At 63.1% G+C, this 56474-nt stretch carries 51 protein-coding genes, 1 tRNA gene and 1 pseudogene (2 of these 53 running past the window's edge); 21 read left to right on the top strand and 32 right to left on the bottom strand.

The window, feature by feature from the left end:
- Both AC3CCE_RS08145 and AC3CCE_RS08150 read left to right on the top strand, forming a co-directional pair.
- Positions 1 to 1884: the 3' portion of a M23 family metallopeptidase gene (locus AC3CCE_RS08145; RefSeq protein WP_352623466.1), read on the top strand. It extends 87 nt beyond the left edge of the window; only the last 1884 of its 1971 coding nucleotides appear in the window; the start codon falls outside the window, past its left edge; the stop codon is at positions 1882 to 1884.
- 136 nt (positions 1885 to 2020) lie between these two features.
- Positions 2021 to 3125 (top strand): annotated as a pseudogene (locus tag AC3CCE_RS08150) (IS5 family transposase).
- A gap of 202 nt (positions 3126 to 3327) precedes the next feature.
- On the opposite strand, the gene AC3CCE_RS08155 reads toward AC3CCE_RS08150, so the two are convergent.
- From AC3CCE_RS08155 to AC3CCE_RS08195, 9 genes are all read right to left on the bottom strand, one after another.
- Positions 3328 to 4887 (bottom strand): MFS transporter, encoded by a 1560-nt coding sequence (locus tag AC3CCE_RS08155; RefSeq protein ID WP_352511781.1) that lies wholly within the window; start codon positions 4885 to 4887, stop codon positions 3328 to 3330.
- A gap of 102 nt (positions 4888 to 4989) precedes the next feature.
- On the bottom strand, positions 4990 to 6507 hold the full coding sequence (locus AC3CCE_RS08160) for a L,D-transpeptidase family protein (protein WP_352511782.1): 1518 nt from the start codon (positions 6505 to 6507) through the stop codon (positions 4990 to 4992).
- 292 nt (positions 6508 to 6799) lie between these two features.
- Positions 6800 to 7156: an MmcQ/YjbR family DNA-binding protein gene (locus AC3CCE_RS08165; RefSeq protein ID WP_023685771.1), complete on the bottom strand. Its 357-nt coding sequence runs from the start codon at positions 7154 to 7156 to the stop codon at positions 6800 to 6802.
- Positions 7157 to 7227: 71 nt separating this feature from the next.
- The gene (clpB, locus tag AC3CCE_RS08170; RefSeq protein ID WP_023701437.1) at positions 7228 to 9834 is read right to left on the bottom strand and encodes an ATP-dependent chaperone ClpB; all 2607 of its coding nucleotides are present in this window, start codon (positions 9832 to 9834) and stop codon (positions 7228 to 7230) included.
- A 208-nt stretch (positions 9835 to 10042) separates the two neighbouring features.
- Positions 10043 to 11020, bottom strand: a complete 978-nt coding sequence (locus AC3CCE_RS08175; RefSeq protein ID WP_023685773.1) for a DUF4167 domain-containing protein — start codon at positions 11018 to 11020, stop codon at positions 10043 to 10045.
- A 304-nt stretch (positions 11021 to 11324) separates the two neighbouring features.
- Positions 11325 to 12203, bottom strand: a complete 879-nt coding sequence (gene prmC / locus AC3CCE_RS08180; RefSeq protein WP_023737470.1) for a peptide chain release factor N(5)-glutamine methyltransferase — start codon at positions 12201 to 12203, stop codon at positions 11325 to 11327.
- Positions 12196 to 13275 (bottom strand): peptide chain release factor 1, encoded by a 1080-nt coding sequence (gene prfA, locus AC3CCE_RS08185; protein ID WP_352511785.1) that lies wholly within the window; start codon positions 13273 to 13275, stop codon positions 12196 to 12198. The genes prmC and prfA overlap by 8 nt, the downstream gene beginning before the upstream one ends.
- Positions 13276 to 13283: 8 nt before the next feature.
- Positions 13284 to 15554: a phosphoenolpyruvate--protein phosphotransferase gene (gene ptsP, locus AC3CCE_RS08190; protein WP_023693992.1), complete on the bottom strand. Its 2271-nt coding sequence runs from the start codon at positions 15552 to 15554 to the stop codon at positions 13284 to 13286.
- An 83-nt stretch (positions 15555 to 15637) separates the two neighbouring features.
- Positions 15638 to 16891: an aspartate kinase gene (locus tag AC3CCE_RS08195; protein WP_023685777.1), complete on the bottom strand. Its 1254-nt coding sequence runs from the start codon at positions 16889 to 16891 to the stop codon at positions 15638 to 15640.
- Between the two features lie 245 nt (positions 16892 to 17136).
- On the opposite strand from AC3CCE_RS08195, the gene AC3CCE_RS08200 reads away from it, so the two are divergent.
- The 4 genes from AC3CCE_RS08200 (at position 17137) to AC3CCE_RS08215 (ending at position 20464) form a co-directional block, all read left to right on the top strand.
- Complete coding sequence (locus tag AC3CCE_RS08200; protein WP_488377162.1) at positions 17137 to 18978, top strand: CHASE3 domain-containing protein; 1842 nt, start codon at positions 17137 to 17139, stop codon at positions 18976 to 18978.
- Positions 18975 to 19274 carry an antibiotic biosynthesis monooxygenase family protein gene (locus tag AC3CCE_RS08205; protein ID WP_352623474.1) on the top strand — a complete coding sequence of 100 codons (300 nt, stop codon included), beginning with the start codon at positions 18975 to 18977 and terminating at the stop codon, positions 19272 to 19274. Before AC3CCE_RS08200 ends, AC3CCE_RS08205 begins: the two co-directional genes overlap by 4 nt.
- Before the next feature lie 84 nt (positions 19275 to 19358).
- Positions 19359 to 20108: a bifunctional 2-polyprenyl-6-hydroxyphenol methylase/3-demethylubiquinol 3-O-methyltransferase UbiG gene (gene ubiG, locus AC3CCE_RS08210; RefSeq protein WP_352623476.1), complete on the top strand. Its 750-nt coding sequence runs from the start codon at positions 19359 to 19361 to the stop codon at positions 20106 to 20108.
- A 23-nt stretch (positions 20109 to 20131) separates the two neighbouring features.
- Positions 20132 to 20464, top strand: a complete 333-nt coding sequence (locus tag AC3CCE_RS08215) for an MmcQ/YjbR family DNA-binding protein (RefSeq protein WP_023685781.1) — start codon at positions 20132 to 20134, stop codon at positions 20462 to 20464.
- A gap of 86 nt (positions 20465 to 20550) precedes the next feature.
- On the opposite strand, the gene AC3CCE_RS08220 is transcribed toward AC3CCE_RS08215, so the two are convergent.
- The gene (locus AC3CCE_RS08220) at positions 20551 to 21441 is read right to left on the bottom strand and encodes a DMT family transporter (protein ID WP_352623478.1); all 891 of its coding nucleotides are present in this window, start codon (positions 21439 to 21441) and stop codon (positions 20551 to 20553) included.
- 101 nt (positions 21442 to 21542) lie between these two features.
- On the opposite strand from AC3CCE_RS08220, the gene AC3CCE_RS08225 reads away from it, so the two are divergent.
- Positions 21543 to 22028 (top strand): MarR family winged helix-turn-helix transcriptional regulator, encoded by a 486-nt coding sequence (locus AC3CCE_RS08225; RefSeq protein ID WP_023672979.1) that lies wholly within the window; start codon positions 21543 to 21545, stop codon positions 22026 to 22028.
- A 4-nt stretch (positions 22029 to 22032) separates the two neighbouring features.
- Here the strand turns inward: AC3CCE_RS08225 and AC3CCE_RS08230 are convergent, their stop codons facing one another.
- From AC3CCE_RS08230 to AC3CCE_RS08245, 4 genes are all read right to left on the bottom strand, one after another.
- Entirely contained in the window at positions 22033 to 22458 is a 426-nt protein-coding gene (locus AC3CCE_RS08230; RefSeq protein WP_023672980.1) for a DUF1178 family protein, read from the bottom strand.
- Positions 22455 to 23321: a carbon-nitrogen hydrolase family protein gene (locus tag AC3CCE_RS08235; RefSeq protein ID WP_352623481.1), complete on the bottom strand. Its 867-nt coding sequence runs from the start codon at positions 23319 to 23321 to the stop codon at positions 22455 to 22457. The genes AC3CCE_RS08230 and AC3CCE_RS08235 overlap by 4 nt, the downstream gene beginning before the upstream one ends.
- Positions 23322 to 23407: 86 nt before the next feature.
- Positions 23408 to 23689 carry a glutaredoxin 3 gene (gene grxC, locus AC3CCE_RS08240; RefSeq protein WP_023672982.1) on the bottom strand — a complete coding sequence of 94 codons (282 nt, stop codon included), beginning with the start codon at positions 23687 to 23689 and terminating at the stop codon, positions 23408 to 23410.
- A gap of 22 nt (positions 23690 to 23711) precedes the next feature.
- On the bottom strand, positions 23712 to 24497 hold the full coding sequence (locus tag AC3CCE_RS08245) for a ComF family protein (RefSeq protein WP_196814971.1): 786 nt from the start codon (positions 24495 to 24497) through the stop codon (positions 23712 to 23714).
- Positions 24498 to 24569: 72 nt separating this feature from the next.
- Between AC3CCE_RS08245 and AC3CCE_RS08250 the strand changes: the two genes are divergently transcribed.
- Positions 24570 to 25442 carry a methyltransferase domain-containing protein gene (locus tag AC3CCE_RS08250; RefSeq protein WP_352623483.1) on the top strand — a complete coding sequence of 291 codons (873 nt, stop codon included), beginning with the start codon at positions 24570 to 24572 and terminating at the stop codon, positions 25440 to 25442.
- A gap of 12 nt (positions 25443 to 25454) precedes the next feature.
- On the opposite strand, the gene AC3CCE_RS08255 is transcribed toward AC3CCE_RS08250, so the two are convergent.
- The 5 genes from AC3CCE_RS08255 to argJ all read right to left on the bottom strand — a co-directional run bounded on the left by AC3CCE_RS08255 (position 25455) and on the right by argJ (position 28604).
- A complete protein-coding gene (locus AC3CCE_RS08255; protein ID WP_023672984.1) occupies positions 25455 to 25637 on the bottom strand; it encodes a Flp family type IVb pilin in 183 nt (60 codons plus the stop codon).
- Between the two features lie 127 nt (positions 25638 to 25764).
- On the bottom strand, positions 25765 to 26073 hold the full coding sequence (locus AC3CCE_RS08260) for a hypothetical protein (RefSeq protein ID WP_023694000.1): 309 nt from the start codon (positions 26071 to 26073) through the stop codon (positions 25765 to 25767).
- A gap of 97 nt (positions 26074 to 26170) precedes the next feature.
- Positions 26171 to 26587: an 8-oxo-dGTP diphosphatase MutT gene (mutT, locus tag AC3CCE_RS08265; RefSeq protein WP_023685791.1), complete on the bottom strand. Its 417-nt coding sequence runs from the start codon at positions 26585 to 26587 to the stop codon at positions 26171 to 26173.
- Positions 26584 to 27333: a GNAT family N-acetyltransferase gene (locus tag AC3CCE_RS08270; RefSeq protein ID WP_023713717.1), complete on the bottom strand. Its 750-nt coding sequence runs from the start codon at positions 27331 to 27333 to the stop codon at positions 26584 to 26586. Before AC3CCE_RS08270 ends, mutT begins: the two co-directional genes overlap by 4 nt.
- Positions 27334 to 27362: 29 nt before the next feature.
- A complete protein-coding gene (gene argJ, locus AC3CCE_RS08275; RefSeq protein WP_023727008.1) occupies positions 27363 to 28604 on the bottom strand; it encodes a bifunctional glutamate N-acetyltransferase/amino-acid acetyltransferase ArgJ in 1242 nt (413 codons plus the stop codon).
- Positions 28605 to 28773: 169 nt separating this feature from the next.
- Between argJ and AC3CCE_RS08280 the strand changes: the two genes are divergently transcribed.
- A complete protein-coding gene (locus AC3CCE_RS08280) occupies positions 28774 to 30003 on the top strand; it encodes a caspase family protein (RefSeq protein WP_352623486.1) in 1230 nt (409 codons plus the stop codon).
- A 133-nt stretch (positions 30004 to 30136) separates the two neighbouring features.
- The gene (locus tag AC3CCE_RS08285) at positions 30137 to 30724 is read left to right on the top strand and encodes a TetR/AcrR family transcriptional regulator (protein WP_023714960.1); all 588 of its coding nucleotides are present in this window, start codon (positions 30137 to 30139) and stop codon (positions 30722 to 30724) included.
- Between the two features lie 44 nt (positions 30725 to 30768).
- Here AC3CCE_RS08285 and AC3CCE_RS08290 read toward each other — a convergent pair whose 3' ends face one another.
- Complete coding sequence (locus AC3CCE_RS08290) at positions 30769 to 31689, bottom strand: peptidylprolyl isomerase (protein ID WP_023804562.1); 921 nt, start codon at positions 31687 to 31689, stop codon at positions 30769 to 30771.
- 244 nt (positions 31690 to 31933) lie between these two features.
- Here AC3CCE_RS08290 and secA point away from each other — a divergent pair, with 244 nt between their 5' ends.
- The gene (secA, locus tag AC3CCE_RS08295; RefSeq protein ID WP_023672992.1) at positions 31934 to 34666 is read left to right on the top strand and encodes a preprotein translocase subunit SecA; all 2733 of its coding nucleotides are present in this window, start codon (positions 31934 to 31936) and stop codon (positions 34664 to 34666) included.
- Between the two features lie 222 nt (positions 34667 to 34888).
- On the opposite strand, the gene AC3CCE_RS08300 is transcribed toward secA, so the two are convergent.
- Positions 34889 to 37477, bottom strand: a complete 2589-nt coding sequence (locus AC3CCE_RS08300) for a helix-turn-helix transcriptional regulator (RefSeq protein ID WP_352511796.1) — start codon at positions 37475 to 37477, stop codon at positions 34889 to 34891.
- Between the two features lie 244 nt (positions 37478 to 37721).
- Between AC3CCE_RS08300 and AC3CCE_RS08305 the strand changes: the two genes are divergently transcribed.
- Together AC3CCE_RS08305 and AC3CCE_RS08310 are read left to right on the top strand one after the other, a co-directional pair.
- A complete protein-coding gene (locus tag AC3CCE_RS08305; RefSeq protein WP_023685308.1) occupies positions 37722 to 37994 on the top strand; it encodes a DUF4242 domain-containing protein in 273 nt (90 codons plus the stop codon).
- 435 nt (positions 37995 to 38429) lie between these two features.
- Positions 38430 to 38933 carry a hypothetical protein gene (locus tag AC3CCE_RS08310; RefSeq protein ID WP_023686685.1) on the top strand — a complete coding sequence of 168 codons (504 nt, stop codon included), beginning with the start codon at positions 38430 to 38432 and terminating at the stop codon, positions 38931 to 38933.
- A 691-nt stretch (positions 38934 to 39624) separates the two neighbouring features.
- Here AC3CCE_RS08310 and AC3CCE_RS08315 read toward each other — a convergent pair.
- The 4 genes from AC3CCE_RS08315 to AC3CCE_RS08330 form a co-directional block, all read right to left on the bottom strand.
- Complete coding sequence (locus AC3CCE_RS08315) at positions 39625 to 39915, bottom strand: hypothetical protein (RefSeq protein WP_156932561.1); 291 nt, start codon at positions 39913 to 39915, stop codon at positions 39625 to 39627.
- Between the two features lie 62 nt (positions 39916 to 39977).
- The gene (locus tag AC3CCE_RS08320; RefSeq protein ID WP_352623489.1) at positions 39978 to 41462 is read right to left on the bottom strand and encodes a type ISP restriction/modification enzyme; all 1485 of its coding nucleotides are present in this window, start codon (positions 41460 to 41462) and stop codon (positions 39978 to 39980) included.
- A 37-nt stretch (positions 41463 to 41499) separates the two neighbouring features.
- On the bottom strand, positions 41500 to 41796 hold the full coding sequence (locus AC3CCE_RS08325; RefSeq protein ID WP_352623491.1) for a hypothetical protein: 297 nt from the start codon (positions 41794 to 41796) through the stop codon (positions 41500 to 41502).
- Between the two features lie 10 nt (positions 41797 to 41806).
- Entirely contained in the window at positions 41807 to 43186 is a 1380-nt protein-coding gene (locus AC3CCE_RS08330; protein ID WP_352623493.1) for an N-6 DNA methylase, read from the bottom strand.
- 172 nt (positions 43187 to 43358) lie between these two features.
- Here AC3CCE_RS08330 and AC3CCE_RS08335 point away from each other — a divergent pair, with 172 nt between their 5' ends.
- Both AC3CCE_RS08335 and AC3CCE_RS08340 read left to right on the top strand, forming a co-directional pair.
- Complete coding sequence (locus tag AC3CCE_RS08335) at positions 43359 to 44762, top strand: lipopolysaccharide biosynthesis protein (RefSeq protein ID WP_023714963.1); 1404 nt, start codon at positions 43359 to 43361, stop codon at positions 44760 to 44762.
- Complete coding sequence (locus tag AC3CCE_RS08340; protein WP_352511801.1) at positions 44762 to 46042, top strand: GNAT family N-acetyltransferase; 1281 nt, start codon at positions 44762 to 44764, stop codon at positions 46040 to 46042. Before AC3CCE_RS08335 ends, AC3CCE_RS08340 begins: the two co-directional genes overlap by 1 nt.
- 20 nt (positions 46043 to 46062) lie before the next feature.
- On the opposite strand, the gene AC3CCE_RS08345 is transcribed toward AC3CCE_RS08340, so the two are convergent.
- Entirely contained in the window at positions 46063 to 46677 is a 615-nt protein-coding gene (locus AC3CCE_RS08345) for a hypothetical protein (RefSeq protein WP_050589749.1), read from the bottom strand.
- A 145-nt stretch (positions 46678 to 46822) separates the two neighbouring features.
- Positions 46823 to 47653, bottom strand: coding sequence for a hypothetical protein (locus AC3CCE_RS08350; protein ID WP_352623496.1), 831 nt, complete (start codon positions 47651 to 47653; stop codon positions 46823 to 46825).
- 605 nt (positions 47654 to 48258) lie between these two features.
- Between AC3CCE_RS08350 and AC3CCE_RS08355 the strand changes: the two genes are divergently transcribed.
- A complete protein-coding gene (locus AC3CCE_RS08355) occupies positions 48259 to 49410 on the top strand; it encodes a YncE family protein (RefSeq protein WP_023815698.1) in 1152 nt (383 codons plus the stop codon).
- Positions 49411 to 49543: 133 nt separating this feature from the next.
- Entirely contained in the window at positions 49544 to 50119 is a 576-nt protein-coding gene (locus AC3CCE_RS08360) for a cation efflux transmembrane domain-containing protein (protein ID WP_027050716.1), read from the top strand.
- A gap of 188 nt (positions 50120 to 50307) precedes the next feature.
- Here AC3CCE_RS08360 and AC3CCE_RS08365 read toward each other — a convergent pair.
- A tRNA-Leu gene (locus AC3CCE_RS08365) sits at positions 50308 to 50392 on the bottom strand.
- A 206-nt stretch (positions 50393 to 50598) separates the two neighbouring features.
- On the opposite strand from AC3CCE_RS08365, the gene AC3CCE_RS08370 reads away from it, so the two are divergent.
- Both AC3CCE_RS08370 and AC3CCE_RS08375 read left to right on the top strand, forming a co-directional pair.
- A complete protein-coding gene (locus tag AC3CCE_RS08370; RefSeq protein ID WP_023673756.1) occupies positions 50599 to 51183 on the top strand; it encodes a YqaA family protein in 585 nt (194 codons plus the stop codon).
- A 62-nt stretch (positions 51184 to 51245) separates the two neighbouring features.
- Positions 51246 to 51764: a disulfide bond formation protein B gene (locus tag AC3CCE_RS08375; protein ID WP_023714966.1), complete on the top strand. Its 519-nt coding sequence runs from the start codon at positions 51246 to 51248 to the stop codon at positions 51762 to 51764.
- Between the two features lie 265 nt (positions 51765 to 52029).
- Here the strand turns inward: AC3CCE_RS08375 and AC3CCE_RS08380 are convergent, their stop codons facing one another.
- Positions 52030 to 52587, bottom strand: a complete 558-nt coding sequence (locus AC3CCE_RS08380) for an HNH endonuclease (RefSeq protein WP_352623499.1) — start codon at positions 52585 to 52587, stop codon at positions 52030 to 52032.
- A 128-nt stretch (positions 52588 to 52715) separates the two neighbouring features.
- Positions 52716 to 53357 carry a DNA-3-methyladenine glycosylase family protein gene (locus AC3CCE_RS08385; RefSeq protein WP_352623501.1) on the bottom strand — a complete coding sequence of 214 codons (642 nt, stop codon included), beginning with the start codon at positions 53355 to 53357 and terminating at the stop codon, positions 52716 to 52718.
- A gap of 73 nt (positions 53358 to 53430) precedes the next feature.
- Here AC3CCE_RS08385 and gluQRS point away from each other — a divergent pair, with 73 nt between their 5' ends.
- Complete coding sequence (gluQRS, locus tag AC3CCE_RS08390; RefSeq protein ID WP_352623503.1) at positions 53431 to 54306, top strand: tRNA glutamyl-Q(34) synthetase GluQRS; 876 nt, start codon at positions 53431 to 53433, stop codon at positions 54304 to 54306.
- On the opposite strand, the gene AC3CCE_RS08395 is transcribed toward gluQRS, so the two are convergent.
- On the bottom strand, positions 54307 to 54594 hold the full coding sequence (locus AC3CCE_RS08395) for a hypothetical protein (RefSeq protein WP_023671677.1): 288 nt from the start codon (positions 54592 to 54594) through the stop codon (positions 54307 to 54309). It abuts the gene before it with no gap.
- Between the two features lie 219 nt (positions 54595 to 54813).
- On the opposite strand from AC3CCE_RS08395, the gene AC3CCE_RS08400 reads away from it, so the two are divergent.
- Positions 54814 to 55689, top strand: coding sequence for a DMT family transporter (locus AC3CCE_RS08400; protein ID WP_352623505.1), 876 nt, complete (start codon positions 54814 to 54816; stop codon positions 55687 to 55689).
- On the opposite strand, the gene AC3CCE_RS08405 is transcribed toward AC3CCE_RS08400, so the two are convergent.
- A protein-coding gene (locus AC3CCE_RS08405; protein WP_023671675.1) for a YihY/virulence factor BrkB family protein crosses the window boundary here: on the bottom strand, positions 55686 to 56474 show its 3' portion. 63 nt of this gene lie beyond the right edge of the window; only the last 789 of its 852 coding nucleotides appear in the window; its start codon lies off the right edge, out of view; its stop codon occupies positions 55686 to 55688. The genes AC3CCE_RS08400 and AC3CCE_RS08405 overlap by 4 nt on opposite strands.

Below are 56474 nucleotides of genomic sequence, written 5' to 3' on the forward strand. Positions count from 1 at the left end.
GAGGTTTCGGCGCGCTGGCTGTCGGGCACCTTTCTTACCGGCGTGACCTCGAGTGTGCTGATGGGCGTGGCGTTGTTTGCCGCCCTTGACGGCCGCCAGCAGCTGGCAACCCCGCCCGAAATCGCCGAACTGGCCCAGCTCGAAAGCGGCGGCGATTCCGGCGAGGTCGCCAAGACCACCAGGCTGGTGGCGCCGCGCCAGATCGCCAAGGCCAAGGACCGCCGGCGCATGGAAGTGTCGATGGTGACCAAGGTCGGCGACCGCGACGTTATCCACACCATGCCGTTCGTGCAGATCAAGATGGCGCTGGCAGCCGGCCACACCACCAACCGCGCCTATCCGCCTTTCGACCCGATGCAGGTGTTCGGCGACGATGGCGACTCGACGCCGGCGCAGCCGGCGACGGCCTCCGCAGTTGGCGGCCAGATCTACGGCGCCAAGGTCGAAAGCGAGATGAGCCTCAAGACGGTCGATTTCCCGGTTGAGACGGCCTCCTTCGACGAAAAAAGCGACCTGTCCGCCGACGAGGTTGAAAAAGTGGTGCGCGAAGCCGGCACCGACCTCAGCGACGGCGCCGTGCAGGTCGCCTCCCTGCATTATGTCGACCCGCAGCGATTCGGCGATGCCTTCGCCGAATCGATGGCCGGCTCCTACGACGTCAAGATCGTGCCGGAAAACGTCTCGGTGGCGCCGCGCGTCGCGCTCGACGACCAGACCCCGGCTTTCGCCGAGGAAATCATTCCCTTCACCAGGGACCGCGACATTGCCGAGGCTTTCGCTGATTCGGGCTATACGGGCGATGACGCCACCGGCATGGCGGAGGTGATCGGCAAGCTGCTCAACGCACCGGCGCTGAAGACCGGAACCGTGCTGCGCGTCGGGCTCGAGGTACATGGCGACGCCGCCAAGGTCGTTCGCACCAGCGTCTATGACAAGACAACGCACATCGTCACCATCGCGCTCGACGACCGCGGCCAGTATGTGCCGGCGCAGGAACCGGAGCCGAACCCCGAATTGCTGACCGCGTTCGATGATTCGTCGGCGCCGGTGGTGGTGCGCGGCAATCTGCCGAACGTCTATGACGGCATCTACCGCGCCGCCTATTCCTACGGCATGTCGAAGAAGCTGACCCAGCAACTGGTCAAGCTCCTGGCCTCCGGCGTCGACTTCCAGTCCAGGCTCAATCCATCGGACCGCATCGACGTGCTGTTCTCGCAGCCGGACGGCGACGACCAGGCCTCCGACGAATCGGAACTGCTCTATGTCTCGTCGACCTTCGGCGGCCAGACGCGCAATTTCTACCGATTCCAGATGCAGGACGGCTCGACCGACTATTTCGACGAGGACGGATCTAGCGCCGAGCAGTTCCTGTTGCGCAACCCCCTGCCCGCCGGGAAATTCCGCTCCGGCTTCGGCGCCCGCCGACATCCGATCCTCGGTTATGTCCGCATGCATACCGGCGTCGACTGGGCGGCACCGATCGGAACGCCGATCATCGCCGCCGGCAACGGCACCATCGAAAAGGCCGGCTGGGCCGGCGGCTACGGCAAACAGATCATCATCCGCCATGCCAATGGCTACGAGACCTCCTACAATCACCAGAGCGCCTTTGCCAAAGGCATCGAACCGGGCGTTCATGTCCGCCAGGGCCAGACCATCGGCTTCCTCGGTCAGACCGGCCTCTCCACCGGTCCGCATCTTCACTACGAGCTGATCGTCAACGGCACCAAGGTCGACCCGATGCGCGTGCGCCTGCCGGTCGGCAAGGTGCTGAAGGGCGACGACCTGGTCGCTTTCAAGCGCGAGCGCGAGCGCATCGATGAACTGCTCAAGCAGGAAGACAGCAATCCGCTGAAGGTCGCGAGCGCCAAGATCGAAGGCTAATGCATGTCGCCCAGAAGTGTGCCGCGGCTCTGGGACAAGGACATGCGTCAAAACAAAGACTTAACAGGCTGCTGCAAAAATCGCATTTGGCTTTGTTTTATGATTCACTTTCGTCTGACAACGGGAGTGATTTGCGATGCGGGGTCGTAGTGAAGGACCGGGAAGCCTTTTCAGCTATGTTCCGTTAGAGAAGTGCATTCCGTTGGATCATCCTCTGCGGGCGATCCGGCAGTTGTGCGATGAAGTGCTTGGTCGTCTGGATGGTCGCTTCGAGGCGCTCTATTCGGGCATGGGCCGGCCGTCGATCCCACCGGAGATGTTGCTGCGGGCGACACTGCTGCAAGCGTTCTTCTCGGTTCGTTCGGAACGGCAACTGATGGAGCAGATTGATTACAATCTGCTGTTCCGCTGGTTCGTTGGCCTGCCGCTTGACGCGCCGGCGTGGCATGCGACGGTTTTCACCCACAATCGCGACCGGCTGCTTGAAGCCGATGTGGCGCGAGAGTTTTTGGGTGAACTGATGGGCCTCAAGCGGGTGAGCAAGCTTCTGTCGAGCGAGCATTTTTCGGTGGACGGCACGCTGATCGATGCCTGGGCTTCGATGAAGAGCTTCCGCCCGAAGGATGGTTCGGGCGATCCGCCAGGGCCAGGGCGCAATGGCAAGCGCAACTTCCGCAAGGAGAAGCGCTCGAATCAGACACATGCCTCCACGACCGATCCCGACGCCCGGCTCTACCGCAAGGCGGACGGCCATCCGAGCCGCCTGTGCTTCATGGGCCATGTGCTGATGGGAGAACCGCAACGGGCTGGCGGTCGATGCAACGTTGACGCACGCCACCGGCAAGGCCGAGCGGGAAGCCACGCTTGTCATGCTCGACCGGCGGCAAGGCAAACATCGCATCACGCTGGGCGCCGACAAGGCCTATGACGTCATGGATTTCGTTGGCGACCTGCGCCAGCGCCAAGTCACTCCGCACATCGCCATACAAGGCACGGTCTCAAGCGCGGGCACGGTGCGCAAGACCGCTATCGACGGGCGCACCACGCGCCATGCCGGCTATGTGATCAGCCAGCGCATCCGCAAACGCATCGAGGAGATATTCGGCTGGGTGAAGAAGCCGGGCGGATTGGCCAAAACCAAATTGCGAGGGCAGCCAAGAGTGGAGGCCGTCTTCACCTTTGCGGTCATCGCCTACAATCTGGTTCGCATCCCAAAGCTCCTGAAAGGGCAGATCGCATAACCGTCAGCAGAAAGGACCGCAACTCGCGCAGCAAGCTCAGCTGCAACCCGCCGCGAAAATCGCGCAGACAACAGAAACTTCCGTCAAAAATATCGAGATCAGCAACGATCAGACTTTTGCAGCAGCCTGTTAAGCCGTCACACTCGACGCCGGCGAATCATAATCGCCCCATCAGAGCATTCCGAATCGGGTCGGCTCCGAATCAGGTCGACTGCTCCTCTTCGGCTCGTGACCAAGGCAGCTTTTGCCCCGAAACGGTGGCCCAGGCGATAACAGCGGCAAGCAGGCAAAGCACGGCCGTCACCGTCGACACGGCCGCGAACGCCGCATCGCTGGCGGCGAGCCGTGTTGCATCAAGGTCTGGCGCCAGGCCGGCCAATGCCGGTTCTCCGAACCCCGGAATGCCCGGCCTGACGCTGGTATCAAGCATCGTCGAATAGACCCAGGCCGCGAGCGAGCCCATCGCCGCCACAGCAATCAGCCCGCCAATGCGCGAAACCGCATTGTTGATGCCGGAAGCGGCGCCGGTATCCTTGTCCTCGACCGCGGTCATGACCGCCGTCGACAGCGGCGACACCACCAGCGCCATGCCGAGCCCCATCACCGCCATCAGCGGAAAGATACCGGTCCAGAAATTGTGCATGCCGGCATGAGTGAGCAAAGCCAGCCCGGCAAAGGCGATGGCGACCACCAGGCAGCCGCTGGCGATCGGAAAACGCGGACCGATGCGATCCGACCACTGGCCGACGAGACCCGACAGCAGCGCGATCGACGCCGACAGCGGCAGGAAGATGAAACCGACCTCTTTGGTGCTCAGCCCCCATCCGGCGATCAACAGCATCGGCAGGTAGAACAGATTGGCCGACAGCGCGAAATACAGGAAGAAGGTGGCGAGGTTGGCGCCGGCGAAGGCGCCGATCCGAAACAGCTTGAGATCGATCATCGGCTCGCGCTGCCGAAGCTCGAAGACGATGAAGATGATAAGCAGCACGGCGCCTGCGGCGATACTCGGCCCCGACATCAGCTCGCTGCCTTCGGCGCTCATCGAGGTCAGTCCGTAGGCAAGCGCCCCGAAGGCAAGCGTGGCGAGAGCGGCGCCGCCGAGATCGAGGCTTCGCTTCTCCGTCGGCGCGTCGGCGGGAATCTTGGCCAGCAGGAGATAGATCGAGATCAGCCCGAGCGGCAGGTTGACGGCGAAGATCGCCCGCCAGATACCGCCGCCAAAGGCCGACAGGACGAAGCCGCCGAGCACCGGACCGAGCGCCGTCGTCAGCGCCGAGGCGGCGGCCCAGATGCCGATCGCCCGGCCGCGCTCCTTCTTCGGATAGGCCTTGGCGATGATGGCGAGGCTGCCCGGCACCATGATCGCCGCACCAATGCCCTGAATGGCGCGAAAGGCGATGAGCACCAGCGCATTCGGCGCCACCGCGCAGGCCAGCGAAGCGATGATGAACAGCGCAATGCCGGCAACGAAGGCGCGCCTGAGGCCAAACCGGTCGCCGGCGGCGCCGCCGGCCAGAATCAGCGCCGACAGCGTCAGCGCATAGGCGTTGGAAATCCACTGGACCTCGGCCAGGCTGGCGCCGAGGTCGACGCGCATTGCCGGCATGGCAATGGCCAGGATCGACCCGTCGATGAAGCCGAGCGCTGACGCCAGGATCGCCGCTACCAGCACGAACTTGCGCTGCGACTGCGGGCAAAATGTACCGTTGGAAAGCGACCTGGTCAGGGGAACGGCTGCGGCTTCGCTCGGAGACTTCATGAGCGTCTGCTTAGACTTGTTGCGGGCCGGCAACAACCAGCCAGCGCCCTGTGCTCATGAATCCAGCTTTGGATATCGGTCTGCCTTATGGGCAGGCCGACATCACTGCGCTGGAGCGCTCACTTGCTCCGCAACATCATCGGCCGAGGGACCGCCGACGAACTCGACGGTGACGCCCGGCGACACCAGCTTGGCCAGTTCACGCGCATCCCAGTTGGTCAGGCGCACGCAGCCATGGCTTTCGGTCTTGCCGATCTTGGAGGGATCGGGCGTGCCGTGAATGCCATAGGTCGGCTTGTCCAGCGCGATCCACACCGAGCCGACCGGGCCGTTCGGACCCGGAGGGATGGTCAGGATCTTGTCGTTCTGGCCCTGCTTGAAATTGATGCTGGGGTTGTAGGTGTAGTTCGGATCGAGCGCGACGCGCGACACCGTATGGGTGCCGGTCGGCGAGGGCGTGTCGGCTGAACCGATGGTGGCCGGATAGGCCGCGACCAGCTTGCCACCGGCGTCATAGGCGAACACCTGCTTCTTGTCCTTGTCGGCGACGATGCGGGCAACCGGCGTCGCCACCAGCCTGCCGAAATTGGCGACCTTGATGATAGTACCGGGACGGCTGAAGTCGGCCTCGGGATTGAGCCCCTTCAGATAGTTCTCGTCCATGTGGAACCGTTCGGCCAAGGCTTCGGTGACGGAGGTGTAAGCCATGCGGTCGAGCTGCGCCTTCTGGCTGTAATCTTCCGGTATCGAGGCGACATAAGGCCCGGCCGCGTCCTCGGGCGTGATCGTATAATTGGCGAAAGCATCGCCACCGGTTTGCGCCAGCGCAGCCTGGATGCCGACGGCGTCGGTCGAGCGGAGATTGCTGCCGGTGATCTGGTTGTAGGCGGCAAGCGCTTTGTCGACATTGGAGCCGAAGCGCCCGTCGACGACGCCGGGTGAAGCGCCGGCGCGGTCGAGCAGCACCTGCAAGGCGGCTACATCCTGACGTGCGCCGAGTGAAAGCGAGGGATCGACCACGGTCTTGCCACCGGCTTTCGGCGGCAGCGCGGCCTGGTCGGCGGGCACCGCCGGTTCGGCGGGATCGATCGAAGCCTCGTTCAGCGGCTGGCGCTTGACGGGCCGCGGTTCAGCGGACTTCGGCGCTTCCGGATAGGTGTCGCTGTCATTGGCATCATCCTGCGGAGCGGCCCCGAGGAATCTGTCGCTTTCAGGATCGTATTCATCAACCGGCGGGCCGGGGATTCGTCCCTGATCGTCCAGTTGCCTGCGGCGGAAACGCGCCATGTCTTCGGGATCGTCGAGATAGTAGCGGTCGTCGTCTTCGACCGGTGCGCGTCCAAGCTCACGTGCCCGCATTTCCCGGCGCAGCGCGCGGCGGTCGAGCCTGGTCTGCGGCGGCTGGATGGCGATGACCTTGCCGGTCTCGGCATCGACGATGACGCGGTTGCCCCTGGCGTCGTAATAGATGTCGAGATTGCCGTCCTGGGCAAGCACAATGCCGCCGCTATCGGCGGCGCGGACGGCCGGCAGTGCGTTGTCCAAAGTCGGCGATGCCATGGCGCTGGACGTGAGCGGCCCGGCGGCGAGCACCGAAAAGGCAAGGATCGTGCGGAACATGGTGGTCAAACTCTCCGGTACTTACAGCGCCGCGCGTCCGTTTGGACGCGCAAAGGACGCTGTAACACTTCATGTCTGCGCATGATCCTTTCCGAAAATCGAATTTCGATTTTCGGGGTCATGCGTAATTGCCGCCGCCCGGCAGTGTTCCCACCAGAACGTTCTCGCCACCGTTTGGATGCGCAAGGAACGCCCTGATCGTCAAAAGCCTGCAGGCAAACCCCTTCGCCAGCAAACCACAACATAAGCTTTCCAACATGAACCGGGCATGAAGATGGCGGATTACTGGTTGCTACAGGCCCAATTCCTTGCGCGTCTGCTTCGTCAGCTTGAGGACGACGAGGCGGTGGCTTTCGCCGAGATAGTCCTTCAGCGCATCATCATCCATGCTCTGGCTTGTCTGACGCTGGATCCATTTCATGCCGCGCGAGGCGAGATAGGGCGCAGGCCGGCAGCCGGGCTGATCCTTCAGCACGTCATAAGCCATTTCAGAGCATTTGAAGGTGACGAAGACGCCACCCTCCCGGTCATGGCCGGCGATGGTGAAGACCTTGCCACCGACTTTCCAGACATCGGCACCGCCCCACTGCACGACGTGCGTCGTCTGCGGCAGCGAGGCGCAGAAGCTGTTGTAGTCGTCCAGCGTCATCTGCACCCCCGTCAAAGGATTGTTGTTTCACAAGAAAATGCCGCGCGTCCGGTCGGACGCGCGGCGTTGGATCAGGCTGCCGCGTCGGTCGGCACCACAGTGGGCCTGGACCGGAAATTCAACCGGTCGGAGCCGGCGGTGACCTTGACGGTCGAGCCGTCGAGGATCTCGCCAAGCAGGATTTTTTCCGCCAGCGGATCTTGCAGGTCCTTCTGCATCACCCGCTTCAGCGGCCGAGCGCCATAGGCCGGGTCGTAGCCCTTCGCCGCCAGCCAGTCGATCGATTCCTGGTCGAGCGACAGTGTGATCTTGCGGTCGACGAGCAGATTTTCCAGCCGCTTGAGCTGGATCTCGACGATGCGACCCATATCCTGCCGGCGCAGCCGGTGGAACAGGATCACCTCGTCGACACGGTTGAGGAACTCCGGCCTGAACGAGGCTCTCACCACGCTCATAACCTCGTCGCGCACGGCATCGACGTCCTGCTCTTCGCCGAGATTGACCAGATATTCGGCGCCGAGGTTCGACGTCATGACGATCAGCGTGTTGCGGAAGTCGACCGTGCGGCCCTGCCCGTCGGTCAGCCGCCCGTCGTCGAGCACCTGCAACAGCACGTTGAAGACATCCGGATGCGCCTTCTCGATCTCGTCGAACAGCACGACCTGATAGGGCCGGCGCCGCACCGCTTCGGTCAGCGCGCCGCCTTCCTCATAGCCGACATAGCCGGGAGGCGCGCCAATCAGCCGGGCGACCGAGTGCTTCTCCATGTATTCCGACATGTCGATTCGCACCATGGCGCTCTCGTCGTCGAACAGGAAATTGGCCAGCGCCTTGGTCAGTTCGGTCTTGCCGACGCCGGTCGGTCCGAGGAACATGAACGAGCCGATCGGCCGGTTCGGATCCTGCAGCCCGGCCCGGGCACGACGCACGGCCTTGGACACCGCCTGTACCGCTTCGCCCTGGCCGACAACTCGCTTGCCGATCTCGTCTTCCATGCGCAGCAGCTTGTCGCGCTCGCCCTGCAGCATCTTGTCGACCGGAATGCCGGTCCAGCGCGACACGATATGGGCGACGTGGTCGGGCGTGACCACCTCTTCGACCATGCCGGCCTTGCCGTCCTGGGCTTCGGCTTCCTTCAGCTTCTTTTCCAGTTCCGGGATCTTGCCATAGGCAAGCTCGCCGGCGCGCTGGAATTCACCCTTGCGCTGGGCAATGGCGAGGTCGTTGCGGGCCGCGTCGAGCTGCTTCTTGAGGTCAGCGGCGAGGCCAAGCTTCTGCTTCTCCGACTGCCATTTGGCGGTGATCTCGGTCGATTCCTCCTCGAGGCCGACGAGTTCCTTTTCGAGACGCGCGAGCCGGTCCTTTGACGCCTCGTCCTTCTCGACCTTCAGTGCCTCGCGCTCGATCTTGAGCTGCATGATGCGGCGATCGATTTCGTCCAGCGCCTCGGGCTTGGAATCGACCTGCATCCTCAGCCGCGACGCGGCTTCGTCGACAAGGTCGATCGCCTTGTCCGGCAGGAAACGGTCGGCGATGTAGCGGTTGGACAAGGTCGCCGCCGCGACCAGCGCCGAATCCGAGATGCGCACCTTGTGGTGCTGCTCGTACTTCTCCTTCAGGCCACGCAGGATCGACACGGTATCTTCCACCGACGGCTCGTTGACGAAGACCGGCTGGAACCGGCGGGCAAGGGCCGCGTCCTTCTCGACATGCTTCCTGTATTCATCGAGCGTGGTCGCGCCGACGCAGTGCAGTTCGCCGCGCGCCAGCGCCGGCTTCAACAGGTTCGAAGCGTCCATGGCGCCATCGGCCTTGCCGGCGCCGACCAGCGTGTGCATCTCGTCGATGAACAGGATGATGCCGCCGGCCGCCGAGGTGACTTCGTTGAGCACGGCCTTCAGCCGCTCCTCGAACTCGCCGCGATATTTGGCGCCGGCAATCAGCGCGCCCATGTCGAGCGCCATCAACTGCTTGTCCTTCAGCGATTCCGGCACGTCGCCATTGACGATGCGCAGCGCCAGACCTTCGGCGATCGCCGTTTTGCCGACGCCCGGCTCGCCGATCAGCACCGGGTTGTTCTTGGTACGCCGCGACAGCACCTGGATGGTGCGGCGGATCTCGTCGTCACGGCCAATCACAGGGTCGAGCTTGCCGGCGCGGGCATCGGCGGTGAGGTCGCGCGCGTATTTCTTCAGCGCGTCATAGCCCTGCTCGGCGCTCGCCGAATCGGCGGTACGGCCCTTGCGGACGTCGTTGATCACCTGGTTCAGCGCCTGCGCTGTGACGCCGGCCTTGGACAGGATATCGGCCGTCTTGGCCGACTTCTCCATCGCCAGCGCCTGCAGCAGCCGCTCGACCGTGACAAAACTGTCGCCGGCTTTCTTGGCCAATTCCTCGGCGGTCGAAAACACCTTGGCCAGCGGCTGCGCCAGATAAAGCTGGCCGTTGCCGCCTTCCACCTTGGGCATGGCCTCAAGGGCGGTCTCGACGCCAAGCTTGACGTCGCGCACGTTGCCGCCGGCGCGCTCGATCAGCGAGGCGGCCAGCCCCTCGTCGTCATCGACGAGGACCTTCAGCATATGTTCGGGAGTGAATTGCTGGTGATTGCGCGAGAGCGCCATGGTCTGGGCGGACTGAATGAATCCGCGGACGCGCTCGGAGTATTTCTCGAGGTTCATATCTGTCTCCTTCCATCACCGGCCCGCTTTGCGGCACCGGATCAGATTGCGGTGACGGACCCGCTCATCCGAGCCGGGTCCAGTTCACGCCAGATATGGGGCGCAAGCCATTGCCGCTCAAGACGTCCGGCTGATGATATTGCATGGCCGAGCAAACGAAAACGGCGGAGATTTCTCTCCGCCGTTTCATCGACTTATGTCTTGTGGGTCAGTTGTTGGCGTCGACGGCGAACGGGTCGCCGGCAGGGCTTTCGGCCGGCGCCGCATCCACCACGTCAATAGCGGCAGCGGTCTCGCCGGCGCCATCCACCACCTGGCCACCACCAGACTGTTCGTCACCGACCTGATCGGCATTGTTGCGCGGGCGGCGCGGACGCCGCGGGCGACGGGCAGCGCCGCTCTCGGCGGCTGCCTCATTGAGTTCGGCCCGGGCGGCAAGAGCCGCCGGCGACAGGTTTTCGTACAGCGGCGCCCGCTCGGAGAAACCGCTCTCGGCTTCGGGCTCAACCGCGGAAACGGTTTCCGCCTGTGCCGGGGTTTCGGTGAAGCGCTGCTGGTCGCCGCGCTGGCCGTTCTGCTCGCCACGCTGGTCGTTCTGGCCATAGCCGCCATTGGGGCGGCGGTCACGGTTGCGGCCATTGTTGTCGCGGCCGTTGTTGTTGCGGCCATTATTGTCACGGCCATTATTGTCACGGCCACTGTTGTTCTCGCGGCCGTTTTCCTGGCCGTATGCGAGTTCGGCCGGCGTGCCCTCAATCGTCGGCTGCGGACCGTTGCCGTGGTTCGCCATCGGCGCTTGAGTCTCGCCGCCATTGCCGCTGCCGGCATTGTCAAAATCGTCGCGATCTTCATCGTCGTCGAATTCGTCGCGGTTCTGCGGGGCATTCTGGATCGGCATCTGCGCCTGTGCGGCGGCAATGATGCGGTTGTAGTGCTCGGCGTGCTGGAGGTAATTTTCCGCCATAACCCGGTCGCCGGAGCTTTGCGCATCACGGGCCAGAGTGGCGTATTTTTCGGCGATCTGCTGAGCCGATCCACGGATTTTCACGTCCGGGCCGTTGCTCTCGTAGTTGCGCGTCAGGGGATTTGGGCCCTTGCGGTTGTTGTTGTTGTTATTGTTGTTGCCACCGCCGCCGCCATTGTTGTTGCGACCGCGCATGCGCCTGTTCTGCTGTTGTGGCCTCATAAGACTCTCTTCATTTTGAAATTTTCGAAAAACGTTTCACGAACGGAGGCGCTCATGCAGCCAGCCGTTTCGTTTCTTCACCGGCGTTCGCCCGCATCAATTGCGTTGGCGCCACGTGTCATCCTGTTCCGGTTACATCACTTGCCGGACGATTCCCGCACGAAGCTTGGGCGTCGTTTGCGCAAGAAGGCAGCTATTTCCAAGGAAAACCGAATCGCTAAGAGCACTGCCTGCTTCGTCTCATCCGGTTAGGGCGGACCCTAGCCGCATTCCCCGGCATTGCCAAGCGCTTTTTTGCACTGCGTCAAGGCTTTCCCTGTTCAAACATAAGAACCCTGTCGTTTCCGCCAAGATCGACAAATGCCCCGGCCAGCCTGTAGCCGGCTGCCGCGAATATGTCTTTGACCTCATTGCGCTGCGTGTGGCCGATCTCGACCGCTATCTTGCCTTCTGCTTCCAGAAACTTTGCCGCCTCGGCGGCGATGATCCTGTAAGGGCCAAGACCGTCCACACCGCCATCAAGGGCTCTGTGTGGATCGAAATCGCGGACCTCGTCCTGCAGATTTCCAATGTCTCCAGACGGTATATAGGGAGGGTTTGCGGCAATTACATGGTATCGGCCCGAAACTTTTTCGAACCAGTCGGACTGCAGCCCCACGAACCGGCCGGCGAGTCCGAGTTGCTCGGCATTGCGTATCGCGGTTGCCAGCGCGTCTTGTGAAACATCGACCCCGGTGGCGGTCGCGGCCGGAACCGCGCTGAGCAGCGCCAGCGCAATCGCGCCGGTACCGGTGCCGAGATCGAGGATACGGCATAGCCCTAGCCTTTCGGCCGTCGCGCCGGCAAAAGGGAGGATCGCCTCGACCAGCGTTTCGGTGTCCGGCCGCGGCTCCAGCGTTTCCGGCGACAGCGACAGCCGCAGGCCGTAAAACTCGCGAAACCCGAGGATGCGGTGCACCGGTTCGCCGGCCATGCGGCGCTGCAGAGCAGCGCCGATTGCGGCAACCGCACCCGCATCGACCGTCCGTTGCGGGTCGGCGATCGCCTGCGTACGGTCCGTGCCGGAAAAATGTTCGACGATCAGCCTGGCATCCAGCGCCGAGTCGGAAAGGCCGGCCGCGGCAAGCCGCTCCCGCGCCACCCGCAACAACGGCCCGAGCGCGCCGGGCAACATGTCAGCCATCGAGGCCGATATCGGCGAGCAGCTTCGATTGATGGTCGGCGATCAGCGCATTGATGACCTCGTCGAGCTCGCCCATCATCACCCGGTCGAGCTTGTAGAGCGTCAGGTTGATACGATGGTCGGTAAGGCGGCCCTGCGGGAAATTGTAGGTGCGGATGCGCTCCGAACGGTCGCCCGAACCAACCTGCGATTTGCGTGACTCCGAGCGCTCCTCGTCTGCCTTGCTGCGCTCGAGGTCGTAAAGCCGCGCACGCAGGATCTGCATGGCTTTCGCCCGGTTCTGATGCTGCGACTTCTCCGCCTGCACCACCATGATGCCGGTCGGCAAATGGGTGATGCGCACCGCAGAATCGGTGGTATTGACGTGCTGGCCGCCCGAACCCGAGGCGCGCATCGTGTCGATGCGGATGTCTTCGGCGCGGATGTCGATGTCGACCTCTTCGGCTTCCGGCAGTACGGCCACCGTCGCCGCCGAAGTGTGGATGCGCCCGCTGGCCTCGGTCGCCGGCACGCGCTGCACGCGGTGCACGCCGGATTCGAATTTCAGATGGGCAAAGACGCCCCTACCGGAAATGGTGGCGATGATTTCCTTGAAGCCGCCGGCATCGCCGTCGCTGGCCGACACCGTCTCGAAGCGCCAGCCGCGTTCGGCGGCATAGCGCTCATACATGCGAAAAAGGTCGCCGGCGAACAATGCCGCCTCGTCGCCGCCGGTGCCGGCGCGGATTTCAAGGATGGCGTTCTTGTCGTCGGCCGCATCCTTGGGCAACAGCAGGATCTGGATGTCCTTTTGCAGCTCTTCGATACGCTCTTCGACGCCGGGCAGATCTGCCTCCGCCAGGGCCCGCATCTCTGCGTCGGTGCCCTTGTCGGCAAGCATCGCCTCGAGGTCGGCTTGCTCGCGCTCGACTGAGCGCAGTTCCCTGACCTTGGCCACCATGTCCTGCAGCTCGGCATATTCCGAGGCCATCTTCACATAGGCATCGGCCGCCGGGCCGGCCGACATCTGCGCTTCGAGCATCTCGAAACGCTTGACGACCTGATCCATACGCTCGCGGGGAAGATTGACCATGGCTAATGCTATAGCGGGATGGAGCGGTCGTCGGCGAAGGCCTGCAGCAGCGCCCGCATCGGCAGCCCTTGAGCCGGCGCCATCAGATTGTCGGCAAAGAAAGCCTCCAATTCCTCCAGTGGCAGTTCGGTCAACATCGCCTTGACCGGGCCGATCGAGGCTGGAGACATCGAGATCGAGCGGTAGCCGAGGCCGATCAGCGCCATGGCGGAAATGGGTTTTCCGGCAAGCTCGCCGCACAGCGTCACCGGCGTGTGGTTGCGAACCCCGGCGTCGGCGATCTGCTTCAGAACCCGCAGGAACGGCGTCGACAGCGTGTCGAAGCGGTCGGAGAGCTGCGTGTTCCCCCGATCGACCGCCATGACGAACTGGAACAGGTCGTTGGAGCCGACCGAGACGAAATCGACCGCCTTCATCAACTCGTCGAGCTGGAACAGCAGCGACGGCACTTCCAGCATGGCGCCCACCTTGAGGCTGGTCGGCAGATGGTGGGCAAAGCGGGAGAGATGCCGCACTTCGCGGTCGATGATCTCGCGCGCCTGGGCGATTTCGCCGAGCTCGGTCACCATCGGCAGCATCAGCTTCAGTTCGCGCCCGCCGCAGGCCTTCAGCAGAGCGCGGATCTGGGTCCTGAGCAGACCCGGCCGGTCGAGCGTCAGCCGGATCGCGCGCCAGCCGAGCGCAGGGTTTTCTTCCTGGATGGCGCCCTTGAAGTAGGGCAGCACCTTGTCGCCGCCGATGTCGATGGTGCGGAAGGTGACCGGCTTGCCGCGCGCCGCGTCCAGCACGTCGCGGTAGAGCCGCTCCTGCGCCTCGGCGCGCGGGAAGGTCGAGGCAACCATGAACTGCAATTCGGTACGGAACAGGCCGATGCCGGCGGCACCCGCCTCGGCCAGCTGCGGCAGGTCGACCGCCAGGCCCGCATTCATCAGCAGGTCGACCTGGACGCCGTCCTTGGTCACCGACGGCTTCTTGCGCAGTTCCCGGTAGACTTCCTGCCGGCGCGCCCGGAAGCGCACTTTTTCGGCATAGGCGGCTTCGAGGTCCGGCTGCGGCCGCAGATGAATGGTGCCTTCCTCGCCGTCGACGATGATGGCATCGCCGTTTTCCGCCATCGAAACGGCGCCCTTCATCTGGCCGGCGACCGGAATGCCCATGGCGCGCGCGACGATGACGACATGGCTGGTGGCAGCGCCGTCTTCCAGCACCACGCCGCGCAGCTTGTCCCTGGGATAATCAAGCAGTTCGGCCGCGCCCATCGAGCGCGCGACCAGGATGGCATCCTTCGGCAGTGACGCCGCGACGTCGTCAGGCCCGCGCCCCATCAGCTGACGCAGCAGCCGGTTGGCGAGATCGTCGAAGTCGCTCATCCTCTCGCGCAAATAAGGATCCGTCATGTGCAGCATGCGGGCGCGCATGTCGCTTTGGACCTTTTCCACCGCCGCTTCCGCCGTCAGGCCGTTGCGGATCGCCTCTTCCAGCCGGCGCACCCAGCCGCGGTCGTTGGCAAACATGCGATACGCTTCGAGCACCTCGCGATGTTCTCCCTCGAAGGCGACATCGCGCCGCTCCAGCATGTCGTCGATGGAAAGCCTGAGCGAACCGAGCGACGTCTCCAGCCGGCGCACCTCTTCCTCACTGTCCTCGTTGAACAGATTGGTGACGACGATGCGTGGCTCATGCAGCACGACATGGCCGAGGCCGACACCCTCGTTGAAGGACAGGCCGGTAAAGCTGACGGGACGGCGCAGGTCGAGTTCGAGGCCGGGCCGGGTCAGGCGCGCGAGATCGCCGGTGGCGATCATCTCGGCGATCACCATGGCGGTCGTTTCCAGCGCCTCGACCTCGTCGTCGCGGTAGTGGCGCATGGTCTTGTTCTGCACCACCAGCACGCCGAGCGTGCGCCCTGCCCTTAGTACCGGCACGCCGAGGAAGGAATTGTAGATCTCTTCGCCGGTCTCCGGCAGGTAGGCGAAGGCCGGATGTTCCTGCGCATTGGAGAGGTTGAGCGGCCGCGCGCTGGCGGCAATGGTGCCGACGAGGCCCTGCCCCAGCCGCAGCTGCGCCAAATGGACGGCGTTCGGGTTCAGACCTTCGGTGGCATAGAGTTCGAGCACCGAATCGGCGCGCAGCACATAGAGCGAGCAGACCTCGGCGACCATGTTGGAGGCGATGTCGCGCACGATCCGGTCGAGCCGCTCCTGCGGCTCCAGCGGCTCCTGCATGAGCTCGCGGAGCCGTTTCAGCAGAACGCGCGGGCCACTGGCCGTATCACGCATCGCGGCTTCTTCTCCAATGGGCATTTTGCCCGCCGCAGTTTCCACTGCCACAGGCGCACACGCAACAACTCAAATCGCTCTCGCTACTGCTTATCCAGACCGTACACGGAATGCAAAGTGCGAACCGCGAGTTCCGTGTAGGGACCGTCGATCAGTATCGAAATCTTGATCTCGGAGGTGGTGATGGCGCGGATGTTGATCGCCTTGTCGGCCAGCGCCTTGAAAGCGGTGGCGGCCACACCGGCATGGCTGCGCATGCCGATGCCGATGACCGAAACCTTCGACATGCCGGCTTCCGACTGCACCACGTCATAGCCGATCGAAGCCTTCAGACGCTCCAGCACGGCCAGCGCCTTGTCCACGTCGCCGGACGGCACGGTGAAGGTCATGTCGGTGAACTTGCCGTCCTCTGAGATGTTCTGGACGATCATGTCGACATTGATGTTGGCCTCGGCCAGCGGGCCGAAAATGCCGGCGGCAACGCCCGGGCGGTCGCCGACGCGGCGCAGAGAAATCTGCGCTTCGTCCTTGGCGTAGGCAATTCCGGTGACGACCTGCTGTTCCACGATCTCTTCCTCGTCGCAAATAAGCGTTCCCGGAGGATTGAGCAAATCCCCCATTCCGGGCGCATCGGGATCGTCGAAGGACGACCGCACGAACGTACGCACCCTGTGCACCATGGCAAGCTCGACCGAGCGCACCTGCAAGACCTTGGCGCCGAGCGAGGCCATTTCGAGCATTTCCTCGAACGAAATCTTGTTGAGCCGCCGCGCCTTCGGCTCGATGCGCGGATCGGTGGTGTAGACGCCGTCGACATCGGTGTAGATGTCGCAGCGGTCGGCCTTGACCGCCGCGGCAATGGCGACCGCGCTTGTGTCGGAGCCGCCGCGGCCGAGCGTGGCGATGCGGTTGTCCGGGCCGATGCCCTGGAAGCCGGCGACGACAGCCACCTGGCCCTCGCCGAAGCGCTTGATCAGGAACGCGCCGTCAATGTCGAGGATGCGCGCCGCGCCATGCGCGTTGTCGGTCTTGATCGGGATCTGCCAGCCCTGCCATGAGCGGGCGTGCACGCCCATATTCTGCAGTGTGATCGCCAGCAGGCCGGCAGTCACCTGCTCGCCCGAGGCGACCACGGCGTCATACTCGCGCGCGTCGTGCATGGGCGAGGCTTCGCGCGTCCAGCCAACCAGTTCATTGGTCTTGCCCGCCATCGCCGAAACCACGACAGCGACCTCATGGCCGGCATCGACCTCGCGTTTGACGTGACGCGCCACATTGCGGATGCGGGCGATGTCGGCGACGGAGGTTCCGCCGAATTTCATCACGATGCGCGCCATGGAAGCGAAATGCCTTTGACTGAAGCCGGCCCAGGACCGAAAGGGGAAGAAAGCGCTCGACAGAAGCCGGCCGCTGAATGCGCGCCTCCTTAGCCAAATGATCACGGTTTCGCAAGGCTGGCGGCGGATGCCGGCTTCAGGAGCGCGGCATATTGCGTTCGGCCCCGCCGCCGCTTACCAAATGCTGCCCGCGGGAAACTCCTTTTGGTCCGGCATATCGAATGATTGTTCGCCTTCGACGCGCCATGCGGTGGCAATCGCTGCCGCTGTTCATCGGCTTCGCCGTGCTGGCGTTGATCGTCGGCACACGCGCCGTGCTGGTCGAGACCCAGAGAGCCAATCGTGAGGCCGCGCGCGAGGCGGTCGAGTATCAGGAATTGCTTTCCGGTTTGCTTGCGATGGCTCAGGAGGCCGAGACCAGCCAGCGCGGCTATCTCCTGACCGGCGAGAAATCCTACCTCCAGCCTTATCGGCAGGCGGTCGACGCCATTCCGGGCCAGCTTGCCCGCATCGACGGCATGACCGCGCCGGACGACGAACTCGTGCAGCAGATCAACCACGTCAAGGACGCGCTTTCACAAAACCAGGCCGAATTGGCTGAGACGATTGCACTCTACGATCGCGGCGATGCGGCAAAAGCTCTGGAACTGGTCCGCAGCGGCCAGGGCAGGGCCGCCATGGACCAGATCCGGGCCAGCATGGACACGATCCGGCGCATCGGCGGCGCAGCCATCGCCGCGCGCGACGCTCATACCGACCGGGTCGAAAACTGGCTGCGAATCGGCTCGATAGCGGCGCTGCTGGCGATCTTCCTGCTTGGCGCCTACACGGTTCGCCTTTCGCGCCGGCGCTTCCGCGCAGTGGCCATCGCCCAGGAAGAGCTGATGCGCAAGAACATCGAGCTCGGCAACGAAATCCAGACGCGTGAAAAGGCCGAATCGCAGATCCGCCAGATGCAGAAAATGGAAGCGGTGGGCCAGCTGACCGGCGGTATCGCCCACGATTTCAACAACATGCTGGCGGTGATCATCAGCGCCATTAACCTCGCCCAGCGCAAGCTGGCGCGGGGCGAGCACGACATCATGAAATTCATCGAAGCGGCGACCGATGCGGCGACCCGGGCCGCAAACTTGACGTCACGGCTGCTTGCCTTCTCGCGCCAGCAGCCGCTCGCGCCTCAGGTTGTAGACGCCAATCGTCTGGTCACCGGCATGTCGGACCTGCTTCGGCGGGCGCTCGGCGAAACCATCCGCATAGAAACCGTGCTGGCTGGCGGCCTGTGGAAGACCCATGCCGATCCGAGTCAGCTCGAAAATGCCATTCTCAACCTGGCGGTCAATGCGCGCGACGCCATGGGCGAGGACGGCAAGATGACCATCGAGACCGCCAACAGCCACCTCGACGAGGGCTACGCCGCCACCCATGCCGAGGTCAAAGCCGGCCAGTATGTGATGATCGCGGTCAGCGACACCGGCGCCGGCATGCCGGCGGACGTCATGGAGCGGGCTTTCGAGCCATTTTTCACCACCAAGCCGGTCGACAAGGGCACCGGCCTCGGGCTGAGCCAAGTGTTCGGCTTCGTCAAACAGTCCGGCGGACACGTCAAGATCTACTCGGAACCCGGCCAAGGCACCACGATCAGGATCTACCTGCCGCGCTTCTTCGGCCCGGAAGAGGCCGCCATATCTTCGGAACGAGCCGGAAATCCTGCCGTGCCGGTCACCGAAACCATCCTTGTCGTGGAGGACGATCCACGCGTGCGGGCTTCCACCACGGATGCCATGCGCGAACTCGGCTACACCGTCATTCATGCCGCAAGCGGCCAGGAAGCGCTGGAAAAGCTGAGCGACAACCCTGGTGTGGCGCTCATGTTCACCGATATCGTCATGCCGGTGATGAATGGCCGCAAGCTCGCCGAGGAGGCGCTGGCGCGCATGCCGAAGCTGAAGGTGATCTTCACCACCGGCTTCACCAGGAACGCCGTCGTCCACAATGGCGTGCTCGACCATGACGTGCATTTCCTGGCCAAGCCCTTTACCATCGAGCAGCTGGCGGCGAAATTGCGCGACGTGCTGGACGCAAGATGACCGAGGCCCTGGAAATCGTCACCTTTCGCCTCAAACCTGGAGCGGAAGGGGGCTTTGCCGCCGCCAACAACCTGGTCGCCGACTGGCTGGCGCGGCAACCTGGTTTCGTAAACCGCTGCCTGGCGCGGCGGGACGATGGCGGATGGGTCGATGTGGTGCGCTGGCGAAGTCGCGAGCAGGCTCTCGCCGCCGCAGGCCGGATCATGGCCGAGATCGGCGATTGCGAAGCGATGCGGGCCATCGATCCCGCAAGTGTTGCGATGGAACATGCCGCGATTGTGATCTCGAGGCCATAGGTCGACTAGCCAGCAGTCGCAAAAACCGGCCTTGACTTTCTTGCCCCGGCACCCGACTTCCTAGCGTCCGAGGAGACCCGCCCCATGCCAGAGGCCCGACGATCGACAATCGATGCCGGAGAAGTGGAACGCTTTTCCGCGCTTGCCGCGGAATGGTGGAACCCGAACGGCAAATTCCGTCCGCTGCACAAATTCAACCCGGTCCGGCTTGCCTATATCCGGGACCAGGTGGCGGCGCGCTTCGGCCGCGATCCGCGGGCGGCGCGGCCGTTCGAAGGCCTGCGTTTCCTCGATATCGGCTGCGGCGGTGGGTTATTGTGCGAGCCGATGGCAAGGCTTGGCGCCCAAGTGGTCGGCGCCGACGCCTCGGCAACCAACATCGAGGTGGCGAAGCTGCACGCGGCCGAAGGCGGCGTGACGGTGGATTATCGCGCTACGACCGCTGAGGATTTGGCCGATTCCGGCGAGAAATTCGACGTCGTCCTCAACATGGAAGTCGTCGAGCATGTTGCCGATGTCGACCTGTTCATCGGCAAGTGCGGCGAGATGGTCAAGCCCGGCGGCATCATGTTCGTGGCCACCATCAACCGCACGCTGAAGGCACTGGGCCTGGCCATCATCGGCGCCGAATATGTGCTGCGCTGGCTGCCGCGCGGCACCCACCAGTTCGGCAAGCTGGTGCGGCCCGAAGAGCTTGAAAAGGCGCTCGGCTGCGCCGCCATGACCATCATCGACCGCACCGGCGTGACCTACAATCCTCTCGCCGACCGCTGGGCACGCTCCAAGGACATGGACGTCAACTATATGGTGCTGGCGGAAAAACGATCGGTCTGAACGAAGGGGCGGCCGTGGACACTATGAGGGCCCGAGAGCTGGCGCTCGATCTTCCCGAAACGGTCGAGCAATCGCATTTCGGCAAGGCTGACTTCCGCGTCCGCAACCGTATCTTCGTCTCGCTGCCCGAAGCCGACCGTGCTGTCGTCAAGCTCGACCGGGACCAGCAAGAGATGATGGCCGCGGCTGAGCCATCGGTTTTCAGGCCCGTGACAGGCGGCTGGGGCCAAAAGGGATGGACGTCGATCATGCTCGAAGCCTGCGACGAACAGACATTCCGCAGCGCCGTTCGGACGGCCTGGCGAAACGTCGCCCCGCCGGCGCTACGGAAGCGCCTCGACGCGAGCCAAATTTAAGCTTGAGCAGTTCGAGCAAAGTGTGAAGCGGTTTTCCCGGGAAAAGCGCATAGCGCTTTGCCTAGGGAATTGCGTAAACAAAGAACCTATGCCTTCTGGCTCTGCGCCTTGGTGGTGATGATCACGCCGATGGTGATGATCACCGCGCCGGCCCAGGTTAGCAACTGGTAGTGCTCGCCGAGGAAGATGGTTCCGGCAAACAGGCCGACGGCCGCCGCCACATAGCCGATCTGGCTGAGATAGACCGGACCGCCCACGGCCTGCAGCCGGAAGAAGAAGGCAAACATCGCCGAGGCCGAGGCGACCTGCGCCACGACGACCAGCGGCACGGCGCCAAGCGGGGCGAAGGCGCCGACCCCGAACAGCGTGAGAATGCCGATCAGCAGCAGCGTCGCCGAGGCCAGGTGGCTGCCGACGGCCAGTTCGATCGGACCGGTGCCTTCGGGCCAGTCGACGGTGCGATAGATATTGCCGGCGGCAAGGCTGACCGGGATCAAAAGTCCGGCCAGCACCCAGTAGACATCGGCCGGCTGGCCGGCCTCGCCGCGCGTCACCGCCACCATGACGGCGCCGATGAAGCCGACGGCGATACCGATACTGCCGAGCGTATCTGGCCGTCGAACGCCGAGCAGGATCGAAAACACCAGTGTGATGACCGGCGACAGCGTGAACATGATGCCGGTATAGCCGGCGCCGAGATGCGGGATAGCCGAAAACATCAGCAGATTGGGCACGGCGTAGGACACGGCGGCGGTGATGAAGAAATAGCGCAGTCTGTGCGACGTGAGCCGCATGCGCTCGCCGTTCGCGAGCAACGCGCACAGCAGCACGCCCCCGGCGCCGAACGAGATGACGAAGGCCCAGACCATGGCCGGAACGCCGGCAGCCGTCGCCAGCTTGCCGAACGGCAGGGTCAGGCCGAGCAGGCCGCCGGTGACGACCAGCAGGCCAAGCGCCGATTCCCAGAGAAATTTCATCGGATGGTCCCGTCACTCACTTGCGGCACTGGGTCGAAACTGTATCTTGAGGTAGCATACCACAAAGATTCTTAACGTCAAGATACTTAGCGGTGAGACAGATGGATCGCGCGGCAAAGGCGGTGGAGCAATGGAAGCGGGAACGGCCGGACCTGGAGGTGTCGCCGATGCTGGTGCTTGGGCGGCTGAACGAAGCCTCTTCGCTAATCGCCCGCGAGCGCCTCGCCCCGCTGTTTGCCCGTTTCGGACTGCAGGCCGGCGAATTCGATGTGCTGGCGACGCTGCGCCGCTCCGGCCAGCCTTACGCGCTGACACCGACCGCTCTCTACGAGGCGACGATGGTGACCTCCGGCGCCATGACCAACCGGCTCGACCGGCTTGAGAAGGCCGGACTGATCCTGCGCGGCCCGCACCCCAACGACCGGCGTGGCATTGTCGTGCAACTGACCGAAAAAGGTCTGGCCTTGATCGACGAAGCCCTGACCGCCCACGTCGCCAACGAGCATGAAATCCTCGCCGGGCTCACCGGCACGGAGCGGGGGGCACTGGCTCAGTTGCTTGGCAAATTGATCGATAGCGCCAGCTGATCGCTCAATTGCGCTCCTCGGGAAAACTCGGGATCGGCATGAAATCGATGCCATCCTCGGCCAAGCTCTTGGCTTCGTCCAACGTCGCCTCGCCATAGATGCCGCGCGCATCGCTCTCGCCGAAATGGATCTTGCGCGCTTCTTCGGCAAACTTGTCGCCGACATAGTCGGCATTCTCGCGCACCTTCTCGGCCATCGCCTTCAGTTGCGCCAAAGCCTGCTTCTGGGTTTCGCCCATGGCCAGCGCAATTGTTTCCTGCTTCCGCGCGGTGGAGACGGCTGGCGCCATCAGCGCCTTTTGCACCTTGTGCGAGCCGCAGCTCGGGCAATCGACGAAGCCGCGCTTCTTCTGCGTGTCGAAATCGTCATTGCTGCGAAACCAGCCCTCGAATTCGTGCTCGTGCTCGCAGATCAGGGCAAAGCGGATCACGAAGCCGCGCCCCTGAGCCGCGGCGCTTCCACTGCGCCGGCATTGACGGCAAACTCACGCGCGTTCTTGAGATTGGGGATTTTCTTACGCGCGGCCGACGACTGCGCCGTGTCGATCTCGGCGATGATCACCTCCGGATCGTCATGGTCGGCCTCGGCGAGAATTCGACCCCATGGGTCGACGATCAGCGAATGGCCATAGGTTTCGCGGCCATCCTCATGCAGGCCACCTTGTGCTGCAGCAACCACATAGGCGCCGTTCTCGATGGCACGGGCTCGCAGCAGCACATGCCAGTGCGCCTCGCCGGTCTGGCGGGTGAAGGCGGCAGGCACCGACAAGAGGTCGGCGCCGGCCATCGCCTCGGCGCGGAACAGCTGTGGAAAGCGTAGATCGTAGCAGACGGCAAAGCCGAGCCTAGCGCCGTCGATCTCGGTGACGACGGCCTCGGTGCCCGGCTCATAGGCGGCGGATTCGCGCCAGCTCTCGCCATTGTCGAGGTCGACATCGAACATGTGGATCTTGTCGTAGGTGGCAAGGGTGGCGCCGTCCGGCCCAAACAGCAGCGCCCGGTTGGCGAGCTTGCCGTCGGTGCGCAGGATGGCGGTCGAGCCGATGTGCAGGAAGACGCCGAGTTCGCTGGCGAGCTTGCGCGCGGCCGCCACGACGATGTCCTTGTCTTCCAAGGTGAAGGAAGCAGCCCTGGCTTCCTTGTCGCGGATCAGCGCACCGGTCATTTCCGGGGTCTGGATGTAGGTTGCACCGAGGCCTGCCGCTTCGCGCACCAGCCGTTCGAGATCGACCGCGTTGCGCTCGGGGCTCTCGCCCGAACGCATCTGGATCGCCGCCGCCTTGAAAATACCCATCGTCACGTCCTCTTTGAGCAATTCCAGGAAAAGTGTGTAACGGTTTTCCGTCCGGAATTGCGTAAAAACAAAGACATAGAGCGGCGCTACGAACCGCTCTTTGTCGTCGAGCCGTTGGCAAGCAGCCTATCCAGCTGCCCCCGTGCCTCCAACTCGTGGAGGTCGTCGGAGCCGCCGACATGCGTGTCGCCGATGAAAATCTGCGGAAAGGTCGAGCGGCCATGCGCCCGCGAAATCATTTCCTGGCGCAATTCCGGCGAAAACGAAGCGTCATGCTCGGTGTAAGCGACGCCCTTGCGGTCGAGCAGCCGCTTGGCCGCCGCGCAATAGCCGCACATCATACGGGTGTAAATCGTCACATCGAGCATCGGTCCGTGCCTTTCCTCGACCTTATATAGTCGCGGACTCGTCGGCCCGAAAGTCCCCCGGCAGGACACGCGCGAAGGTCAGCACATCGACCGCTCCGGCGCCGCCCTTCTTCAGCGCCCTGGCGACCGAGCGCACGGTGGCGCCGGTGGTGTAGACATCGTCGACCAGAAGCACGCGGCGCCCAGTGATCTCGATTTCGGCTTCCGCAGGCACACGGAAGGCGGCGCGGACATTGGCCTCGCGCTCCTGCCGCTCCAGCCCGACCTGCTGGCGCGTGAGCTTGACGCGCCGGACCGCCGAGGGCGAGAAAGGCAGCCCGCTAAGCTGCGCAACCGCCCTTGCCAACTCCGCCGACTGGTTGAACTGCCGGCGAAAGAAGCGCCGCCAGTGCAGCGGCACCGGTACGACGACATCGGCGTCTGCAATTAGCTCAGCGCCGGCGCGCAGCATCCAGCGCGCCATCCACGGCGCCAGATCGGTGCGATCCTGGTATTTCAGACCTTGCACCATCTGGCGGGCGACACCTGAATAGGCCACGGCCGCCCGCGCCCGCTCGAACGGCGGCGGATCGGCGATCGCCTCGGCCGACAGGAATCCCTCGCCCATATCGTGCGTGAATGGCGTGCCCATCACCGCGCACCATGGCCGCTCCAGCAGCCTGAGTTTCGGCCAGCAGGCACCGCACAAAACGCCGGGTTGCGAGACGTGCCTGCGACAGCCGGCACAGACCGGCGGGAACAGCATCCGCGCCGGCCAGTCCAACATGGCCAGTTTCAACATGGTTTGAGCGAGGCTCTTGATCTCCATCACCGGATCGGCCACGTGGTTTTGTCGTCCGCGCCAGGATATCACTAGACGGACAAACAGGGATGTCTACCGTTGCAGCCGATCATCGATACTGAACTTTGGCTGGTGCGCAAGCGCAGGGCGCTGGCCCACCCCGTAGCCGGCGCGGATTTTCTGATGCGGCGGGCGGCGGAAGACCTTGCCGACCGGCTCGGCGCGGTCGAGCGGAAATTCGGCAAGGCCGCGGTGCTGTTTTGCCAGACGCCGGACGCAACGGACGTGGTCGCTGCAAGCGGCAAGGCAGCGGAGATCGTGCGCGTCGAGGCAGATCCAGCGTTTCTGGACGGCCGGCCAGGGCTGATAGCACCGCTGGAAACAGTGCCGTTCCAGCCGGAAAGCCTCGACCTCGTCGTTTCACTTCTGTCGTTGCAGGCGATGAACGACATTCCCGGCATGCTGGTGCAGATCCGCCGCGCTCTGCGGCCCGACGGGCTTTTCCTCGGCGCCTTTGCCGGCGCCGGCACGCTTTCCGAATTGCGCGAAAGCCTGCTCGCCGCCGAGACCGAACTCTATGGCGGCGCCAGCCCGCGTGTCATCCCCTTCACCGATGTTCGCGACGCCGGCGCACTGCTGCAGCGCGCCGGACTGGCGCTGCCGGTGGCCGACGTCGAAACGGTGACCGTCCGCTACGATACCCTCTTCGACCTCATTGCCGATCTCAGGGCGATGGGCGAAACCAGCGCGCTGACTGATCGCAGCCGGCGACCGGGAGCGCGAAAGCTTTTTACCCGTGCCGCCGAAATCTATGCCGAACGCTTTTCGGACGCTGATGGCCGCATCAGGGCAAGCTTTTCCATCGTCTGGATGTCGGGCTGGGCGCCCGATGCCTCGCAGCAAAAGCCCTTGAAACCGGGTTCGGCGAAGGTCTCGCTGAAGACGATACTGGAAAACCCCGGCGAGCGGTGACGGCGCTCCGGATCAGTGCTCGGCGAAGGCGTTTGCGAGCCTGCTGTTGTTGTCGCTGAACAGAAACTGGATCGCATTGCTGGCCTTGCCGACACCCCCGACGATGGCAAGCGACAGCACCGCAACGATCAGGCCATATTCAATGGCCGTGGCGCCTGTTTCGTCCTGCAAAAATCGGCGCAGCAATGGCTTCATGATCGTCGATCCCTCTCATCCCCGACCATATCGCCGACCTGTTAAGAAAGGTTAACGGCACAAGCTTAACAGGCTGTGAAATGGGCCTGCGTTGAGGAAGTTCTCAAGCTGGTGTCGACCTTGTTGGTCAGCAGTCGCCGCTGCGTTGGCCGTCGGCGCGGATGATGCAGACTGAGCTCGGTGAGGGCTGCAGCACGCTTCTGCGCAGCGTATAGGTGGCCCGCGAGCCGATCGAACCGGTGCTCATCGGGTCGAGACCGCCTGCAAGAGCATCGCGGCTGGATGATCGCGTCTGGTTGTCCAGCACGGGGACCGCGATCAGCGCCAGCGCCACTGCGGCCGAGCCGAACAACAGCGTGACGCGCAATAAACCGACGCCGGCGGCGCGAAAGCTGCGATCTGGCCGGATCGAGTCCCATTCCCTGTCGAGGCTCATGCAATCGCTCCCCGCGAACCCGCTTTGCCGCAATTTTTCACGACGAGATAAATCTTCCATTAACGCTGGCTAGATCAGACCGCGAAATGGCTTTGTATCACAACAGGTCGATGAGGAACTGGATTAGCGGCGCGTCGGCCGGCGGCATGGGATAGTCGCGCATCTGCTTTGGCCGCACCCATTTCAACGCCTGCCCTTCCCTGGGCTGCGCGATGCCGCGGAAGCGGCGGCAGACGAACAGGGGCATCAGGAGATGGAAATCATCATAGGAATGGCTGGCGAAGGTGAGCGGCGCCAGGCAAGGAATGTCAGTCTCGATGCCGATTTCTTCCTGCAGTTCGCGGATCAGGCATTGTTCCGGCGTCTCGCCTGGCTCTACCTTGCCGCCGGGAAATTCCCACAGGCCGGCAAGCTGTTTGCCCTCGGGCCGCTGCGCCAGAAGCACGCGGCCATCGGTATCGACCAGCGCGCACGCGGCGACCAGCAGCAGGCGTTTGCCGGTGATCTCGCTCATGCGCCCGGCGGCCGGCGATAGTGGTAGCGATAGACTTCGTCGAAGCCCAGCGAGCGATAGAGCGCCAGCGCCGGCGCATTGCCGGCCTCGACCTGCAGCCAGGCTTCGCGAGCGCCACGCAGCCTCGCCCACTTCAGCGCCGACAGAATCAGGTTGCGGCCATGGCCCTGATTGCGCGCCGACTTGGCGGTGGCGATCTCAAACAGGCCGGCAAGATCGCCGTCATGGACGCAGATCAGCACCGCCAGAGGGTCGGCCCCTTCCTCCAGCGCAAACAGCCCGACTTCGGGTTGGATAGCGCCGATGATTTCCGAAAGACCCGGCCGCAGCGATGCATCCGAGCCGCTGACCTTGAGCGACGCGCCGAGAAAGCGGCTGATATCCTTCAGCGGAATCTGGTCCATGGCCGGCGCCAGTTGCGCGTCCGCCAGCGGCAGCCGCATCACCAGGGATTCGTCGAATGTGCTCCAGCCCTCATTGTCGAGATGCTTGGCTAGGTCCGGCCCCGACAGCGGCGAGATGCGGAAGGTCAGCGGCCTGCCATAGGCGTCGAAGCGCCGGCTGGCGCGGCCGATGCGCTCGGCAATGTGCTGGGTGTCGCCGGGATCGAGCGGGTTGACCGAGTTCAGCCGCTTGGCCGGATGGCCGGCTGTCAGCCGCACCACCCAGGTGCCGTCATAATGCACGGCCGCCGCCGGCCAGGCGCGAAACCCCGCAGCCTCGTAGCGGCGCACGATGGCGAGCATGCTTGCCGGATGCCTGGAAGCCAACTCCATCAGCTCCGGTAATCGCCATTGATGGCGACATATTCCTTGGTGAGGTCGCAGGTCCACACCGTCGCCTTGCCGCGGCCGATACCGATATCGGCGCGGATGCGAATGTCGTCGCGCTTCATATAGGCCGAGGTCGCTTCCTCGGAGTAGCCCGGGTCGCGTTCGCCCTCATGCGCCAGACGGTTGTCGCCGAACCAGATCGACAGCCGGTCGCGATCGGCCGGCTCGCCGGCCTTGCCGACGGCCATGACGACGCGGCCCCAATTGGCGTCCTCGCCGGCAACCGCCGTCTTGACCAGCGGCGAATTGGCGATGGACAGAGCGATGCGCTTGGCCGAGCGCGCCGATTTGGCGCCGGTAACGGTGACTTCGACCTGCTTGCGGGCGCCCTCGCCGTCGCGCACCACTTGCAGCGCCAGCGATTTGAGCACCTTGCCCAGCGCCCGGCGGAACGCGCCGAGACGCGCATCCTTGGGATCGCTGATGGCGGGCGCGCCGCGCTTGGCAGCGGCTCCGGTGGCGAACAACAGCAGCGTGTCGCTGGTCGAGGTGTCGCTGTCGACGGTGACGGCGTTGAAGGTCTTGGCCGTGCCGCGCGACAACAAGTCCTGCAGCACGGGGGCGGCGATCGGCGCATCGGTGGCGATGAAGGACAGCATAGTCGCCATATCGGGCGCGATCATGCCGGCGCCCTTGGAGATGCCATTGATGATGACGTCGGTGTCGCCGAGCTTGACCGTCGCTGTCGCCACTTTCGGATAGGTGTCGGTGGTCATGATGGCCTTTGCCGCCTCGGTCCACAGATCCGGCTTGCCGTCCTTGACTAGTCCGGCCAGCAAATGGCTGAATTTGGTGGTGTCGAGCGGCTCGCCGATTACCCCGGTAGAAGCGAGGAACACTTCGCCTGGCGTGCAGCCTGCGGCCTTGGCCGCGGCCTCGCCGGTCAGTTGGGTGGAGGCGCGGCCCTTCTTGCCGGTGAAGGCGTTGGCGTTGCCGGAATTGACCACAAGCACCCGCGCCTTGCCGGCGCCAAGGTTCTCGCGGCAGAAGTCGACCGGCGCCGAGGGGCATTTCGACTTCGTGAACACGCCGGCAACCGCTGTGCCGGCATCGAAGACTATGGCCAAGAGGTCGGTACGGTTCTTGTACTTGATCCCGGCCTCTGCGGTGGCGATGCGCACGCCCTCAATGGCAGGCATTTTGGGATATTTCTTCGGCGCGAGCGGCGAAATCGTTGCGGACATTGGAGACCTCGGGCGAGGGAAAAACGCTGGGCGAAGGCCGGTTTGCCCGATAGCACGGCCCGGCGCAAGGGCGTTTTCTTGGCCGCCGCTGTCGGCAAGCCACCAGGGATTAAGCTTGCATTTCAAATCCGTTGGCGTCACCGGGGCCTCTGGCGTTATGATATCGGCCATGGGCAGGCTGGTGATCTTGGCGGTGGCGTTTATGGGGCTTTTGCTCCTGAGCGCCGATGCGCAGCCGGAACGGCGCGTGGCGCTGGTCATCGGCAATGGCACCTATGCCGAAGCCGGCACGCTCACCAATCCGGTCAACGATGCGCTCGATATTGCCGGCAAGCTCCGCTCGATCGGCTTCGACGTCATCGAGGGCAACGATCTCGGCAAGCGCGAACTCGAGCGCAAGATCGGCGAATTTTCCGATGCGCTGGAAGGTGCGGGCGTCGGGCTTTTCTATTACGCCGGCCACGGCCTGCAGGTGGAAGGGCGCAACTACATCGTGCCGGTCGACGCCCGGCTCGACATGCCGGTCAAGCTGCAGCTCGAAGCCGTGCCGATCGACGAAGTCCTCGACATCATGGAGCAGCAGACCAAGGTCAGCCTGGTTTTCCTTGACGCCTGCCGCAACAATCCCTTTGCCCGCAGCCTGAGCCGCACCGCCACCACGCGCTCGGCAACGGCGCTTGCCGGTCTGGCGCAGTTCGATTCGACGCGCGGCTCCTTCATCGCCTTCTCGACGGCGCCAGGCGCTGTCGCCATGGACGGCACCGGACGCAATTCGCCGTTCGCCGCCGCCCTGCTGCGGCACATGGCCGAGCCCGGCCAGAGCATCAACGACATGATGATCGCGGTGCGCCGCGACGTGGTCTCCGAAACCCGCGAGGGACAGCGCCCATGGGAACAGGGTTCGCTGCTCGAACGGTTCGAGTTTGTGCCCGGCGGCGAAACGGTTGCACAGCCGAAGCCCGCCGTCCCCCCGGCGCCCGAAACAAATGTTGCGGCACTCGAACGGTCTGTAGGCGACGACAAGACCGCAATCGAGAAATTCCTGCGCGACGACTATCTTGCGCCCGATGCCGCGGCGATCGGCGAGACCGTCAAGCGGCTCTATGCGCCTTCCGCTACCATCTTCGGCACGCGCTATGACAGCGACGCCGTCGTCAAGCTCAAGACGGACTGGTTCGCGCAATTTGCATCCTGGTCGTTCAGTCTCGAGCCCGGCAGCCTCGAGGTGACGCCGCAGGGCGAGAACCGCGCCGAAGCCGTGTTCGCGATGAGCTACGACTATATGTCGAAAGACAAATCGGCGGCGCGCATGACCGGCAAGGCACGAGTCACGCTTGGGCTGGTGAAGAGCGACGGCCAGTGGCGGATCGCCTCGGAAACCTCGCAAGCGATGAACTGAAAATCCCCGCGCAGGGCGAACGTGAGGCCTGCTTCTACAAGCGCTGGAAACGGGCCGTTTCGTTTGCCTGCCAGCTCACCTATATTGCCGGCGAGATTGTTGGCGAGGACAGACATTGTTGGCGAGGACAGACATGGGCGAGGATCCGGCGCGCAGATCGATCGGGGCGCGGCGCAACCCAGACAGCGCCGAGGCCATTCTCGAGGCCGCGGAGGCGGTGCTGGTCGAGGCCGGCTATGCCGGCTTCTCCATAGAGGCCGTGGCGCGGCGGGCGCGCGCCGGCAAACCCACGATCTATCGCTGGTGGCCGAGCAAGGCGGCCCTGCTGTTAGAGGTCTACAAGCGGCAAAAGCGTGTCGACGTCCCTGATACCGGCAGTCTCGAAGACGACCTCGTCGGTTTCCTGAGGAACCTCTTCGCGCATTGGCGCGACACATCCTCGGGCAGTGTATTCCGCTCGCTGATCGCCGAGGCCCAGTCGGACGAAGCGGCGGCCGCGGCCCTGACTGGCTATGCCGATGGGCGCGTGTCCCACACCGCTCGGATCATCGAGCGCGCCAAAGCGCGCGGCGAGGTTGCGGCCGATATCGACGCAGCGCTGGTCGCCGACCTCATCGCTTCCTATGCCTGGAAACACCTTTTGACCAACCGGCTGGACGAAGATGAGGCGACAATCCTTGCCACTGTCCGCTATGTGATGTCAGGCATCTCCCGCAATTGAAAAGGGCGCCGAACGGCGCCCTTTTCATGTTTTCGGTGCCGGCCTTACTTGCCGGCTTCCATCGTGTCGACGGCCTTCTTCAGATTGGCGTCGGGGATTTCAACCTTTGCGGCGCCGCGCAGCTGCTTGACCAGTGCGAAATACTTGTCGCGGATCACCGCCTGCTTGGCCTGGTCCTTGACGTCGTCGAAGGCCGGCGGCTGTTTGGTGCGCTTGTCCTCGAGCTTGATGACATGCCAGCCGAATTGCGTTTGCACCGGCTCCTTGGTGTATTTGCCGATTTCGAGCGCAACTGCCGCCTTGTCGAATTCCGGCACCATCTGCCCCGGGCCGAACCAGCCGAGATCGCCGCCATTGGTCTTGCCCGAGGGATCGCTGGTATGCTCGTTGGCGAGCTTCTGGAAGTCGGCGCCGCCATCGAGCTGCTTGATGATCGCCTCGGCCTCTTCCTTCGTCTTCACGAGGATGTGACGGGCATGAATCTCATTGACCGGCGGCGTGCTGGCGATTTCCTGGTCGTAGCGGGCGCGCACCTCGGCATCGGTAACCTTGTCGACGACGCCCTTCTCGACCATCTCGCCATGCAGCGCGCGCTGCTGCAGGAACGCCATGCGGCGCTGGAATTCGGGATCCTTGTCGAGCCCGGTAGCGACCGCCTGGGCGGCCATGACGCGGATTTCGATGGCCGCCGAAAGGGCCGCGGCGCGGCGCTGCTCGGGTGGCAACTGCGAGAACTGCTGCGACAGCTCGCCCTCGGCAAGCCCAAGGTCCGCCTCGGTCAGCTTCTGGCCATTGACTGTAGCGATAACGGTGTTCGGATCGACGGGGGCTGCCGCCGGCGCTGCTGCGGCATCGGCCGGGGCGGGAGCGGCTTCCTGGGCCATCAGCGGAGACAGCGACAGGGCCGACAGGCCGAAAGCCAGGCCAAGGCTGGCGAGCGACGCACGGCGAAACAGTAGGGACATCAAGATTAACTCCAAGGGGGGATTGGTAGGGCTTGCAGATCAGCCGGATTGTGGCGGAATTTGGCGCTGCCCATAGGGCTAACGCGGCGTTGACATCAGTTGAGCCCCCTCTTATCTGTCCAACGACTTTGCGTCCAGAACCGTTTTCCGGGCGCTTTTTGTGTTTGTCCGCGTTTCACGCGGAATTGATGGGGCCGGCCGGCGCTCATCTCAAAATTGAGAATTCTATCGAAAGGACCATCGGATGGTCAGTCTCGGCGGTCTCGCCCGTAAGGTTTTCGGTTCCTCCAACGATCGTCGCGTAAAATCGACCCGGCCGCGTGTCGAGGCGATCAACGCCATGGAAAACGAGATGCGGGCGCTGTCCGACGCCGAGCTTCAGGCCCGCACGGAAAAATTCCGCCAGGATATCGCCAACGGCGCCACGCTCGATGACCTGCTGGTGCCGGCCTTCGCCACCGTCCGCGAGGCATCCCGCCGCGTGCTCGGCATGCGCCCGTTCGACGTGCAGCTGATCGGCGGCATGGTGCTGCACAATGGCGGCATCGCCGAAATGCGTACCGGCGAGGGCAAGACCCTGGTCGCCACCCTGCCCGTTTATCTCAACGCGCTTGCCGGCAAGGGCGTCCATGTCGTCACCGTCAACGACTACCTTGCCACCCGCGACTCCGAATGGATGGGCCGCGTCTACAAATTCCTCGGCCTCTCGGTCGGCGTCATCGTCCATGGCCTGTCCGACGAGGAACGCCGCGTCGCCTACGCGTCCGATGTTACCTATGCCACCAACAACGAGCTCGGCTTCGACTATTTGCGCGACAACATGAAGTATGAGCGCGCGCAGATGGTGCAGCGCGGCCACAATTACGCGATCGTCGACGAAGTCGATTCCATCCTGGTCGACGAGGCGCGCACGCCGCTGATCATTTCCGGTCCGCTTGAGGACCGTTCGGAAATGTACAACACCATCGATGCCTTCATGCTGCAGCTCGGCCCAGCCGACTACGAGATCGACGAGAAGCAGAAGACCTCGATCTTCACCGAGGAAGGCACCGAGAAGCTGGAAAACCTGCTGCGCGCGGCCGGCCTGCTCAAGGGCGAGTCGCTCTATGACGTCGAGAACGTCGCCATCGTCCACCACGTCAACAACGCGCTGAAGGCGCACCGGCTGTTCCAGAAGGACAAGGACTACATCGTCCGCAACGACGAGATCGTCATCATCGACGAATTCACCGGCCGCATGATGCCGGGCCGCCGCTATTCGGAAGGCCTGCACCAGGCGCTCGAAGCCAAGGAGCATGTGGCGATCCAGCCGGAAAACCAGACGCTGGCCTCCGTCACCTTCCAGAACTATTTCCGCCTCTACAAGAAGCTGTCCGGCATGACCGGCACGGCGCTGACCGAGGCCGAGGAGTTCGGCAACATTTACGGCCTCGAAGTCACCGAGATCCCGACCAATCTGCCGGTCATCCGCAAGGACGAGGACGACGAGGTCTACCGGACGGTCGAGGAGAAGTACAAGGCGATCGTCAAGGAGATCAAGGAAGCGCGCGCCAAGGGCCAGCCGACGCTGGTCGGCACCACCTCCATTGAAAAATCCGAGCAACTGGCCGAGCGCCTGCGCAAGGAAGGGTTCAAGGATTTCGAGGTGTTGAACGCCCGCCACCACGAGCGCGAGGCCGCCATCGTCGCCCAGGCCGGCAAACCCGGCGCCATCACCATCGCCACCAACATGGCGGGACGCGGCACCGACATCAAGCTCGGCGGCAACGCCGAGATGCGCATCGAGGACGAACTGGGCGACATGCCTGCTGGTCCCGAGCGAGAGGCGCGCGAAAAGGAAATCATTGCCGATGTCGAGCGCCTGAAGGAAAAGGCGCTGGCCGCCGGCGGCCTCTACGTGCTCGCCACCGAGCGACATGAATCGCGCCGCATCGACAACCAGCTCCGCGGCCGCTCCGGCCGCCAGGGCGACCCCGGCCGTTCGAAATTCTTCCTGTCGCTGCAGGACGATCTGATGCGCATCTTCGGCTCCGAGCGCATGGACGGCATGCTGCAGAAGCTTGGCCTCAAGGAAGACGAGGCCATCATCCATCCGTGGATCAACAAGGCGCTGGAAAAGGCGCAGAAGAAGGTCGAAGCGCGCAACTTCGACATCCGCAAGAACCTGTTGAAATACGACGACGTCTCGAACGACCAGCGCAAGGTGGTGTTCGAGCAGCGCATCGAATTGATGGACGGCGAAGGCCTGTCCGAGACGATCGCCGAGATGCGCGAAGGCGTCATCGAGGAGATCGTCACCAAGAACATCCCCGAAAACGCCTATGCCGAGCAGTGGAACGTCGCCGGCCTCAAGGCCGAGGTCGCCGAATTCCTCAATCTCGACCTGCCGGTCGAGGACTGGGTCAAGGAAGAAGGCATTGCCGAGGACGACATCCGCGAGCGCCTGACCAAGGCCGCCGACGCCGCCGCCAAGGAGCGCGCCGAGCGCTTCGGCCCAGACGTGATGAGCTATGTCGAACGCTCGGTGGTGTTGCAGACGCTCGATCATCTGTGGCGCGAGCACATCGTCAACCTCGACCATCTGCGTTCGGTCGTCGGCTTCCGCGGCTACGCCCAGCGCGACCCGCTGCAGGAATACAAGAGCGAGGCGTTCGAGCTGTTCCAGGCGCTGCTCGGCAATCTGCGCCAGGCCGTCACCGCGCAATTGATGCGCGTCGAACTGGTCCGCCAGGCCGCCGAAGCGCCGCCGCCCGAAGCGCCTGAAATGTTCGGCAGCCACATTGACGGCACCACGGGCGAGGACGATTTCGAGGGTGGCGAGACCGCACTTCTGGTCCGCCAGGAGAGCAACGCCATCGTCGCTCCCGAAGACCGCGATCCGAACAACCAGGCGACCTGGGGCAAGATCGGCCGCAACGAAGCCTGCCCCTGCGGCTCCGGCAAGAAATACAAGCACTGCCACGGCGCGTTTGCCTGATTTCGAAGGCTAGGTCGGCGGGACAGCACCCCCCTCTGGCCTGCCGGCCATCTCACCCTCAAGGGGGGAGATCAGCAGCTTCGGCGCCGTAACTTCTTTCAATTTCGACAATTGGCGAAAGCCACAGTGACAGCCAATCTCCCCCCTTGAGGGGCAGATGTCCGGCAGGACAGAGGGGGGTGCGAAGGATCGCGACCTCTCGGTCCAACCCTCGTCAAAACCTCACAACAACCCCGAATCGCGCGCGGTCGCTGTCGCCTCGCCGCGCGACACCGCATCCAGCTTGCCCAGCACCGCCGAGACATGGTGATCGACCGTCTTTGGCGAAATCGTCAATTGCTCGGCGATCCGCTTGTTGGAGAGGCCGCGTTCGATCAGCTGCAGCACCTGCATCTGGCGCAAGGTGAGGCCGGCGAGGTTGGCGCGCGTCGAGCGGCGCGGGCCGCGGGCGATGCCGCCAACGCCGTTCCTGCGCATGATATCGCGCAGGCGCTGGGCCGCCGGCCTTGCCCCCAGGCCGTCGAAAATATCCAATGCCAGACGCTGCCCCTCGTCATCGCCGAGGATGAGCGCCAGTCCGCGCTCGTATGGCGCATTCAATTCGGACCAGAGTGCCGAAGCCGAACGCCAGTCGCCGGTCAGGAGCAGCCGGTATGGTGTCGCCATCTCGGCGGTGTCGCCGGCCGGCATATCGGGAGAGAGCAATGTTCGCCACAGAGCCAGCTCCCCGACATGGGCACGCGAGCGCACCGGCGTTTCGGCGCGGGTGATCAGCGCCAGCGCCTCTTGCCTGTCGGCCAGGCCCAGCCATGCCTGCTCCGCCATCAGCGCCGCGTAAGAGCTCAGCATCTGCAGGTCGCCGCCGCTTCCGACCAGACGCGCCATTTCGGCGAACAGCGGCTCGGCCGAGGGATCGCCGCGCCTCAGGCGCAGTTTCGCCAGTGCCAGCAGCGCCGGAAACCGGCCCACGGTGGTTGTCCGCTCATTGTCGATGACATCGCTTGCCGTCGCGGCGGCCTCATCCCATTGGCCCTGACGCAGCTGCACATCGGCCAGCATGCCCCTGAGATAGTCGCGCCAGGTGCCGAGGTCGTTCTCGGTGCAATAGTGGATGCCGCTCTCGAGCACCGGACGCGCTGCGTCGTAGCTCATCTGCGTGATCTCGAAACAGGCGCGGTTGGTGAACGCGCGCGCGGCATGTTCCTGGAAATTGCCCTGGAGCGCAATCTCAAGGCTTTGGTCGAGGCGCAGGCGTCCGGCATCCGGATTGAGCCACTGCTCGACGCAGCCGACATTGTTGAGGGCATGCGAGGCGATGTCGGGACGGTTCATGCGCGCAGCCAGCGCCGCTGCCTTCTCGCCATAGAACAGCGTGTCCTCCACCCTCTCCGAAAGCATCGCCAGATGCGAAAGGTTCGAATAGGCCATGGCGAGTTCGGGACCGGCGGGAGCCGCTTCCAGCATCGCCACCGCCTCGGCGCCGAAGGCGGCGGCCGCCTCGCGGCCATCGGCCATTTCGCTCAGCCGGGAGAGCCATCTCAGGCTGTCGCCCTCCTTCAGCCTGTTGCCGTCTGCCTGATGCAACCGGCGCGCCTCGCCCTGCGCTGCAAGCGCGTCGTCGATCTTGCCGATGAGATGGCACTCGAACGCATGGCTTTCGTAAAGTGCAGCGCGCTCAATCACCGGCAGGCTGTCGGCCTGCTGCAAGGCGATCTCGTAATAGCCGGCGGCATCGCGATGGGCGCCGACGCGCGACGCCTCGCGCGCGGCGATTGGCGCAAGTTCGCGCACCGCCGCCAGATTATGCGCCTCGACCGCATGATGCACCAGGCGGCCTGTGGAGACGTCGCCATTTTCGAGCAGTGCCGCCAGCGCACGCTGGTTGAATTGCCGCCTGTGCGACGTCGTCAGCATCATCTCGATGGCGCGCCGCGCGATGTCGTGCCGGAAGGCGTAGCCGTCGCCCAGATCGTCGAGCAGGCCGTTGGCGACACACTCGGCCAGCTGGCCGGCGCTGGCGACGCCGCACAGGCCCTGCAGAGCCCAGACGTCGGCGCGGCGCGGAAACACCGACACCGCGTCGAGCATTGCGCGGGCGCCTGGCGACAGCCGTTCAGCCCGCGCCAACACGGCGTCGCGCACGCTTGCCGGCAGCGCCATTTCGTTTTCGGCGCACAACAATTCGGTGACGAAGAAGGCATTGCCTGCGGTCGCCCGGTAGATGGCGTCGCCATCGCGGCCGGCCGCATCGGCGAGCGACAGCACGGCCGCCTCGCTGAGCAGCGGCACGTCGATGCGCGCCACGCTGCCGGCCGGGATTTCGCCCAGGGCGCGGCGCACCCGCATCTGTCCTTCGCTGCGGTCGGTGCGGGCCGTCAGCAACAGCAGGATGTGGGTGTTGACGATACGCCGGCCGAGGAAGCGCACGAAATCGAGCGTGGCATCATCGGCCCAGTGCAGGTCTTCGATCACCAGCAGGCTCGGTCCCTTGGCCGCAAAGGCGTCGAGCGCATCGGAAAACAGCGGCAGTCTCTGCCCATGCCGGGCGTCGATTGCGCGCGGCAGCGCCCATTGCGCCTCACGGGCCAGATCGTAAAGCGGCCCCAGCGGATCGGGGATCGACAGATCCTCGCAAGCGCTGCGCAACATTGCCGCGCTCTGCCCGACACGGGCCGCGAACGCCTCGACAATCGCCGTCTTGCCGGCGCCGGCCTCCCCCGCCAGCACCGCGACTCGGCCATGGCCGCCTATTGCATCGCCAAGCAGTGTCTCGAGCTGCTGCAGCTGCGTCTGCCGTTCCAGAAGCATCATTGTCATCGTCTCACAGGATCGGAGTTTTCCCACCATGGCGGGCCGCTCACGATTAGCCCGTGAAGAAAGCGACGCAATGTGACTTTGCACACATTGCCGTGCCTCTTTCCACAAAGAACGACGCCAATATAGGGAATCGTCCCGTCCAATATGGGGAATCGTTCCGATGCGCGGGCCGGGCCGGCGTGGTCAACGTCCAGCCGCGCTCCGATCGAGCGTGAACCAATGGAAAAGGAAGTCTTCCATGCCTCGCTATCTGATTGAACGCACATTTCCGGACGGCCTCAACATTCCGATGACCGACATCGGCGCCACTGCGGTCGGCGGGGTCGTCATGCGCAATGCCGAAAAGGGCGTCACCTGGATCCAGTCCTTCGTCACGCCCGACAAGAAGCACAGCTTCTGCATCTACGACGCGCCGACGCCCGAAGCTATCCGCAGCACCGCTCAGAAAAACTCGCTGCCGGTCGACAAGATCACGGAGGTGCGGGTTCTTGACCCTTACTTTTACCTCTGATCCTGCGTTCGGTCGCCACGATGATGAGCATCAAACTGTCCTTCGCGGCCGTGGCGAACTGCCTGATGGCCTGCCGCTCGGTGGAATCGGGCCTGTCCTGGGAAAGACCGGCCGGCCAACCTCCGTGCTCGGCCGTCTATGGCGGTTCGCGTCGAAGCTGCCTGCGTATCTGTCTGAAAGGCGGCGCTTGCCCCCGGAAGGCGGCTATCTGAGGCGCGACATCGGGCTATCGGAGCGGGACGTCCCGCAGGAATATTGGCAATATTACTTTTGGGATCGTTGATTTTGCACGGTTTTTAATGGCTGCGGCCAAAGCCCGGCAACGGAAGCCGCATCGCATGAACCGGGACGGACAAACCAAATCCTAAACCAACGCCGCAGGCGTTTCGGCATCGGCCGCCGTCGCCTCAAGCGTCAACAAACGAACGGAAGACCATGACCAAAATGCTTTGGACGACACGCTTCGCGGCTTTCGCCGCCATCTCGATCGCGGCGGGTGCGGCCGCCCAGGCGCACGACGCCAACCCGTTGGCCGAAAAGGTGCGCGCAGCCAACAGCCGCTTCGAAAATGTGGCAGCCGCCACCGCCGAAGGCTATGCCCCCATCCCTTGCGCCAGCGGCATCACCGGCGGCGCCATGGGCATCCACTATGTCAACGGCGCCTATCTCAAGGACGATGCCGTCGATGTCGCCAAGCCCGAAGCGGTGATGTACGAGCCGACGGCCGACGGCAGCCTGAAGCTGATAGCGGTCGAATACATCACCTCGAAAGGCCCGGCCTCGCTCGAAGGCCAGCTGTTCAACTTCAACAGCGCCCCCAATCGCTACGGCCTCGGCCCGTTCTACGAACTGCACGTCTGGGCATGGAAACAGAACCCGACGGGCGCCTTCGCCGACATGAACCCGAACGTGTCGTGCGACGCCATGAAGGGGATGTAACGCCTCACATGTGACACCTCGGGCACCGGACATCCGGTGCCTGGCCATCCCCCTTGGCGGGGGAGGGGCGAGCGCAACGCCGACCGGCTCCCCAGTCTTCCCCGGCGTTCGCTCGCCCTTTTGTTTCCTCCGACTCGCCAAGCCCGAGACAGCGATGCCCGAGCCGACGACAACCCAGGGCTGGCGTATCCGTTTCTACGCCGCCTTCAGCCGCACCATTTCGGCCTCGAACTCGAACTTCAGCTGCGCGGCTTCTTCTTCCGGCAGCCAGAGCACCATCTGGGGCACGATCTTGCGGTAGAGCCGGACACTGTCCTGATCCAGGGCAGCGTTTCCACGCTTCGCGCCTCGGCGATAAGCCTATGCAATCGCGCGCGTACCCGGCCAGGATCGCCATGATAATAAACAGTCAGCGCAACAGCTCGGACTGTTCTTCGGCGCCAAAAAGATCGAGTTGATTTCTTGCCATGTCCACGGATGTAACGGGTCGATCTGGGCCGAACTCTGCCTCATCCCGTTTTCATGAAGCGACCACCCGTAACCGGCGTATCCCCTGTTCCTGACGCAGCCTGTCAGTTGACAGCTTCGCGCCGGCTGCCAGCCGGGCTTTGTTATTGCCCACTCCCCACCTGGGGGGAGATGGTCGGTAGGCCAGAGGAGGGCACTGTCCGGCCCAGCGTATCAATATTTCCTAAGCTGCCTTGAGCCGTTCCCATTCCTGGTCAAACTGGAAGCAGTACTGCGCTGCCTCCTCGTCAGACAGCAGCCCGGCCATCTGTGGAAAGATTGTCCGGTAGAGGCTCTGCTTGGACCAATCCCAAGGCATCGACTTTGCCGCCCTCGCTTCGGCAAGAATGCGCTCTAGTCGCCGCCGCACTTTATCCGGATCGGGCTGCCACACGGGCTGCGTGAGTTCGGTCCCGAACAGGTCGCCCTGCGAGTCGACATTACCGAATAGGTCAGGTTCGCTTTGCTTTGTCATGGCGCCTCGAATCACCCCGATCATGACAAAGCTTGGTGGACGATGCGAGTGGCGTCGCCAGCTTATCCCCGGTTGGGAAAAGCCTGTGCATAAGCAGTATCAATGCGCGCTATCTGCTCATTCGTGAAGGCCAACGCGTCGGCGATACGCCCGACTTGGTTGATTTCGTCGAGTGATAGCATTCGCTCTTTGCGCGATTTCAGATATTTGTCGATCACTTGATAGCCGCCAATATGGAAATTCCACACCGCCTCCGGCACAGGCGCAAAACTCTGTGTTTTATTAATTGAAATGCGCTCATCTTCCGCCGACCAACGCACATGCTCAACCTCGTTAGCCCCTTTGCCGTGATAGTTTGCTAGGCTCCGCCGAGGCAGATCATGAAGCAGATGTGCCTGCACCAAGGCCCACCCAAGCAGAGACAGCACCTCGAAATCTTTTGCCTTCTCGGCAAAAGGAATGCGTGGGAAATCAATGCGAAGAAACGCAGCATAATGCGACCGGTAAGCTGGCGCGTGCAGAACCGCATAGATGTAGCCGAGAATTTCTTCCGGCGAATAGTGGTGGTCGTACCCCCTGTCGAGGAAAGCGCGGAAATCGGGGGAGAGGTTCTCTGACTTGGTTCCAGTTACATCATACAGCCATAGCGGAAACGCGTAGTTCGCCTCGCTTGAGGCATCCGAGACGGTGCAATCATTCGCGGGCGTTTCGACGACGAGCGAGTGTCGCCAGCTGCCGGTTCCAATTTGACGAGAAACCAGCAATTGAAGATTTTGCTGCCAAGCCACATGGTCGAGCAGTTCCCTTCGGGGATAGTCCATGAACTCTGGACCAAAATAACATGGTCGGTCATCAAAGGGTCGAAAGGCGCAATCGATGATGGGACGTTCCGGATTTTCCGCTTTCTGTAATGATTCGCGTGCGTTTTTGAGCTGCCAGTCCCGGTTGTCTTTGAGGAAATACAGATCCCTGAGAACCTGATCTGATTTGCTTGTGTCGCACATATCTCGGACGCGAGACAGCATCTCTTGGCGATCAAACGCCACGGCGAAATGGTCCCTATGAGTTTGAAATCCTAGCACATTCGCAGAGAAGATTTGCCTTTTATCGGATGCAGCGCTCAGGCTATCCGCGATCTGCCACCATTGCCCGTATTCTTCCCATCCAGTCCAGTCGACCGCTGAGAGCATGAAGTAGGGAGAGAACGGTTTAGGTCGCGACCATTCGATCGTGGAGATCTCTGCCTCGGCACACTCCTGATATTTGGACAGCCGGCTTCCCCAGATGTCCGTATGCCATACCCCTTGCTCAGCATCCTTCTTTTTAACTAACAGCGCGATCGCCACGCCTTTCTGAATATCAAAGACGTTTTCATTCTCTTTGCCCTCTGGCACCAGCTCCTTGGGCTTAGTACTGCCGTGGAGATCGACCAAATATATCTGGTCGAAGCTGCGCAACAGACTTTGGCGCATACCGCGAAATGTCGGATTGTCCAACCATGAGTGATTGGTGATAATTCCGACGACCCCTTCTTCGACCTCGTCCATTTTCAACTGAGCAAACCGAATGAATTTGACATAGTCGTCATTCAGCCATTTCGGATTCTTTTCCCCCAGCGGCTTTTTTCACATCACTAAAGACCGGATTTCCGTCCGCGTCCGTCTCCGTTTGCACACGACCGAAGGTGTATTTATAGCCGTCAATAGCAGTTGTGATCCACTTTCCCTTATTCTTTGAATGGCCTGCATAAGGCGGGTTGCCAAGGATCACGAGGATCGGCTTCTCCTTAACGGTCTGCGCTTCCCTCACCTCGTTCGACAGCTCCGGTAAGAAGGCGCTTTTTTGCGGCTCAACAGGCTCCAACGTGTTGGTTAAGAACACCTGTAGCCGTTCATTTTCTGTCAGCGGATGGCCTTTGTCCTTGGAGATACTGCGAAAGCTTCAAATGGGCGATCGTATAGGGCGCGATTAGGTACTCAAATCCGTAGAGATTCTTGAGCATGTGCTCGCGCACCACAGCATCCGCCTTGCCTGTCTCCGGCCCGCCTATGTTGTCGAAGATGCGTTGCATCACTTCGAGCAGGAAAGTGCCCGTTCCTGCCGCAAAATCTAACACCGTCACCTTCTTGTGGTCGGCAAGTCCGTCGGCGATTTGAAACTGATTTTTTAGGATGTCGTCTACAGCCCGCACAATGAAGTTAACCACCGGTGGTGGCGTATAGTAAACGCCACGTGCCTTGCGTGTCTCCTTGTCATAGGCTCTCAGAAAGTCTTCATAGAAATAGATGAACGGATCGCGCTCGAAGAGCCGGTGCTCTTCTTCGTCCCCGGCACGGATCTTGCGACTGATCGCCTTGCGCTGGCGGAACGACAGGTCTTCGCGAATGTTAGCTATGGCGAGGCCGTTGACGATCGATAGAATCTCGTCGACCACCCATTTCGCCTCATCATATTCGGTCTCCTGCATCTCCTCCAAAAATCGGACTAGTTCGCGGATCAGTCGAAAAGATCCGGGAATGAAGCGGCGCACGTTGTCGAGCCGGATGATTTCGTCGTCGCTCGCGTTCAACTTTGCGAGAAAGAGACCGTAAGCAAGCATCTGCGCGAACGCGTCGGCGAACTCGGTAACTGTTAGCTCATGGAAGACCTGCTCGCGAAAAACGTCGTAGAGTCCATGTAGTCTCCCTTCTTTGTGCACTTTTGTCTGTCGAACCAGTTCCTCTGTCAGGTAGTCGCGAAGCAGCTTCGATCGGGTCGCTAGAGCGACCGCCAGTTGCTGTGCCCTTTGCAAACCCTGCGGGGGAGAGGAGAAGAATGCCGCGAGCAGCTTTGACACCGCTTCGGCCTTGTCCGGGTTAACTTGGATCGTGCGGCTTTCGATGTCGTTAGGAAAGGCCAGCGACTGGCGGTCTAGTATCTTGCCGGCACCGTCAATGCGGATGAAATGGAAATAGTCGGTGACGACGATATTGTCCGATAGCTTGCGATACTTGACGATTTGGTCGGACTTCAAAATCTTGTCCAGGTTTGCGCCAATCTCTTTCACCTCGACATATCCAAGGATCATGCCTTGCCGCTTCACTTTGAAATCTGGTGAGCCCTTGTCGGCGTCTCGTTTCGGCTCGTGTTGCACTTCAATGCCGGGCGCCATCGCGTCCACAGCGAATGTATTAAGAAAGTTTTCAAGCGCGGCTCGCCCGGTATGTTCCGTTCCGCCATCGCGGTAGTTGGCCGCCAGCGCCTTCAAATACCTATCGAAACGAATGTCCATGCGCTCCCCCTATTCTAGCAATGAACCCGTAACTGATGTTCTAAGCAAGCGTCGACAAGAAATCGTTGGCCTTTCGTCCGCTCCGGCGGACCGCCTCTCCGCCCACCCTTTCTTAATGTGTCTCCGCTACATCGAAACCTTGAAAAGAGGCGGAAAACGGAGAGACATCGGGGTGCGCTTTTCCGCGGCGACGACGGCCGGGCGGTTCTTGCCGCAGCGCTTGGCGCTGCGCATGGGGCCTCTGCTTGGCCGCATCGATGCGGTGCTGTTCACCGCCGACGAGCGCGGCGAAGCCGGTCGCATGTCGCTGATCGCCTTTGCCATCCGCATCGTCAGCGCCGTCATCGCCTTCATCAGCCAGGTGCTGATGGCGCGCTGGATGGGCTCGTTCGAATACGGCATCTTCGTCCTCGTCTGGGTGACGATGGTCATCGTCGGCAACCTTGCTTGCCTCGGCTTCCACACCTCGGTCATCCGCTTCATCCCCGAATACCGCGAACGCAACATGATGGCCGAGCTGCGCGGCATCGTGGTCGCCAGCCGCCTGTTCGTGCTGATTGCCTCGACCGCGATCGCCGGACTTGGCGCACTGGGCGTCTGGCTGTGCGCGAACTGGATCGAGAGCTACTATGTGATGCCCTTCATCCTCGGCCTGTTCTGCCTGCCGATGATCGCCATGGGCGACCTGCTGCAAGGCCAGTCACGCGCCAATTCCTGGGCGTTGTTTGCGCTGTCGCCGACCTATCTGGTGCGGCCGGTGCTGATCCTGGCGCTGATGGCGCTGATGCTGGCGCTGGGCTATGCGCCCGACGCCAGGACAGCGATCTTCGCCTCGATCGCCGCCACCTACGCCACCACGCTCGGCCAGCTCATCGGCGTGACCACGCGCATGGGCAGGAATATCCCGCCCGGGCCGATGAAGGTGCATTTCGGCGAGTGGTTCATCGTCTCGCTGCCGATCTTCCTGGTCGAGAGCTTCTTCTTCCTGCTCACCAACGCCGACGTGCTGATGGTCGGCGCCTATCTCCAGCCCAATGACGTCGCCGTCTATTTCGCCACCGTCAAGACGCTGGCGCTGGTGCATTTCGTCTATTTCTCCGTCAAGGCCGGCGTTGCCCAGCGCTATGCGCAGTTCACCCATGGCGAACCGGAAAAGCTCGCCGCCTTCGCCCGCGAGACGGTGTCATGGACGTTCTGGCCGTCGCTGCTGATGGCGCTGCTGGTGCTGGCGCTCGGCGAACCGATGCTGGTGCTGTTCGGCCCCGAATTCACCGCCGGCTATCCGCTGCTGTTCCTGCTGGTGTTCGGCGTCGTGGCGCGCGCCGCCGTCGGCCCGTGCGAAAGCCTGTTGACGATGAGCGGCAACCAGAACATCTGCGCCGCCGTCTATGCCATGACGCTGGCCTTCAACATCGGCCTCAACGTGGTGCTGATCCCGCTCTTTGGCCTGTGGGGGGCGGCGATCGCCACCAGCCTCGCCATGGTCTTCGAGGCCAGCGCCCTGTCCTTCACCGTCTGGCGCAAGCTCGGCATCGTCATGCTGATCTTCGTGCCCGCTGCCGAGGGAGCCGCCTGATGGCCGCCATCCCGCTGATCGAGGAAACCAGCGGCGGTCCGGCCGGCGCCATGGTGTCCGGCCTTGCCGGCCTGGCGCGCGACGCCGATCCGGCGCATCTCGAGATCCTCGCCAACAACCGGCCGCTGCGCAAGCTGGCGATCTATCCGGCTTCGGCCGGCTTCGAACTGGTCGAGGAACTCGACTATCTGTGCACCCGCACGATCGAGCCCAACGTCTTCTTCAACCCGCGCTTTCTGGCGCCGGCCATGCCCCGGCTGGAAGATCGCGAGGTCAAGCTGGCGGTGATCCGCGACGGCGACGAATACCGCAACCGGCTGCGCCTGCTGGTGCCGTTCTCGGTCGAACGGCCGGCCGTGCCGCTCGGCGTTCCGGTGATGCGCACCTGGTCGAGCCCGTTCGGCCCGATCGGCACGCCGCTGGTCGACCATGACGACCCGATCGGCGTCGTCGAGGATTTCTTCGGCATGCTGTCGCGGCCGCATCTCAAGCTGCCGAAGGTCTTCGTGCTGCCCGACATGCGGCTCGACGGCGCGTTGGCCAGCGTGCTTGCCACCGTTGCCGAGACGCGCGGCCTGACAATGGTCACCACCGGCAAGGCGGACCGGCCGGTGCTCGAAAGCACCCTCGACGGCGAGGCGTATCTGAAAGCATCGCTGCGCGCGCACCACTACCGCGAATTCCGCCGCCTGAAACGGCGCCTGGGGGATCTCGGCAGGCTGGAGCATGTCGTGGCGCGGGGACCGGACGAAATCCGCCACGCCATCGAAAATTTCCTGACGCTGGAGGCGGCCGGCTGGAAGGGCCGCGAGCGCACCGCCATGGCCATCGACCGCTACCGCGCCGCCTTTGCCCGCGAAGCCGTGCACCGGCTGGCCGAGCACGACATGTGCCGCATCCATTCGCTGACGCTGGACGGCCGCACGATCGCCTGCCTGGTCGTCTTCGTCGAGGCCGGCGTCGCCTACACCTGGAAGACCGCTTATGACGAGACGCTGGCGACCTATTCGCCGGGCACGCTGCTGATGATCGAGGTGACCAGGCAGCATCTCGACGACCCCAACATCATGATGACGGATTCCTGCGCCGTGCCCGACCACCCGGTGATGAGCCGGCTGTGGAGCGAGCGCAAGCCGATGGGCTCGCTGGTGATCGGACTGACGCCGGATGCCGACCGCCTCGCCCGCCAGGCCGCCTCGCAGCTGCATCTCTACCGCGAGACCCGCAACATGGCCCGCCTGCTGCGCAACCGCGTGAAGAGTTTGCTGGGACGGCGATAGAGCCGATGGCCTGCGCGTTGTTATAGTGGCGGAGCGCGACCGGGCTTCTTGATCTGAGACTTTGTAGTAATCGCGGCAGCTGGCGGTTCCGGTTTTTGGACCGGCGGGAGGGGGGCTGGAATTGGGGGGCTATCGGGCGCCTTGGGAGCGCTGGTGCCGACTTTGACCAACATGGCAGAAATCTTCCACTGCCGGTCGATAGGAGCGAAAACAAGTTCGAAGTTTAGCTGCATCGCGGCAGAGGGAAAAAACCCTGCCATATGCAGCATGCCGTTGGATTCGATTTGCGGCATCAACGTCAATTGCGGCTCGAGCACGGCTACACCGCTGAGATCAAGCCCTTCGTTGCGCTGCTTCGCGAAAATCTCACCCAGCCGAGCAGGGTTGTTGGCTTGAAAGTCCGGGGCGCCAAGCTCACGCAGCACGGAATAATTTCCGGTCCTGTTTGCATGGTCGAGTGCCAGCAATGTGGACCTGACCAAGATCAGGACGCCATTGTGGTCGATGTCCGCCGGTTTTGGGGCGTCGGACACCTTGGACGCCGAACGACCATCCTTCTTAGCCTGTGCGTGGGCGGGAAGCACTTGCAGGCAGCAGACGGCCATGACCAAGGCCAGCCACGTCAATCGGCGCATTTTTCACACCCTCCGGCCAAGGCCGCCGGCTCTTGCTCCATCCTCGGCGCTTGCAGGCAGGCGCTAAAACTCGCCGGCTAGACCGAGGCGGAAACCATGGCTGGTTCCACCGCCATAGGCATAACCCGCGGTGAACGCGAAAGGTTCATCGAAGTCGAGGCGATGAGCGAGCGAGCCACCGAACCGTTTCACCCTTGAAATAACCGACATTGCCGGCCCAGCTCGTGCGGCCCGGAACGGACGGCATTGGGGCAGTTGTCATTGCTATTGCCGCTGCGATGCCCTGACGGGCCTCGGTGCGATTCTCGGAAATCTCCGTCCCTAGTTCAGAGAAGCCGCTCTCCAGCGCGCCGACTCGTCCGTCGAGCGATGCGATATCGCTGGTGTTTGTCGTCACACGCGTATCGAGCGACGCGAGCATGGTGTCGTGTCCGGCAAGCCGGCCGTCTTGCTCCGTATCCTTCGCTTCCGTCTGCGTGATCCGCGTCTCGTGATTGGCGAGGGTGGTGTCCTGCTGGACGTTTTTGGTCTCGACGCCGGTGAGCCGAGTATCTTGCTGCGTGTTCTTGGCTTCGACATCGTCTAGTCGGCCATCCTGCTCAATGTTCTTTGCTGAAGCGTCGCCGACGACGCCGTCAACATAATCCTTGTTGGCCGCATCCGTTCCTGCCGTCGGGGTGCCGACGTTCGTTACGATGTTGCCACCCATATCAACCGCTCCACCGAAGGTCGCCGCACCCGTCGCCGCGTCGAAATTAATTTGGCTGCCGTTGGGGCCAATAGTGATACCCGGTGCGGGCACAAAATAATCGTCGGAGTCCGAACAATCGTCGTTTATTGTGGTGCCGATCACGCCGGCAAAGCTGCAGATCGTGTTCTCTGGATCTCCCGCGTCACCACCGAAGACGACCTGTGCCGAAGCTGGCGCTACCGAAGAAAGCATGAGAATGAGAAAAAACACTGACAGCGAGGCCACTACGCAGCCAAATCGGCTCTCGTGAGAAGCTTTGCAAGTTGAGTCCATCACGCCCTCCACCACCATTCCCTGCGTAAAGGTGATCGGCGGCCCAAGGTTGAGTCAATCGTCAATAGCGGTTTTCCTCCCGAATCCAGGCCCAGCTCGGCGACATGGCGTTCTCGATGTTGCTCCTGAGCAACAACTTATGCGGTCATTAGCAGGCAGTGTGTCAACCTGTGTGCAAGGTGGACGAGGAGATCCGAGGACGTTCGCAACGTGAGGTAATGATGGAAGCCATGCAATATTGCGAGCGAAATTGAGCGCTTCGGCGGCAGTCCGGACGTGGGCAATCTCAGTGCAGACGGCAGACAGCTTTGACTGTCCGGCCGCTTCGATGGCGGCGCTGTAGCGCGGTCAAGGCATCCGACGCGCCAAAGCAGGCTGATATTGACCGAAACGGATTTTGATCTTGGTTGCTATCGAGCCGCTTGTGCTCGCGATACAGGTCACCAATGACTGCGCCAACCGCGCGGGGAGCCTGAGAAAAGCCACTGGATCAACGGCAAGACACCAGCTATGGCTCCGGCGGCAATTTCGGCCGGCCTTCACGACAAGCCATCCTGATGATCAGAACCTTTTTGCGTCACGCCGGTCCCCGTGCGGCCTTTTTGCTGCTTGCGCTGCTGCCTGTCCGCGCCTGGGCCGATAGCTGTCCCGAGGATTGCAGCGAGCCCGCGCCGTCCATCAACATCTACAGCCACACCGCCGCCAGCCATCTCAGCCCGGCCACGCTGGGTGCACTGCCGCGCGTCTATGTGCCGAACCGCTCCTCCAACAGCGTCACGGTGATCGACACCATGACACTCAAGGAAGTCGACAGGTTCCCGGTCGGCAGCAAACCGCAGCACGTCGTGCCGTCCTGGGACCTGAAGACGCTCTGGGTCGCCAACAATGGCACCGGCAAGAACGGCAGCCTCACGCCGATCGACCCGATGACCGGCAAGCCCGGCCCGCAGATCGCCGTGGACGATCCCTACAATTTGTATTTCATGCCGGGCGCGGCCATCGTCGTCGACGAAGCCCTGGAGCGGCTCGATTTCCGCGATCCTCACACCATGGCGCTAATGTCGAGCCTGCCGACGCCCACTTGCCCCGGCATCAACCACGCCGAATTCTCGGTCGACGGGGCCTACGCGATCTTCACCTGCGAATACGGCAATGGCGGATTGGCAAAGATCGACCTGAAGAACCAGAAGGTGCTTGGCCATCTCGACTTCTCGAAAATGGGCATGCCGCAGGACATCCGCCTCTCGCCCGACGGCAAGGTTTTTTACGTCGCCGACATGATGAATGACGGCGTGTTCCTCGTCGATGGCGACAGTTTCAAGGAGATCGGCTTCATCCCGACCGGCATCGGCGCCCATGGCTTCGTCGTCAGCCGCGATGGCAAGCGGCTCTATGTCTCGAACCGGGGCTCGCACAAGATGGAGCAGGGCAAGGCAAAGGGACCGGGCAGCGTGAGCGTGATCGACTTCGCCACCCGCGCGGTCGTAGCACTTTGGCCGATCCCCGGCGGCGGCAGCCCCGACATGGGCAATGTCAGCGCCGACGGCAAACAACTATGGCTGTCCGGCCGCTTCGACAGTGCCGCCTACATGATCGACACGACAACAGGCGCCGTGACCAAGTTTCGGGTTGGCTCAGAGCCGCACGGCCTGACGGTGTGGCCGCAACCGGGACGGTATTCCCAAGGCCATACGGGAAATATGCGCTAAGTCCGCGTTCGAGGCGCGCTCGAACGCAAGGGGTCGCAAAGGGCGACCGCTCGTCGGCCCGGAACGAGCAGGGGCTTTCCTTGGACACCGCGAAGCTGTAGCTCCACACACTGGTTTCGGATACCGCCAGAAGATGAACCTCCGCCGCATCGTCCTCATCGTCGCGCTTCTCAATCTTGCCTATTTCGGGATCGAGTTCGCTGTGGCGCTCGCCATTGGATCAGTGTCCCTGTTCGCCGACAGCACCGACTTTCTTGAAGATGCTTCCGTGAACCTCCTCATCCTGCTCGCACTTGGCTGGTCTGTGCGCTCCCGTGCGCGGGTGGGGATCGCATTGGCGCTCATCCTTCTCATGCCGGGTCTGGCAACGCTCTGGACGGCTTGGGAAAAGTTCAACGCGCCGGTGCCGCCGCAGCCCATCGCCTTGACCTTGGCGGGACTTGGCGCCCTCGCCGTCAACCTGTCCTGTGCCTACATGCTGGCCGCGCACCGGCATCGTGGCGGCAGCCTCACAAAGGCGGCCTTCCTGTCGGCCCGCAACGACGCCTTGGCCAACATCGCCATTATTGCCGCAGGGTTGGTCACGGCCTTGCTCTGGCATTCCGCGTGGCCCGATTTGGCGGTGGGATTGGGGATCGCGGTCATGAACGCCGACGCGGCCCGGGAAGTGTGGGAAGCTGCCCGTGAAGAACACCGTGCGGCGGCCTGAGAGCACGTAGAGCTTGGCTACCGGCCGCCGCTGATTGGCGCTATCGCTGTCATCCTCAGCAGCCGCGGTTGGCTCTGTGTTCGAGGCACTGTTCGAACCCGGAGGGTTCGCAAGGGCGACCGCCCGTCGGCCGGTCAGGCCGCCCCATCGGAGCCCATGAGCGAAGCGAACTGGCGTGAGATCAAAAATGGTGCCCCTAGCCGGAATCGAACCAGCACTCCTTGCGGAACTCGATTTTGAGTCGAGCGCGTCTACCAATTCCGCCATAGGGGCTCAGGCCCAAAGGCCTGGATGGGCGCGGACTATACGGTTGGAGGCCTGTTCGTCAACTAGCCAAATGCGCCGCCGTGCCCTGCTTGCGGCAAAAGCCCGCCTTTCTGTTTCATGACGCTCCTGCCATTGTGCGGCGCGGAAAATCTTTCTAGACAGACGCGCATCAAAGCGCGTTGCGTCTGGGCAACCTGCATCCAGGAGAGCCGATGCTTCGCGGACTTTACGACTGGACCTTGTCGCTGGCGGCCCGCAAATCCGCCGAATGGTGGCTGGCCTTCATCGCCTTCGTCGAAAGCTCGGTGTTTTTCATACCTGCCGACGTCTTGTACCTGCCCATGGCTTTGGCGCGGCCCGAACGCGCCTATCGCTACGCGCTGACCGCCACCGTTGCGTCCGTGCTGGGCGGCATTGCCGGCTGGCTGATCGGTTACTATGCCTACGACACGATAGCACGGCCGATGCTGGAGCACTTTGGCGGCCTTGACGCGTTCGAGAGGTGGCAGTCGGCCGGCACCGGGCTGATGCTGGTGCTGCTCGTCACATCGGGTGCCGCCCACCTGCCGCCGATCAAGGTGGTCACCATTCTGGCAGGCGCCCTCCACGTCAATCTTTTCGTCTTCATCGTCTCCGCCATCCTGGCGCGTGGCGCTCGTTTCCTGCTTCTTGCCTGGCTGCTGCGCCGCTATGGCGAAGAGATCAAGGAATTCATCGAGAAGCGTTTGGGATTGATCGTCGGCGCCGGCGCCGCCGCCCTGATTTTGCTCTATATCGTCGTCAAATACGCCTTCTGACCGCCCAAGGCGGGCGGTGGGTCAGGACTATGCCGGCGGACGGCGAATTCAACGGACGAAACATGACAGCCACGATGACAGCCGATACCGGACGCCAGCGGACGCGCACCGCTTTGTTTCTCGCCGTCGCCATGGCCGCCACGGTCGGCTCCGCGCTCGCCTTCCAGCACATAGGCGGCTACATCCCCTGCCATCTGTGCCTGGAGCAGCGCACGCCCTATTATATCGGCGCCCCGCTGATGCTGCTGGCGGTGATCGCCTCGATGTTCAGCGCACCCGCATGGCTGACGCGCGGCCTGCTTGCCGTCGGCGGCCTGCTGATGCTCTACGGGCTCTATCTCGGCGTCTATCATTCGGGCGTCGAATGGGCCTGGTGGCAGGGCCCGGCCGATTGCACGGCCGGCGCCGGCCCGGTCGACACCGGCGGCAAGGGCGTGCTCGACGCGCTCGACAAATTCGTGCCGCCATCCTGCGACAAGGCAGCCCTTCGTATCCTCGGCCTGTCGCTGGCCGGGTGGAACGCTATCGCCAGCTTCATCCTCGCCGCCATCGCCTTCCGCGGTGCGCTGGCGCGCGACTAATCAAGTGCGAGGTCGCGCCATGCGGCCAGTCTCTAAATGTTGGCACCGCCCCTCATTGCCCTGCCGGGCATTTCTCCCCGTGTAGTGACGGGGAGAAAGACGCAGTCATCAATGGTTTCGCCAATCCCGAACGCTGAAAGAAGGGCGCCGAATTTGCAGCCAATTCCCTATCTCCCCGTCACTATACGGGGAGAAGGTGGCGGCAGCCGTATGAGGGGCAGCACCCGACATCGGCGATTGCCCTGGCAAGGCCGATCGCCAATCCCTACGGCTCCAACTCCACATCCCAGTAGAGGTAATCCATCCAGCTTTCATGCAGATGGTTGGGCGGGAACAGCCGGCCATTGTTGTGCAGGTCGTGCACGGTCGGCTGGTAGGGCTTCTGCAGCGGCCACATCTTGGCGTGCGTCGGCATCATGCCGCCCTTCCTCAGATTGCAGGGTGAACAGGCGGCCACGACATTCTCCCACGTCGTCGCCCCGCCGCGATGGCGCGGGATGACGTGGTCAAAGGTCAGATCCTCGGGCGTGCCGCAATACTGGCACTGGAAGCGGTCGCGCAGGAACACGTTGAAGCGGGTGAATGCCGGGTGCCTCGACGGCTTCACATAGGCCTTCAGGCTGACGACGCTGGGCAGCTTCATCGAAAAGGTCGGCGAAGACACCGCATGCTCGTATTCGGCGACGATGTTGACCCGGTCGAGGAACACCGCCTTGATGGCATCCTGCCAGGACCAGAGCGACAAGGGGTAATAGCTGAGCGGACGGTAATCCGCATTCAGCACCAGCGCAGGAAGCCCATCCGGAGATACGGCAACCGTCACCTTGTTGACCTCCTCGTTCTAGAACCGATCGGCGTGGATACTGTAAGCCCGACATGACAGGGATGTGAAGCGGATTGTCATCAGCCAAACGCGGCAAAAATGCAGGGTTTTCATGCTTTTTTGCGGTTTCAGGCCGGAGGTGCCGCGTCCCGGCCCCTGGTTTCGCGATAATAGGACCAGAAAAGCCGCGATGCGACACCTCGCCACGGGCTCCATGATTCGGCCAGGGCGATCAGCGTTTTCTCCGGCGGACGCGGCTCGATGCCGAGCGCGTGGCCGACCGCGCTCTGCAGCGCGACGTCGCGCGCGGGGAAAATATCGGGGTGGCCGGCGGCAAACAGGAGATAGACTTGCGCCGTCCACGGGCCGATGCCCGGCACCGCGATCATAGCCGCGATCGCCTCTTCGGCGTCGAGCAAACAGAGGTGATGCAGGTCGAGCCCCTCAACCACGGCCTGCGCAACCGCGATCAGACCGCGCTGCTTCGGCCGCGACAGCCCGGCCTCGCGAAACATGTCCTCGCCGGCGGCAAGGATCGCCTGCGGCGTCAGCGGATCGACCAGTTTCACCAGCCGGCCGAAAATCGCATCGGCGCTCGCACGGGATACTTGTTGCGAAACGATAATGGAGGCCAGGCTTCGAAAACCGGGTTCCGACAGCCGCAGCGGCACCTCGCCAGCCATGCCGCGCACCTTTTCCAGGCGCGGATCGATTGCGCAAAGCGCATCCAACCCGCGCGCAATATCGTCCAGTGTCGCGATGCGTTGCATGTTTCTTGTTCCTGAACCGACCGCACGGTAGCAATTGGCAAAACCGCTGCACAACCCGATTGCCGCTTGTGAGATGATGCTCCTGACATTCCGCTTCGCGCCGAGCCCGAATGGCGAACTGCATCTCGGCCATGCCTATTCGGCACTGCTCAACCAGCAACTGGCGCGTGCGGCCGGCGGCCGCCTGCTGCTGCGCATCGAGGACATCGACACGATCCGCTGCACGCCTGAATTCGAGGCCGGCATCTTTCGCGACCTCGAATGGTTAGGTCTCGAATGGGAACAGCCGGTGCGGCGCCAGGCCGAGCATTTCACCGACTATCAGGCCGTGCTCGACCGGCTGGTCCGCGAAGAACTCGTCTACCCTGCCTTCATGAGCCGTGGCGAGATCAGGGCCTTCATCGCCGACAGCGAAAAACGCGGCCGCGACTGGCCGCGCGACCCGGACGGCGTGCCGCTTTATCCCGGCGCCGACAAGGCGCTGCCGATCAGCGAACGCAACCGCCGCATCGCCGAAAATGCGCCCTTCGCCTGGCGCCTCGACGTCGATGCAGCGCTGGCGCGCGTCGGCACGGATTTGTCCTGGCGCGAATTCACCAACGAGACGCTTTCGGCGACGCAGCGTGTCGAGGCGCGTCCGCAGGACTGGGGCGACGTCATTCTGGCGCGCCGCGACATCCCGACCAGCTATCACCTGGCCGTCGTCGTCGACGACGCTCTGCAAGGCGTCAGCCATGTCGTGCGTGGCCGCGACCTTTATTCCGCGACCGGCATCCAGCGCCTGCTGCAGGAACTGCTCGGCCTCGGCCAGCCGCAGTATTTCCACCACCGTCTCATACTCGGACCGGATGGGCGCAAACTGTCGAAGAGTTTTGCTGATACCGGCCTTGCCGCGCTGAGGCAGGCAGGCATGTCGCCGGACGATGTCAGGCGGCTGGTCGGGCTCTGACTAAAGCCGGGCTAGCCCCGCCTTGAGCAGCGCCAACGCGCCGATAAACGCGAAGGCGCCGCCCAGTCCCCAGGCAACCGCGAGCTTCAGATCTCTCAGGACGATGCCATGTTCGTTCGCGGCCATGACCGCGGCGAAAAAGCCGAGCGTGAACAGCAGCGTGTTGCCGGTCGACCCAAAACCGTCCTCCTGCATGATGGCGTCGAGCGCTGAGCCGAAGAAGAAGCCGAAAACGGCCACACTGGCCACCGTCATCAACAGCCAGCTTGTGTCGAGATGCAACAGCATGCGCGCTCCCTGTCGAAGCCAAAACGCCATGTCGCCGGATCCATCGACAGAAGTCGATTGCCCTGACGCCGCCCTTTGAATTCGGCCACCTCCTACATCAGGATCAGCTTATGTACCAATTGTTTCGCTTTGCTTGCCGGATTGAACCGCATTAGAGCAATTGCCGTATTTGTCTCTTCACCGAATCGGACCTCTCCACCGGAAACGGCTTCCCCGAAAATGCACAGTCTCAAGCGGTTCATCCCCGCCTCGTTTGTCGTCCTGTGGGCGACAGGTTTCATCGGCGCGCGCTACGCCATGCCCTGGGCGGAGCCCTTCACCTTTCTGGCAGCCCGCTTTGTCATCGCCGCCTTGCTGCTTGCCGGGCTGATGCTCGTGCTTGGCTCAAAGCGAGCCACAAGGGCAGAAGCGCTTCACGCCACGGTCGCCGGCATCCTCATGCATGGCATCTATCTCGGCGCGGTGTTCTGGGCGATCCACAGGGGCATGCCCGCCGGGCTTTCGGCGCTGATCGTCGGCCTGCAACCGCTGATCACCGCCGTGCTTGCCGGCCGATTCCTCGGCGAGGACATCCTGCCGCGCCATTGGGCCGGCCTTGCCGTCGGCCTTGTGGGAGTGATCATCGTGCTGTGGCCGAAGCTCGGCGCTCTCGGCGGCGGCGTTACGCCCGAAACCCTGACGGCGTCGCTGGTCTCGGTGCTGGGCATGAGCGCCGGGACCATCTGGCAGAAGCGCTATGCCTCGGGTGGCGACCTGGTGGCGGCGACGATGTGGCAATATATCGGCGGCGGCTCGCTGATGATCCTGGCCTCGCTGGCGCTTGAGACCCGCACGGTGATCATCAACGGCGAACTGATCTTCGCCATGGCCTGGCTGGTCCTGGTGCTGTCGATCGGCGCCATCTTCCTGCTGATGGTGATGATCCGCGACGGCGAGATGTCGAAGGTCGCGTCGCTGTTCTACCTGGTGCCGGCCGTCACCGCTGTCATCGCCTGGGCGCTGTTCGGCGAACAGCTCAGCCTCGTGCAGATCGTCGGCATGGCAATCGCGACGCTCGGCGTCGGGCTGGCCACGGCTCGGCCAGCCAAAACCTAGCTGCCGACACGTGCGCGCGCTTCGAGAAAGCGGCTGATCGCCGCATTGAGTTCGCCGCCGAGGATGAAGATCGCCGACAGCATATAGAGGAAAACGACGGCGATCATGATCGAGGCGAGGCCGGCATAGGTCGTCACATAGGACGAGAAATGGTCGAGGTAGGTCGCGAACATCGTCGAGCCGACAAGCCACGCAGCCAGAGTGAAGATGATGCCAGGCACCAGCGAGACAAAGCGGCGCTTGCCCGCCGGCAGCCAATAGTGGACGGCAAACAAGCCACCAATGATGACGGTTGAGGCGATGACGTAACGCCATAGCGTGATCGTGCCCGTATAGGGTTTGATCCACTCGAAATGAGCTTCCGCCAGCCGCGCCAGCAAGGGCGCAAAGACCAGGAGCACGCTGATCGCCAGGAAACCGGCCGTCGCGATCAGCACGAAGAAAATGCTCTGCACCCGGCGGTAGATGATGCCGCGCGTTTCGGCGACGCGGTAGGCGCGGTTGAGCGAGGTGCGCAGCGCCTCGATGCCGTTGGAGGCGAAATAGGCCGCCAGCAGCACGCCGTAGGTCAAAAGATCGGTGCGCCGCACGGTCAGCACGTTGAGCACCTCGCGCGCGATAGGCTTGGCGATCTGTTCGGGCCAGGTGTCGAAGACCAGGTGCACGGCAGTATCGGCGAACGCCTGCGCGCCGAGGAAGCTCGCCAGTGTGGTGGCGAAGATCAGGAACGGGAACAGCGCCATGAGCGAAGTGATCGCCAGATGGCTGGCCATGGCCCAGCCGTC

The organism is Mesorhizobium sp. P160187 (assembly GCF_057766425.1).

Bases quoted from the DNA above. Each gene is read 5' to 3' on its own strand.
- AC3CCE_RS08155 (WP_352511781.1), bottom strand. From the start codon at position 4,887: ATGAAGTCTCCGAGCGAAGCCGCAGCCGTTCCCCTGACCAGGTCGCTT.
- AC3CCE_RS08160 (WP_352511782.1), bottom strand. From the start codon at position 6,507: ATGTTCCGCACGATCCTTGCCTTTTCGGTGCTCGCCGCCGGGCCGCTC.
- AC3CCE_RS08165 (WP_023685771.1), bottom strand. From the start codon at position 7,156: ATGACGCTGGACGACTACAACAGCTTCTGCGCCTCGCTGCCGCAGACG.
- clpB (WP_023701437.1), bottom strand. From the start codon at position 9,834: ATGAACCTCGAGAAATACTCCGAGCGCGTCCGCGGATTCATTCAGTCC.
- AC3CCE_RS08175 (WP_023685773.1), bottom strand. From the start codon at position 11,020: ATGAGGCCACAACAGCAGAACAGGCGCATGCGCGGTCGCAACAACAAT.
- prmC (WP_023737470.1), bottom strand. From the start codon at position 12,203: ATGGCTGACATGTTGCCCGGCGCGCTCGGGCCGTTGTTGCGGGTGGCG.
- prfA (WP_352511785.1), bottom strand. From the start codon at position 13,275: ATGGTCAATCTTCCCCGCGAGCGTATGGATCAGGTCGTCAAGCGTTTC.
- ptsP (WP_023693992.1), bottom strand. From the start codon at position 15,554: ATGCGTGATACGGCCAGTGGCCCGCGCGTTCTGCTGAAACGGCTCCGC.
- AC3CCE_RS08195 (WP_023685777.1), bottom strand. From the start codon at position 16,891: ATGGCGCGCATCGTGATGAAATTCGGCGGAACCTCCGTCGCCGACATC.
- AC3CCE_RS08200 (WP_488377162.1), top strand. From the start codon at position 17,137: ATGCGGTGGCAATCGCTGCCGCTGTTCATCGGCTTCGCCGTGCTGGCG.
- AC3CCE_RS08205 (WP_352623474.1), top strand. From the start codon at position 18,975: ATGACCGAGGCCCTGGAAATCGTCACCTTTCGCCTCAAACCTGGAGCG.
- ubiG (WP_352623476.1), top strand. From the start codon at position 19,359: ATGCCAGAGGCCCGACGATCGACAATCGATGCCGGAGAAGTGGAACGC.
- AC3CCE_RS08215 (WP_023685781.1), top strand. From the start codon at position 20,132: ATGAGGGCCCGAGAGCTGGCGCTCGATCTTCCCGAAACGGTCGAGCAA.
- AC3CCE_RS08220 (WP_352623478.1), bottom strand. From the start codon at position 21,441: ATGAAATTTCTCTGGGAATCGGCGCTTGGCCTGCTGGTCGTCACCGGC.
- AC3CCE_RS08225 (WP_023672979.1), top strand. From the start codon at position 21,543: ATGGATCGCGCGGCAAAGGCGGTGGAGCAATGGAAGCGGGAACGGCCG.
- AC3CCE_RS08235 (WP_352623481.1), bottom strand. From the start codon at position 23,321: ATGGGTATTTTCAAGGCGGCGGCGATCCAGATGCGTTCGGGCGAGAGC.
- grxC (WP_023672982.1), bottom strand. From the start codon at position 23,689: ATGCTCGATGTGACGATTTACACCCGTATGATGTGCGGCTATTGCGCG.
- AC3CCE_RS08245 (WP_196814971.1), bottom strand. From the start codon at position 24,497: ATGGAGATCAAGAGCCTCGCTCAAACCATGTTGAAACTGGCCATGTTG.
- AC3CCE_RS08255 (WP_023672984.1), bottom strand. From the start codon at position 25,637: ATGAAGCCATTGCTGCGCCGATTTTTGCAGGACGAAACAGGCGCCACG.
- AC3CCE_RS08260 (WP_023694000.1), bottom strand. From the start codon at position 26,073: ATGAGCCTCGACAGGGAATGGGACTCGATCCGGCCAGATCGCAGCTTT.
- mutT (WP_023685791.1), bottom strand. From the start codon at position 26,587: ATGAGCGAGATCACCGGCAAACGCCTGCTGCTGGTCGCCGCGTGCGCG.
- AC3CCE_RS08270 (WP_023713717.1), bottom strand. From the start codon at position 27,333: ATGCTCGCCATCGTGCGCCGCTACGAGGCTGCGGGGTTTCGCGCCTGG.
- argJ (WP_023727008.1), bottom strand. From the start codon at position 28,604: ATGTCCGCAACGATTTCGCCGCTCGCGCCGAAGAAATATCCCAAAATG.
- AC3CCE_RS08280 (WP_352623486.1), top strand. From the start codon at position 28,774: ATGGGCAGGCTGGTGATCTTGGCGGTGGCGTTTATGGGGCTTTTGCTC.
- AC3CCE_RS08285 (WP_023714960.1), top strand. From the start codon at position 30,137: ATGGGCGAGGATCCGGCGCGCAGATCGATCGGGGCGCGGCGCAACCCA.
- AC3CCE_RS08290 (WP_023804562.1), bottom strand. From the start codon at position 31,689: ATGTCCCTACTGTTTCGCCGTGCGTCGCTCGCCAGCCTTGGCCTGGCT.
- secA (WP_023672992.1), top strand. From the start codon at position 31,934: ATGGTCAGTCTCGGCGGTCTCGCCCGTAAGGTTTTCGGTTCCTCCAAC.
- AC3CCE_RS08300 (WP_352511796.1), bottom strand. From the start codon at position 37,477: ATGATGCTTCTGGAACGGCAGACGCAGCTGCAGCAGCTCGAGACACTG.
- AC3CCE_RS08305 (WP_023685308.1), top strand. From the start codon at position 37,722: ATGCCTCGCTATCTGATTGAACGCACATTTCCGGACGGCCTCAACATT.
- AC3CCE_RS08310 (WP_023686685.1), top strand. From the start codon at position 38,430: ATGACCAAAATGCTTTGGACGACACGCTTCGCGGCTTTCGCCGCCATC.
- AC3CCE_RS08315 (WP_156932561.1), bottom strand. From the start codon at position 39,915: ATGACAAAGCAAAGCGAACCTGACCTATTCGGTAATGTCGACTCGCAG.
- AC3CCE_RS08320 (WP_352623489.1), bottom strand. From the start codon at position 41,462: ATGGACGAGGTCGAAGAAGGGGTCGTCGGAATTATCACCAATCACTCA.
- AC3CCE_RS08330 (WP_352623493.1), bottom strand. From the start codon at position 43,186: ATGGACATTCGTTTCGATAGGTATTTGAAGGCGCTGGCGGCCAACTAC.
- AC3CCE_RS08340 (WP_352511801.1), top strand. From the start codon at position 44,762: ATGGCCGCCATCCCGCTGATCGAGGAAACCAGCGGCGGTCCGGCCGGC.
- AC3CCE_RS08345 (WP_050589749.1), bottom strand. From the start codon at position 46,677: ATGCGCCGATTGACGTGGCTGGCCTTGGTCATGGCCGTCTGCTGCCTG.
- AC3CCE_RS08355 (WP_023815698.1), top strand. From the start codon at position 48,259: ATGATCAGAACCTTTTTGCGTCACGCCGGTCCCCGTGCGGCCTTTTTG.
- AC3CCE_RS08360 (WP_027050716.1), top strand. From the start codon at position 49,544: ATGAACCTCCGCCGCATCGTCCTCATCGTCGCGCTTCTCAATCTTGCC.
- AC3CCE_RS08370 (WP_023673756.1), top strand. From the start codon at position 50,599: ATGCTTCGCGGACTTTACGACTGGACCTTGTCGCTGGCGGCCCGCAAA.
- AC3CCE_RS08375 (WP_023714966.1), top strand. From the start codon at position 51,246: ATGACAGCCACGATGACAGCCGATACCGGACGCCAGCGGACGCGCACC.
- AC3CCE_RS08385 (WP_352623501.1), bottom strand. From the start codon at position 53,357: ATGCAACGCATCGCGACACTGGACGATATTGCGCGCGGGTTGGATGCG.
- gluQRS (WP_352623503.1), top strand. From the start codon at position 53,431: ATGATGCTCCTGACATTCCGCTTCGCGCCGAGCCCGAATGGCGAACTG.
- AC3CCE_RS08395 (WP_023671677.1), bottom strand. From the start codon at position 54,594: ATGCTGTTGCATCTCGACACAAGCTGGCTGTTGATGACGGTGGCCAGT.
- AC3CCE_RS08400 (WP_352623505.1), top strand. From the start codon at position 54,814: ATGCACAGTCTCAAGCGGTTCATCCCCGCCTCGTTTGTCGTCCTGTGG.